The sequence below is a fragment of the Halomonas sp. 3H genome, from assembly GCF_024206005.1.
GTDB lineage: Bacteria > Pseudomonadota > Gammaproteobacteria > Pseudomonadales > Halomonadaceae > Halomonas > Halomonas campaniensis.
On record NZ_CP100360.1, the window covers coordinates 3,830,143 to 3,886,281 of the forward strand.

The 56,139-nt window shown below is 68.4% G+C and carries 57 protein-coding genes (1 of these 57 only partly in view); 15 read left to right on the forward strand and 42 right to left on the reverse strand.

What is annotated here, in order from left to right; all coding sequences use genetic code 11:
- Positions 1-77: 77 nt before the first annotated feature.
- The 4 genes from NFC98_RS17605 to NFC98_RS17620 all read right to left on the reverse strand — a co-directional run bounded on the left by NFC98_RS17605 (position 78) and on the right by NFC98_RS17620 (position 2,521).
- A complete protein-coding gene (locus NFC98_RS17605; RefSeq protein ID WP_254276187.1) occupies positions 78-554 on the reverse strand; it encodes a hypothetical protein in 477 nt (158 codons plus the stop codon).
- A 74-nt stretch (positions 555-628) separates the two neighbouring features.
- The gene (lgt, locus tag NFC98_RS17610) at positions 629-1,441 is read right to left on the reverse strand and encodes a prolipoprotein diacylglyceryl transferase (RefSeq protein WP_254276188.1); all 813 of its coding nucleotides are present in this window, start codon (positions 1,439-1,441) and stop codon (positions 629-631) included.
- A 15-nt stretch (positions 1,442-1,456) separates the two neighbouring features.
- Entirely contained in the window at positions 1,457-2,320 is an 864-nt protein-coding gene (locus NFC98_RS17615) for a F510_1955 family glycosylhydrolase (protein ID WP_254276189.1), read from the reverse strand.
- Between the two features lie 81 nt (positions 2,321-2,401).
- Positions 2,402-2,521: a multicopper oxidase domain-containing protein gene (locus tag NFC98_RS17620; RefSeq protein ID WP_254276190.1), complete on the reverse strand. Its 120-nt coding sequence runs from the start codon at positions 2,519-2,521 to the stop codon at positions 2,402-2,404.
- 946 nt (positions 2,522-3,467) lie between these two features.
- Here NFC98_RS17620 and gmk point away from each other — a divergent pair.
- From gmk to NFC98_RS17650, 6 genes are all read left to right on the forward strand, one after another.
- A complete protein-coding gene (gene gmk / locus NFC98_RS17625) occupies positions 3,468-4,082 on the forward strand; it encodes a guanylate kinase (protein WP_254276191.1) in 615 nt (204 codons plus the stop codon).
- A 126-nt stretch (positions 4,083-4,208) separates the two neighbouring features.
- A complete protein-coding gene (gene rpoZ / locus NFC98_RS17630) occupies positions 4,209-4,469 on the forward strand; it encodes a DNA-directed RNA polymerase subunit omega (protein ID WP_183329947.1) in 261 nt (86 codons plus the stop codon).
- Positions 4,470-4,535: 66 nt separating this feature from the next.
- Positions 4,536-6,671, forward strand: coding sequence for a bifunctional (p)ppGpp synthetase/guanosine-3',5'-bis(diphosphate) 3'-pyrophosphohydrolase (locus NFC98_RS17635; protein ID WP_254276192.1), 2,136 nt, complete (start codon positions 4,536-4,538; stop codon positions 6,669-6,671).
- 90 nt (positions 6,672-6,761) lie between these two features.
- A complete protein-coding gene (locus tag NFC98_RS17640; RefSeq protein WP_254276193.1) occupies positions 6,762-7,151 on the forward strand; it encodes a RidA family protein in 390 nt (129 codons plus the stop codon).
- Positions 7,152-7,155: 4 nt separating this feature from the next.
- A complete protein-coding gene (gene thpR, locus NFC98_RS17645) occupies positions 7,156-7,671 on the forward strand; it encodes an RNA 2',3'-cyclic phosphodiesterase (protein ID WP_254276194.1) in 516 nt (171 codons plus the stop codon).
- A gap of 28 nt (positions 7,672-7,699) precedes the next feature.
- Positions 7,700-8,203, forward strand: coding sequence for an acyloxyacyl hydrolase (locus tag NFC98_RS17650; RefSeq protein WP_254276195.1), 504 nt, complete (start codon positions 7,700-7,702; stop codon positions 8,201-8,203).
- 14 nt (positions 8,204-8,217) lie between these two features.
- Here the strand turns inward: NFC98_RS17650 and NFC98_RS17655 are convergent, their stop codons facing one another.
- Positions 8,218-9,090: an SDR family oxidoreductase gene (locus NFC98_RS17655; protein WP_183329942.1), complete on the reverse strand. Its 873-nt coding sequence runs from the start codon at positions 9,088-9,090 to the stop codon at positions 8,218-8,220.
- Positions 9,091-9,157: 67 nt separating this feature from the next.
- Here NFC98_RS17655 and NFC98_RS17660 point away from each other — a divergent pair, with 67 nt between their 5' ends.
- Entirely contained in the window at positions 9,158-10,078 is a 921-nt protein-coding gene (locus NFC98_RS17660) for a hydrogen peroxide-inducible genes activator (RefSeq protein ID WP_254276196.1), read from the forward strand.
- Entirely contained in the window at positions 10,075-12,168 is a 2,094-nt protein-coding gene (gene recG / locus NFC98_RS17665) for an ATP-dependent DNA helicase RecG (protein ID WP_254276197.1), read from the forward strand. Before NFC98_RS17660 ends, recG begins: the two co-directional genes overlap by 4 nt.
- Positions 12,169-12,171: 3 nt before the next feature.
- Here the strand turns inward: recG and NFC98_RS17670 are convergent, their stop codons facing one another.
- The 3 genes from NFC98_RS17670 to NFC98_RS17680 all read right to left on the reverse strand — a co-directional run bounded on the left by NFC98_RS17670 (position 12,172) and on the right by NFC98_RS17680 (position 14,222).
- A complete protein-coding gene (locus NFC98_RS17670) occupies positions 12,172-12,528 on the reverse strand; it encodes a hypothetical protein (RefSeq protein ID WP_254276198.1) in 357 nt (118 codons plus the stop codon).
- 70 nt (positions 12,529-12,598) lie between these two features.
- Positions 12,599-12,874: an HU family DNA-binding protein gene (locus tag NFC98_RS17675; RefSeq protein WP_183329938.1), complete on the reverse strand. Its 276-nt coding sequence runs from the start codon at positions 12,872-12,874 to the stop codon at positions 12,599-12,601.
- A gap of 187 nt (positions 12,875-13,061) precedes the next feature.
- Positions 13,062-14,222, reverse strand: coding sequence for an FAD-dependent oxidoreductase (locus tag NFC98_RS17680; protein ID WP_254276199.1), 1,161 nt, complete (start codon positions 14,220-14,222; stop codon positions 13,062-13,064).
- A 147-nt stretch (positions 14,223-14,369) separates the two neighbouring features.
- Here NFC98_RS17680 and NFC98_RS17685 point away from each other — a divergent pair, with 147 nt between their 5' ends.
- The 4 genes from NFC98_RS17685 to phoR all read left to right on the forward strand — a co-directional run bounded on the left by NFC98_RS17685 (position 14,370) and on the right by phoR (position 18,019).
- Entirely contained in the window at positions 14,370-14,846 is a 477-nt protein-coding gene (locus NFC98_RS17685; RefSeq protein WP_367948969.1) for a chorismate lyase, read from the forward strand.
- A gap of 188 nt (positions 14,847-15,034) precedes the next feature.
- Entirely contained in the window at positions 15,035-15,928 is an 894-nt protein-coding gene (gene ubiA / locus NFC98_RS17690) for a 4-hydroxybenzoate octaprenyltransferase (protein ID WP_254276201.1), read from the forward strand.
- 83 nt (positions 15,929-16,011) lie between these two features.
- On the forward strand, positions 16,012-16,701 hold the full coding sequence (phoB, locus tag NFC98_RS17695) for a phosphate regulon transcriptional regulator PhoB (RefSeq protein ID WP_183329935.1): 690 nt from the start codon (positions 16,012-16,014) through the stop codon (positions 16,699-16,701).
- A 1-nt stretch (position 16,702) separates the two neighbouring features.
- The gene (gene phoR, locus NFC98_RS17700) at positions 16,703-18,019 is read left to right on the forward strand and encodes a phosphate regulon sensor histidine kinase PhoR (protein WP_254276202.1); all 1,317 of its coding nucleotides are present in this window, start codon (positions 16,703-16,705) and stop codon (positions 18,017-18,019) included.
- Positions 18,020-18,029: 10 nt separating this feature from the next.
- Here the strand turns inward: phoR and cysZ are convergent, their stop codons facing one another.
- The 6 genes from cysZ to NFC98_RS17730 form a co-directional block, all read right to left on the reverse strand.
- The gene (cysZ, locus tag NFC98_RS17705; protein WP_254276203.1) at positions 18,030-18,782 is read right to left on the reverse strand and encodes a sulfate transporter CysZ; all 753 of its coding nucleotides are present in this window, start codon (positions 18,780-18,782) and stop codon (positions 18,030-18,032) included.
- A 186-nt stretch (positions 18,783-18,968) separates the two neighbouring features.
- Positions 18,969-19,697, reverse strand: coding sequence for a phosphate signaling complex protein PhoU (gene phoU / locus NFC98_RS17710; protein ID WP_183329932.1), 729 nt, complete (start codon positions 19,695-19,697; stop codon positions 18,969-18,971).
- A gap of 26 nt (positions 19,698-19,723) precedes the next feature.
- Positions 19,724-20,539 (reverse strand): phosphate ABC transporter ATP-binding protein PstB, encoded by an 816-nt coding sequence (pstB, locus tag NFC98_RS17715; RefSeq protein WP_254276204.1) that lies wholly within the window; start codon positions 20,537-20,539, stop codon positions 19,724-19,726.
- Between the two features lie 86 nt (positions 20,540-20,625).
- Positions 20,626-22,158 carry a phosphate ABC transporter permease PstA gene (gene pstA, locus NFC98_RS17720; protein ID WP_254276205.1) on the reverse strand — a complete coding sequence of 511 codons (1,533 nt, stop codon included), beginning with the start codon at positions 22,156-22,158 and terminating at the stop codon, positions 20,626-20,628.
- Positions 22,155-23,378 (reverse strand): ABC transporter permease subunit, encoded by a 1,224-nt coding sequence (locus NFC98_RS17725; RefSeq protein WP_254276206.1) that lies wholly within the window; start codon positions 23,376-23,378, stop codon positions 22,155-22,157. Before NFC98_RS17725 ends, pstA begins: the two co-directional genes overlap by 4 nt.
- Before the next feature lie 75 nt (positions 23,379-23,453).
- Entirely contained in the window at positions 23,454-24,350 is an 897-nt protein-coding gene (locus NFC98_RS17730) for a PstS family phosphate ABC transporter substrate-binding protein (RefSeq protein ID WP_254277874.1), read from the reverse strand.
- Positions 24,351-24,547: 197 nt separating this feature from the next.
- Here NFC98_RS17730 and NFC98_RS17735 point away from each other — a divergent pair, with 197 nt between their 5' ends.
- On the forward strand, positions 24,548-24,955 hold the full coding sequence (locus tag NFC98_RS17735) for an acyl-CoA thioesterase (RefSeq protein WP_254276207.1): 408 nt from the start codon (positions 24,548-24,550) through the stop codon (positions 24,953-24,955).
- Positions 24,956-25,033: 78 nt separating this feature from the next.
- Here NFC98_RS17735 and NFC98_RS17740 read toward each other — a convergent pair whose 3' ends face one another.
- The 3 genes from NFC98_RS17740 to hexR form a co-directional block, all read right to left on the reverse strand.
- Positions 25,034-26,122, reverse strand: a complete 1,089-nt coding sequence (locus NFC98_RS17740) for a TRAP transporter substrate-binding protein (protein ID WP_183329926.1) — start codon at positions 26,120-26,122, stop codon at positions 25,034-25,036.
- Between the two features lie 146 nt (positions 26,123-26,268).
- A complete protein-coding gene (gene uvrD, locus NFC98_RS17745) occupies positions 26,269-28,473 on the reverse strand; it encodes a DNA helicase II (RefSeq protein WP_254276208.1) in 2,205 nt (734 codons plus the stop codon).
- A gap of 284 nt (positions 28,474-28,757) precedes the next feature.
- Entirely contained in the window at positions 28,758-29,621 is an 864-nt protein-coding gene (gene hexR / locus NFC98_RS17750) for a transcriptional regulator HexR (RefSeq protein ID WP_254276209.1), read from the reverse strand.
- Positions 29,622-29,870: 249 nt separating this feature from the next.
- Here hexR and NFC98_RS17755 point away from each other — a divergent pair, with 249 nt between their 5' ends.
- Positions 29,871-30,086, forward strand: coding sequence for a PA3496 family putative envelope integrity protein (locus NFC98_RS17755; RefSeq protein WP_183329923.1), 216 nt, complete (start codon positions 29,871-29,873; stop codon positions 30,084-30,086).
- Positions 30,087-30,182: 96 nt separating this feature from the next.
- Here NFC98_RS17755 and NFC98_RS17760 read toward each other — a convergent pair whose 3' ends face one another.
- The 25 genes from NFC98_RS17760 to argC form a co-directional block, all read right to left on the reverse strand.
- Positions 30,183-31,526 carry a sodium-dependent transporter gene (locus tag NFC98_RS17760; protein ID WP_183329922.1) on the reverse strand — a complete coding sequence of 448 codons (1,344 nt, stop codon included), beginning with the start codon at positions 31,524-31,526 and terminating at the stop codon, positions 30,183-30,185.
- 348 nt (positions 31,527-31,874) lie between these two features.
- Entirely contained in the window at positions 31,875-32,696 is an 822-nt protein-coding gene (locus NFC98_RS17765) for a DUF72 domain-containing protein (RefSeq protein WP_254277875.1), read from the reverse strand.
- 41 nt (positions 32,697-32,737) lie between these two features.
- Complete coding sequence (gene glmS / locus NFC98_RS17770; protein WP_254276210.1) at positions 32,738-34,573, reverse strand: glutamine--fructose-6-phosphate transaminase (isomerizing); 1,836 nt, start codon at positions 34,571-34,573, stop codon at positions 32,738-32,740.
- Between the two features lie 11 nt (positions 34,574-34,584).
- Positions 34,585-35,949, reverse strand: a complete 1,365-nt coding sequence (glmU, locus tag NFC98_RS17775) for a bifunctional UDP-N-acetylglucosamine diphosphorylase/glucosamine-1-phosphate N-acetyltransferase GlmU (RefSeq protein ID WP_254277876.1) — start codon at positions 35,947-35,949, stop codon at positions 34,585-34,587.
- A gap of 95 nt (positions 35,950-36,044) precedes the next feature.
- Positions 36,045-37,118: an FAD:protein FMN transferase gene (locus tag NFC98_RS17780; RefSeq protein WP_254276211.1), complete on the reverse strand. Its 1,074-nt coding sequence runs from the start codon at positions 37,116-37,118 to the stop codon at positions 36,045-36,047.
- Positions 37,119-37,153: 35 nt separating this feature from the next.
- The gene (locus NFC98_RS17785) at positions 37,154-37,951 is read right to left on the reverse strand and encodes an undecaprenyl-diphosphate phosphatase (protein WP_254276212.1); all 798 of its coding nucleotides are present in this window, start codon (positions 37,949-37,951) and stop codon (positions 37,154-37,156) included.
- Between the two features lie 141 nt (positions 37,952-38,092).
- Positions 38,093-39,466, reverse strand: a complete 1,374-nt coding sequence (gene mgtE, locus NFC98_RS17790; RefSeq protein ID WP_254276213.1) for a magnesium transporter — start codon at positions 39,464-39,466, stop codon at positions 38,093-38,095.
- A 155-nt stretch (positions 39,467-39,621) separates the two neighbouring features.
- Positions 39,622-40,050, reverse strand: coding sequence for a F0F1 ATP synthase subunit epsilon (locus NFC98_RS17795; RefSeq protein WP_254276214.1), 429 nt, complete (start codon positions 40,048-40,050; stop codon positions 39,622-39,624).
- Positions 40,051-40,075: 25 nt separating this feature from the next.
- A complete protein-coding gene (gene atpD, locus NFC98_RS17800) occupies positions 40,076-41,452 on the reverse strand; it encodes a F0F1 ATP synthase subunit beta (protein WP_254276215.1) in 1,377 nt (458 codons plus the stop codon).
- Between the two features lie 66 nt (positions 41,453-41,518).
- Complete coding sequence (atpG, locus tag NFC98_RS17805) at positions 41,519-42,400, reverse strand: F0F1 ATP synthase subunit gamma (RefSeq protein WP_254276216.1); 882 nt, start codon at positions 42,398-42,400, stop codon at positions 41,519-41,521.
- 68 nt (positions 42,401-42,468) lie between these two features.
- Positions 42,469-44,013, reverse strand: a complete 1,545-nt coding sequence (gene atpA / locus NFC98_RS17810) for a F0F1 ATP synthase subunit alpha (RefSeq protein ID WP_254276217.1) — start codon at positions 44,011-44,013, stop codon at positions 42,469-42,471.
- Between the two features lie 16 nt (positions 44,014-44,029).
- Positions 44,030-44,566, reverse strand: a complete 537-nt coding sequence (locus NFC98_RS17815; protein WP_254276218.1) for a F0F1 ATP synthase subunit delta — start codon at positions 44,564-44,566, stop codon at positions 44,030-44,032.
- Between the two features lie 11 nt (positions 44,567-44,577).
- A complete protein-coding gene (locus NFC98_RS17820) occupies positions 44,578-45,048 on the reverse strand; it encodes a F0F1 ATP synthase subunit B (RefSeq protein ID WP_254276219.1) in 471 nt (156 codons plus the stop codon).
- A gap of 72 nt (positions 45,049-45,120) precedes the next feature.
- Positions 45,121-45,348 carry a F0F1 ATP synthase subunit C gene (gene atpE, locus NFC98_RS17825; protein WP_089682691.1) on the reverse strand — a complete coding sequence of 76 codons (228 nt, stop codon included), beginning with the start codon at positions 45,346-45,348 and terminating at the stop codon, positions 45,121-45,123.
- Between the two features lie 72 nt (positions 45,349-45,420).
- Positions 45,421-46,248, reverse strand: a complete 828-nt coding sequence (gene atpB / locus NFC98_RS17830; protein ID WP_183329911.1) for a F0F1 ATP synthase subunit A — start codon at positions 46,246-46,248, stop codon at positions 45,421-45,423.
- 17 nt (positions 46,249-46,265) lie between these two features.
- The gene (locus tag NFC98_RS17835) at positions 46,266-46,706 is read right to left on the reverse strand and encodes an ATP synthase subunit I (protein ID WP_302055083.1); all 441 of its coding nucleotides are present in this window, start codon (positions 46,704-46,706) and stop codon (positions 46,266-46,268) included.
- Positions 46,707-46,850: 144 nt separating this feature from the next.
- Positions 46,851-47,765, reverse strand: a complete 915-nt coding sequence (locus NFC98_RS17840; protein ID WP_254276221.1) for a ParB/RepB/Spo0J family partition protein — start codon at positions 47,763-47,765, stop codon at positions 46,851-46,853.
- A gap of 43 nt (positions 47,766-47,808) precedes the next feature.
- A complete protein-coding gene (locus NFC98_RS17845) occupies positions 47,809-48,579 on the reverse strand; it encodes a ParA family protein (protein ID WP_183329908.1) in 771 nt (256 codons plus the stop codon).
- 60 nt (positions 48,580-48,639) lie between these two features.
- Entirely contained in the window at positions 48,640-49,293 is a 654-nt protein-coding gene (gene rsmG / locus NFC98_RS17850; RefSeq protein WP_254276222.1) for a 16S rRNA (guanine(527)-N(7))-methyltransferase RsmG, read from the reverse strand.
- Entirely contained in the window at positions 49,290-51,185 is a 1,896-nt protein-coding gene (gene mnmG, locus NFC98_RS17855) for a tRNA uridine-5-carboxymethylaminomethyl(34) synthesis enzyme MnmG (protein WP_254276223.1), read from the reverse strand. The genes rsmG and mnmG overlap by 4 nt, the downstream gene beginning before the upstream one ends.
- Before the next feature lie 529 nt (positions 51,186-51,714).
- Positions 51,715-52,482 (reverse strand): amino acid ABC transporter ATP-binding protein, encoded by a 768-nt coding sequence (locus NFC98_RS17860; protein ID WP_302055084.1) that lies wholly within the window; start codon positions 52,480-52,482, stop codon positions 51,715-51,717.
- A gap of 14 nt (positions 52,483-52,496) precedes the next feature.
- Positions 52,497-53,168, reverse strand: a complete 672-nt coding sequence (locus NFC98_RS17865) for an amino acid ABC transporter permease (protein WP_254276224.1) — start codon at positions 53,166-53,168, stop codon at positions 52,497-52,499.
- Positions 53,169-53,274: 106 nt separating this feature from the next.
- A complete protein-coding gene (locus tag NFC98_RS17870; protein ID WP_254276225.1) occupies positions 53,275-54,063 on the reverse strand; it encodes a transporter substrate-binding domain-containing protein in 789 nt (262 codons plus the stop codon).
- A gap of 106 nt (positions 54,064-54,169) precedes the next feature.
- Entirely contained in the window at positions 54,170-54,523 is a 354-nt protein-coding gene (gene erpA, locus NFC98_RS17875; RefSeq protein ID WP_254276226.1) for an iron-sulfur cluster insertion protein ErpA, read from the reverse strand.
- Positions 54,524-54,620: 97 nt separating this feature from the next.
- Positions 54,621-55,655, reverse strand: coding sequence for an N-acetyl-gamma-glutamyl-phosphate reductase (argC, locus tag NFC98_RS17880; RefSeq protein ID WP_254276227.1), 1,035 nt, complete (start codon positions 55,653-55,655; stop codon positions 54,621-54,623).
- Between the two features lie 284 nt (positions 55,656-55,939).
- On the opposite strand from argC, the gene NFC98_RS17885 reads away from it, so the two are divergent.
- A protein-coding gene (locus NFC98_RS17885; RefSeq protein ID WP_254276228.1) for a chloride channel protein crosses the window boundary here: on the forward strand, positions 55,940-56,139 show its start. Its footprint extends 1,567 nt past the window's final position; 200 of the gene's 1,767 nt are visible here — the first part of the coding sequence; its start codon is at positions 55,940-55,942; its stop codon lies beyond the right edge, outside the window.

The following is a 56,139-nucleotide window of genomic DNA, read 5'->3' on the forward strand; positions in this document are numbered from 1 at the left end:
GGCCTGAGGCGGGTGATTCTCGCGCCCCCCTCACCTGCGGCATCCGCTCTGGCGTCCGTTCAGCAAGCTCATGCTTATCATGGCCGTTTCTCTCGTGCCGAGTCGGCGGAAGCGGCGCTGGCAGGGTCAACCTGCTGGAGATAGATCACGCCCAGCAGCTGGCGACGCACCAGCCAGACGAGCAGCGGCGGCAACAGCAGCCACTGCAGCAGCGGGGCCAGCCCCGTCCCCAGCAGCGGCAGGGTGGGCATCAGCTCACCGTACTGCCAGCGATCCCGCAGCACCGTGGCGTGCCACTCCAGGCCGATCGTGATCACGACGCCCACCGCCACGAAGCCGAGAAGTTCACGCGCATCCGGGCAGCGCAGCCAGTCGCGCCGTCGCCGCACCCCCGCCACGACCCAGTAGGCGACAAGGGCGATAAGCACGTCACCCAGGGTCGCCCGTGTGCAGAACAGGACGGCGTCCCAGTGCGCCATGGCCGGCATCTCGGCGAAGAGGGGGACCTGCAGGAACTCCCAGGGGAAGTTGAGCAGCAAGGCGAACAGCGCCACGTTGAATTCCGGAGTGGCCAGAAGTTGCCTTACCAGGCCGCCTCTGCCCCTGGCGAGCCTGTGCCCTAGTCCGGTCACTGCTTCTGCCTCAGGGCCGCGTCTAACGGTAGCGCCATGGTTTGACGACGCGACCAGACGATCACCACCACGCCGGCGGCAATCATCGGCAGGGTCAGCTGCATGCCCATGGTCACCCAGCCGAAGGCGATGAAGCCGATATGCGGATCGGGCAGACGCACGAACTCCACGGCGAAGCGGAAGACGCCGTAGAGCAGCAGGAAGAGCCCGGAGATCAGCCCGGTGCGGCGTGGCTCACGGGACAGCCACCAGAGCACCGCGAACAGCACCACCCCCTCCAGGGCGAACTCGTAGAGCGCCGTGGGGTGGCGCGGCTCCGGCCCCATGTGCGGGAAGGGCATCGCCCAGGGCAGCTCGCTGACCCGGCCCGGCAGCTCGTGGTTGATGAAGTTGCCGATCCGCCCGGCACCCAACCCGATCGGCACTAGCGGGGCGATGAAGTCGGTCAGCGACAGGAAGCCGAGCCGCTTCTTGCGCGCGAAGAGCCAGGCCGCGACCAGCACCCCGACCAGGCCGCCGTGGAAGCTCATCCCCCCTTCCCAGATCTTCAACAGCCATAGCGGGTCGGCCAGCCACTGCCCGCTGCCGTAGAAGAGGGCATAGCCCAGCCGCCCGCCGAGCACCACGCCCACGGCGGCATAGAAGATCAGGTCGCCAATGTCGTCGTGGGTTAGGCCCAGTCGATGGGCGCGACGGCGGCCCAGCCACCAGGCGGCGACGAGGCCCGCCACGTACATCAGGCCGTACCAGTGGATCGCAAACGGACCGAGGCTGATGGCCACCGGGTCAATCTGGGGATATTGCAGCATGCGGTACCTCCCGGTTCACTCGAGTCGCGACCAGTCGCGTCCACCGTTATCGCTGATCAGCAGCTGGTTCAGGTCATCGGCCGCCACCAGGCGCTGGGGATCGTTCGGATCCACCGCCAGATGCATCAAATAGCGCTCTTCCCAGCCCCGCTTCACCACCTCCCAGTCACGGCTGGCTTCTTCAGCTCGCAGCAAGCCAACATCGAGTACAAAGGCGTAGAGTCTCCCCTGGCTGGCCACCGCCAGGCTCACTGGGCGGCGTTCAGGGTATATCTGGCGCCAGCGCTCACCGCCGTCCGGACTCATCAAGAGCCCGGTCTGAGTGGCAGCATAGAGCTGATCGGAATCACGGCTCGAGGCGGCCAGGGCAATCAGCCCAGCCGGTGCCTTGGCTCGAACCTGCCAGCTGCTCCCGCCATCCTCGCTGACCTGGAGCTGGCCGGCATAGGCTCCGTAGAGCGTGTCGGGGCTGGCCGCGCTGATGGTCAGCTGATGGAAATCCACCGGGCCATCAACGCCGGAAGCATGCCTGGACCAGCTTCGACCTCCATCGGTGGACATCACCACCCCGAGGTTGCCTCCCCTGGCAGGGTGGCCGCTCGCAAAGAAGGTCTCAGCCTCTTTGGGGTGGGGCGCGAATCCCATGAAATCATGGGTCTCCTCGGAGACCCGGCGGGCCATCCCATCGCTACCCACGGCATAGAAGCCTTGGTGGGTGGCCAGCCACAGTCGTTCGCCATCGGCTCGGTCGAAGGCCAGGCCGTGAATGTGGGTCTGCTGTCGCAGCTGCTCGAGGCTGATGCCGCTCGGCTCGCGGGAACAACCCGCCAGCAGGGTCAGTAGCACGGCCATGACAAGTGGCCATCGATAATGGGTCATGACGTCATTTCCTTATCTTTCGTCAGGTGTGGCCGGCGCCATGCGAACCACCGCATGGCGCCGAAACACGATACGGCAAGGTCAGCTCACGCGGATTGTCGCCATCATGCCTAGCGCCTCGTGCTCGATGATGTGGCAGTGGAACAGCCAGTCGCTGTCGGCATCGCGGGTGGCGATCACCTGGAAGTGGGTGCCATGCACGTGGAAGGGCTAGATCGACCACGGCGCCTTCAAGGGGGGAGAGGTTCAGGCGCGAGGAGGCCGCTCGAAGGGAGCAGGAGGTCCCGATGGATAGCCCAGAGCGGGCCCGGACGGGGGAAGGGGGGAGGCCATCGCGCCAATGGTCAACCGAGCAAAGGTGGCGCCACACTGGGCACAGGGCATGCAACAAGGAGAAGCCAAGGAGGCATCCGGCTCGCCTGGGTCGGCGGTTGCCGAGAGGTCCCAGTCCGCCGGCCCCTGCATGGCCGAACGCTCCTCCAGCTGACTCTCCAGGCAGGAGGCATCACCGTGATGCCCGCCCGCGGCCACAGGCGGCGCAATGGCCAGCACCAGGGCCATCAGCAGGCTGAGTAGCCAGTGATAGGAGAGTCGACGCATTAGGGACAAGCGGCCTTGTGAGCCAATGGAAGCGCGAGTATTTCACGGCCAAGAAGAGAGCCGCAACCCGAGCCCTGCATGCAGGTTTACCAACGGAGTTCCTTTGATGTGAATCAATGGACAGGGCACGGCGGTGGACCAGGGTAAGGTCAACGCGGTACCGAGAAGCGAGCCCCCGTCATGCAGCCACAGGCGCCTGAACAGTGTGCAGATCACGGCCGGAGAGGAATCTCCCTCTGGCTTGCTGCCTTGTTCGTGCTGGCACTGCTGCTCGCCGCACCCCTGGCCAAGTAAGCTGCTTGGCGACGTTCATAATATCGGGCATGACGCAAAACGCCTCGGCGTCTATCACTCGCTACAGCGCTATCACGCGCAAGAGCGGGCCGCCCAACCTGGTGCTTGAGGCCTATCTGGAAGAACTGAATCGCCTGATCTCCGGAATCTCGAAGGCCCCGTAGGCCTGCAGCAGCGCGCCAATCGTGCGATACTTCGCGCTTTCCTCACGGCACACGCCGCTTCACCCAGTTGCCAATCAGGGATGCCGACCATGCCCCAGGGTACCCTCTTCATCGTTTCCGCCCCCTCCGGTGCCGGCAAGACCAGCCTGGTCCGCGAACTGATCGACAGCCTCGACGGCCTCCAGGTCTCGGTCTCCCACACCACCCGCGAGCGCCGCAACGGCGAGGTGGACGGCGTCAACTACCACTTCATCGACGTCCCGGCCTTCGAGGCGATGATCGAGCGCGGGGAGTTCTTCGAGCATGCCCGCGTGTTCGACAACTACTACGGCACCTCGCGCCCCGCCGTTCAGGCGGCGCTGGCCGCCGGCCAGGACGTGATCCTGGAGATCGACTGGCAGGGCGCCCGCCAGGTGCGCCAGCAGATGCCCGATGCGGTGTCGATCTTCATCCTGCCCCCTTCCCGGGAGGAGCTCGAGCGTCGACTGGCGAGCCGCGGCACCGACGAGCACGCGGTGATTGCCCGGCGCATGCGCGATGCCGTCAGCGAGATGTCCCACCACGACGAGTACGACTATCTGGTGATCAACGACGACTTCACCACCGCCCTGCGCGAACTGCAGTCGCTGGTGATCGCCCGCCGCCTGACCCTCCCGCGGGCCGGAGAGCACCACGCCCCGCTGCTGAAGGCCCTGCTCGCCTGACGGCGTGGCGCTTGTCACGGCAACCGGGCGTCGAGTAACCTATCGGGTCTATCCATTGGTGGAATCTCCGCCCCGCGTGCCTCGCAGGGGCTTCGGCGGTTCCCCGTCAGCTGCAGGAAGACATCCATGGCGCGAGTCACAGTCGAAGATTGTCTGGAAAACGTCGAAAATCGCTTCAAGCTGGTGATGATCTCCACCCAGCGCGCGCGCCAGCTGGCCCGCGGCTCCCGTGACGCCCAGCTGCCCTGGGAGAACGACAAGGCCACCGTGGTGGCGCTGCGCGAGATCGCCGCCGGCCTGGTCGACGAGAGCGTGCTCGACGAGCCGGTCGAGGCGCCGGTGCGCGTCATTCGCGAGCCGCACTACGGGGCCGGCGCCGAGGAGTGATCCCGCACGACGGCTTCCCGCCGCCTTCCCTTCCAGGGCACTCACGCAGGAGTCAGGGCGCGCTGCATGTTCACTATCGATGACCTGGCCGACCGTCTCGGCGGCTACCTCCCCCAGAGCGAGATCCAGCAGGTCAAGCGCGCCTTCTACTACGCCGAGCAGGCCCACGACGGCCAGCGCCGGCGCTCCGGCGAACCCTATGTGACCCACCCCCTCGCCGTGGCCAATATCCTGGCCAACATGCACATGGACCATCAGAGCCTGATGGCCGCCATGCTGCATGACGTGATCGAGGACACCGGCGTTGGCAAGGAGGCGCTGGCCGAACAGTTTGGCAAACCCGTGGCGGAGCTGGTGGACGGCGTCTCCAAGCTGACCCAGATCACCTTCGAGGACAAGGCGGTCGCCCAGGCCGAGAACTTCCAGAAGATGGTGCTGGCGATGTCCCGGGACATCCGGGTGATCATCGTCAAGCTGGCCGACCGGCTGCACAACATGCGCACCCTGGGCGCCCTGCGCCCCGAGAAGAAGCGCCGCATCGCCCGCGAGACCCTCGAGATCTATGCCCGCATCGCCAGCCGGCTGGGCATCAACACCATCCGCGTCGAGCTCGAGGACCTCTCCTTCCAGGCGCTGCACCCGATGCGCGCCGAGCGCATCAAGCGCGCCGTCTCCAGCGCCCGCGGTCACCGCCGCTCGGCGATCCGGCAGGTCCAGAACGCCCTGCAGCAGAGCCTCGACGACGAGGGACTGCCCGGCACCGTGGTGGGCCGCCAGAAGCACCTGCTGTCGATCTACAAGAAGATGCGCGACCAGCGCAAGTCGTTCGCCGAGATCATGGACGTGTTCGGCTTCCGCATCATCTGCGACGACGTCGACAGCTGCTACCGCATCCTCGGCGTGGTGCACAACCTCTACAAGCCGGTACCCGGGCGCTTCAAGGACTACATCGCCATCCCCAAGGCCAACGGCTACCAGAGCCTGCACACCACCCTGTTCGGCACCGGCGGCATGCCCATCGAGGTGCAGATCCGCACCCGCGAGATGGAGGCCATGGCCAACAACGGCATCGCCGCCCACTGGCTCTACAAGGCCGGCCAGACCCAGCACCCCATCGCCGAGGGCAGCCACGCCCGGGCCCGCTCGTGGATCAAGGGGCTGCTGGAGATGCAGCGCCACGCCGGCGACTCCCTGGAGTTCATCGAGCACGTCAAGAACGACCTCTTCCCCGACGACATCTACGTGTTCACCCCCAAGGGCGACATCATGGAGCTACCCCAGGGCGCCACGGTGATCGACTTCGCCTACAGCGTGCACACCGACATCGGCAACGGCACCATCGCCTGTCGCATCGACCGCCACCTGGCCCCGCTCTCCACCCGCCTGGAGAGCGGCCAGACCCTGGAGATCATCACCGCCCCGGGGGCGCGCCCCAACCTGGCCTGGCTCAACTTTGTGGTGACCGCCAAGGCCCGCTCGGCGATCCGCCATGCGCTCAAGCACCAGCAGCATACCGAGGCGGTGCAGCTAGGCCGGCGGCTGCTCAACAAGTCCCTGGCCAACTTCGAGACCAGCCTGGAGGAGCTGCCCGAAGCGCCGCTGGCCAGCCTGCTGGCCGAGCTCGGCCTGAAGAACGAGGACGCCCTGCTGGAGTCCATCGGCCTCGGCACCCGGGTCGCCCATGTGGTGGCGCGCCGCCTGATCGACCTGCAGCAGGGCGAGTCGCGGGTCGCGGGCGAGCCCGAGCGACACGCCCACGGGCCCATCGTGATCAGCGGCGCCGAGGGCATGGTCATCAAGTTCGCCCGCTGCTGTCACCCGCTGCCCGGCGACCCGGTGATCGGCCATCTCTCGGTGGGCAAGGGGATCGTGGTGCATCGTGCCGAGTGCCGCAACCTGGGCGAGCTCAGGAACGATCCGGACAAGCTGTTCGCCCTGGAGTGGTCCGACGACATCGCCGAGGACTTCCCGGTGGCGCTGCGCCTCGAGGTCGAGAGCCGCCGCGGCCTGGTGGCCGAGCTCGCCGGCCTGGTCACCGATGCCGACGCCAACATCGAGCGCATCGGCATCGAGGAGCGCGACGCCCGCCTGGCCACCGTCAACCTGATCCTCTCCGTGCGCGATCGGGTCCACCTGGCCCGCATCATCAAGCGGCTGAGAAACCTTTCCCACGTCGGCAGGATCTCGCGCGTCGGCAACTGAATCCGTCCCTGGCCCGCCCGTCGCGGCTGCGGCGGGCGGGCCATCTCTTTCATGCGTCACCACCCTTCAACGCCACCACGGAGAACGTCCATGAGCAACAAGGCCGTGATCAACACCGACCAGGCGCCCGCCGCCATCGGCCCCTACTCCCAGGCCATCAAGGCCGGCAACACCGTCTATCTCTCCGGCCAGATCCCCCTGGACCCGGCCACCATGGAGCTGGTCTCCGACGACTTCGAGGCCCAGGCCCGCCAGGTCTTCACCAACCTCAAGGCCGTCTGCGAGGAGGCCGCGGGCTCCCTGGGCGAGATCGTCAAGCTCAACCTCTACCTGGTCGACCTGGGCAACTTCGCCGTGGTCAACCAGGTGATGGAGGAGTTCTTCGACAAGCCCTACCCGGCCCGCGCCGCGGTGGGCGTGAAGGCGCTGCCCAAGGGCGCGCAGTTCGAGGCGGAAGCCGTGATGGTCATCGGCGACTAGGAGAATGCGGCTCTTCCTGGCGCTGGTGCCGCCGCCCGGGCTGCGCGAGCGGCTCGGTGCCCTGGCGGACGCCGCCCACGCCCGTTGCGGCGGGCGCCGCATGCCCGACGAGAGCCTGCACCTCACCCTGGCCTTCCTCGGCGAGGTCGGCGACGACCTGGCCGTGGAGCTGGCTGAGGAGGTCCGCTCGCTGGCCATCCCCGCCGGGCGCTGGACGCTGGATGCCTGGGGCCACTTCCGGCGCCCGGGCATCGTCTGGGTGGGCGGGCGCCGTCCAGATGCCGCCCTGCAGCGGCTGCACGAGCGGCTGTGGGACCGCCTGGAGGCCCGCAAACTCCCCGGCCGCCCCTCCCGTTTCATTCCCCATGTCACCCTGCTGCGCCGGGCCGAACGCCTCGAGGCGGACGACCTGCCGCACCTTGACCTCGAGTGGCCCTATAATCAGGTGACGCTGATCCATTCGATCAACGACGGACAGGCCGCACGCTACGTGCCCCTGGCGCGCTCTCGGGCGACCTGAGCCATCACGGGACTGAGGGGAGAAGGGAATGTCTCTCGAATCGCACCGGGCGGCCTGCGCCGCCCTGACGCTGCTGGTGGCTTGCGGCCCGGCCATGGCCGACCTGCAGGTCGCGGCCGGTGCCACCAGCGAATCCACGGTCGCCCTCAAGGTGGAGGTCGACCGGATCGTTCCGCTGGCGAGCCTGCACCCCCGGCTGGAGCTGCGGCTGGCGACCGGCCTGCTGCTGCTCTCCAGCGAGGAGGAGGACGGCAACGCCGCCTGGCTGGTCTCGCCGGCGCTGCGCTGGACCTTCTCCGGCGAGCGGGGCGCCTTCCTGGAGGCCGGCATCGGAGGCGCGCTGTTCCTGGAGACCCGCGTGGACTCCCGTGAGCTCTCCACCGCCTTCCAGTTCGAGGATCGCCTGGCGCTGGGCCTGCCCTGGGCCAGCGGCGAGCTCTCCCTGGCGCTGACCCACTACTCCAACGCCGGCATCAAGAGACCGAATGACGGCTTCGAGACGCTGACGCTGGGTTACCGCTTTCCTCTCTGATTACCCGACGCCGATCACGCCTTTTCGGGCAGGAAGCCGCCCTCCCTGAGCACCTGGGCATAGCCCTCGCGGTAGCTGGGATAGCGGAACACGTAGCCGCTCTCCAGCAGGCGGCGGTTGTCGCAGCGCTTGCTGGCCCGGCGGCGCAGGGGCGACTGGATGGTCTCGGTGGCCTCGACCTTGAGCTGCTTGGCCAGCCAGCTCATCACCTCGTGCAGCGGCGCCGGCTCGCAGTCGCTGGCCAGGTAGAGGTCGTGGAGCGGCCGGTCGGCCAGGGCCAGCTCGATCAGGTGGGCCAGCACGCCGGCACAGTCGTCACGATGGATGCGGTTGGTGTACATGGCGGGGCTGGAGGGGGCGATGCGCCCCTCGCTGACCTGGCGGATCAGCCGATCGCGGCCGGGGCCATAGATCCCCGAGAAGCGCACCACGGTACCCGGCAGGTCGTGGTCGATCAGCGCCTGTTCGGCCTCGCGCATCAGCACCCCGGAGAAGCCGCTGGGATCAGTGGGGCTCGCCTCGTCGACCGGCTCACCGGCCTGCTGCGGGTAGACGCTGGTGGAGGAGACGAAGAAGACCCGGCGCGGCGGCCGCTGGCGGCCGGCAAACTCGGTGAGCACCGCCTTGAGCCCCTCGGGATAGGCGGTGCGGTAGGCCTCCTCGTCGAAGTGGTCGGCGCTGACCACATAGACCAGCACCTCGGCATCCGGCAGGCCGGCCAGGGAGGCGGGATCGGCGAGGTCCGCGGCGATGGCCTCGAGGCCGCTGCCCTCCAGGGCGCCGGGGTTGCGGCGCACCCCGACCACCCGCTGGCCGGCCTCCTGCAGCCGCTGCCCCAGTGACCGTCCGATGTCCCCGCAGCCCAGAATAAGCGTTGTTGTCTTCACCTTTCCCTCGCCCCCTGATAAAAAGTCCCTATTGGATTTTCAAGAGGATGCCGTTCAGGCAACCATCATGACTCTAACAGAACTCCGCTACATCGTGACACTGGCTCAGGAGCGCCATTTCGGGCGCGCCGCCGAACGCTGCTTCGTCTCCCAGCCGACCCTGTCGGTGGCAGTGAAGAAGCTCGAGGAGGAGCTGGGCGTGGCGCTGTTCGAACGCTCGAAGTCCACCGTCCAGGTCACCCCGCTGGGCGAGAAGATCGTCGAGCAGGCCCAGCGCGTGCTGGAGCAGACCGGCGTGATCAAGGAGCTGGCCAACGCCGGCAAGGACCAGCTGGCCAGCCCCCTGCGCATCGGCGCCATCTACACCATCGGGCCCTACCTCTTCCCGCACCTGGTGCCGGAGCTGCGCCGACGGGCGCCGCAGATGTCGCTCTACATCGAAGAGGGCTTCACCGGCAACCTGCGTCGCAAGCTGAGAAGCGGCGAGCTCGATGCCATCATCGTGGCGCTGCCCTTCACCGAGACCGACGTCCTCACCAAGCCCCTCTACGAAGAGGCCTTCGAGGTGCTGATGCCCGCCGACCACCCCTGGGCCGAGCGCGAGACGATCCACAAGGAGGACCTGCTGGGTGAGCGCCTGCTGCTGCTGGGCGAGGGACACTGCTTCCGTGACCAGATCCTCGAGGCCTGCCCGGCGATCAGCCACAAGCTCGCCAGCCCCACCAACACCCTGACCGCCGAGGGCGGGTCGCTGGAGACCATCCGCCACATGGTCGCCTCCAAGCTCGGCATCACCGTGCTGCCCCGCTCGGCCATCGGCACCGGCCACTACGAGAGCGGACTGCTGATCAGCCGCCCCTTCAGCGAGCCGGCCCCCTCGCGCACCGTCGCCATCGCCTGGCGCGCCAGCTTCCCGCGCCCCAAGGCGATCGATGCCTTGACCGACGCCATCGCCCGCTGCCGCGAGGCCGAACTCGAGCCGGCATGAGCGCTGACCCCCAAGCGCTCGACGCGCCGGTCACATCGCTCAAGGGGGTCGGTGAGGCCCTGGCCCTGAAACTGGCCCGGCTGCGCATCGCCAGCGTCGCCGACCTGCTCTTCCACCTGCCGCTGCGCTACCAGGACCGCACCCGCATCACGCCCATCGGCACCCTACGCGCCGGCCATGAGGCGGTGGTGGAGGGCGAGGTGGTGGCCGCCGAGGTGGTGCGCGGCCGACGCCGCAGCCTGCTGGTGAGGCTGCGCGACGGCAGCGGCATCCTCAGCCTGCGCTTCTTTCACTTCTCGCCGGCCCAGCAGCAGCAGTTCCAGCCCGGCAGCTGGGTGCGCGGCTTCGGCGAGGCCCGCGCCGGCGCCACGGGGCTCGAGCTCTATCACCCGGAATACCGCCTGCTCAAGGCCGACGCCCCGCCGGTGGAGGACCACCTGACCCCCATCTACCCGACCACCGAGGGGCTGCACCAGACCCGCCTACGGGCGCTGATCGAGCAGGCCCTGGCACAGCTGGAGGCCCACCCCGAGGCGTTGCCCGACTGGATCAGCGAGGACCTGCGCGCCCGCTTCCGCCTGCCCGAGCTGCACCACTGCCTGCACGTGCTGCACCAGCCGACCCCGGACATCGACCCCGAGACCCTGGCCAGCGGCCATCACCCGGCCAGTCGCCGCCTGGCCCTGGAGGAGCTGCTGGCCCATCGCCTGAGCCTCCAGGAGGTGCGCCTGCGCATCCAGGAGGATGGCGCGCCGGCGCTGGCCAGCGGGCGCAGCCTGCAGGCGCGCTTCCTCACCCAGCTGCCCTTCTCGCTGACCGGTGCCCAGCGCCGGGTGCTGGACGAGATCGCCGCCGACCTGGCCCGCGAGACGCCCATGCTGCGCCTGGTGCAGGGCGACGTCGGTTCCGGCAAGACGGTGGTGGCCGCCATGGCGGCCCTCTCCGCCATCGCCGGGGACTGCCAGGCGGCGATGATGGCCCCCACCGAGCTGCTGGCCGAGCAGCACTACCGCGCCTTCCGGGCCTGGTTCGAGCCGCTGGGCATCGAGGTGGCCTGGCTCTCCGGCAAGCTCAAGGGCAAGGCGCGCCTCGACACCAAGGCGGCGATCCTCGACGGCCGCGCGCGCATGGTGGTGGGCACCCACGCGCTCTTCCAGGGCGACGTGCACTTCCAGCGCCTGGGCCTGGCGATCATCGACGAGCAGCACCGCTTCGGCGTCCACCAGCGCCTGGCGCTGCGCGAGAAGGGCGAGGCCGGCGGCCTGACGCCCCACCAGCTGGTGATGACCGCCACGCCCATCCCGCGCACCCTGGCGATGAGCGCCTATGCCGACCTGGACGTCTCGGTGATCGACGAGCTGCCCCCCGGGCGCACGCCCGTCAAGACCGTGGTGGTGCCCGACGAGCGGCGCCCCGAGGTGGTGGCACGCATCCGCCACGCCTGCGCCGAGGGCCGTCAGGCCTACTGGGTCTGCACCCTGATCGAGGAGTCCGAGGTGCTGGAGTGCCAGGCCGCCGAGGCGACCCGCGACGAGCTCACCGAGGCGCTGCCGGAACTGGCCATCGGCCTGGTCCACGGACGCATGAAGCCCAGCGAGAAGACCGAGGTGATGGCCGCCTTCAAGGCGGGCGAGCTGGACCTGCTGGTGGCCACCACGGTGATCGAGGTGGGGGTCGACGTGCCCAACGCCAGCCTGATGATCATCGAGAACCCCGAGCGGCTGGGGCTCTCCCAGCTGCACCAGCTGCGCGGCCGAGTGGGGCGTGGCTCCACCGAGAGCTTCTGCGTGCTGCTCTACCACGGGCCGCTGTCGGCCCACTCCAGGGAGCGCCTGGCGGTGATGCGCGAGACCAACGACGGCTTCCGCATCGCCGAGAAGGACCTGGAGCTGCGCGGCCCGGGCGAGGTGCTGGGCACCCGCCAGACCGGCCTCGCCCAGATGAAGATCGCCGACCTGGAGCGCGATGCCGACCTGCTGGAGCGCGTTGCCCCCCTGGCCGAGGCGCTGCTGGCCACCTACCCGGAGGCCAGCCGCCCGCTGATACGCCGCTGGCTGGGCGAGGAGGCAGGCCGCTACGGGCAGGTGTAGCGCTCAGATATGCTTCAGTAGCCGCTGCAGCTTTTGCAGGTCGGCGGAGTCGCCGACCAGGCGCACGGTGCCGGCCATCATCCCGTCGAGGAAGGCCTGCTGGGTGGGTTTCCTGAGTACCTTGAGCGCGGTGGCCTGATCCTCGAAGCGCAGCTCCAGGTCGAGGTCCACCGGCAGGCCGCGGCCGGCGCGGATGCCGTCTGGCGACATGCGGTAGTGGCGGGCGATGGCCAGATCCTCGGTGGCGATGCCCCAGTCGAGGCCGCGCATCTCGCCGAGCAGCTCACGGAAGCGGGGCTTGCGGCGCAGGGCACGCTTGAGCAGCAGTCCCAGCAGCCAGAGCATCAGTCGCAGCTTCATGGGGGGTTCCGCGCTGGAGGAGGGATAACGTTCAGCGACCCGCACCGCGGCGGGCCGCATCGAGGGGTGCCTACTTGGCGACGGCGTCCTTGAGGCCCTTGCCCGGCTTGAAGGCCACGGTCTTGCTGGCCGGGATGGTCAGCGGCTGGCCGGTCTGGGGGTTCTTGCCGGTGCGAGCGGCACGCTCGCGCACGGTGAAGGTGCCGAAGCCGATCAGCGAGACATCCTGCCCCTGGGACACGCTGCCGGTGATCTCGTCGAGAATGACGTTGAGCACCTGGCTCGCCTTGTCCTTGGAAAGATCGGCACGCTCGGCAATCGCCGCGGCGAGTTCTGGCTTACGCATAACAGCCCTCCTGGTGTTGGCTTATGCCTCCGGGCGCAGTGGATGGTCGCCGGAGGTATTGTTGTGGTGGTGAGTTCCCCGATCCGTGTCACTCGCATGCGGCCTTCCCGACTCGAGAAGACGGCATGCGAATGACACCGGCCTATCCCGATGCGCCCGCCGGCAGGGCCGGTGGCGACACCGTGTCCTAGCCTAGCAACGGCGGTGCGGCCCGCGCCAGTTCAACTTTCCGACGGACACAGGCCCCTGTCAACGCAAATCCGATCAAACGACCGTCCTCGGCCTCGGCCAGGGCCGTCATGTCTCCCGCCTCGCCCTCGAGTCGCCAGCGTGCCGGGGACCGCGCCGGCGGCAGCGCCACCACCGGCAGCAGGGGCGTCTTGACCACCACCGGCCAGGGGCCGTAGCTGACCGGGGTCGGCGTGCCGGTGAGGGTGCGCGCCAGCGCCTTGGCGCAGGCCTGCAGCGGTTGCACGTACATGGCATTGACGCCGTCCACGCAGGCCACGTCGCCCAGGGCGTGGACACCCGGCGCCGAGGTGGCCAGGTAGCGGTCGGTGTGAATTCCCGCGGCACTGACCGCCAGGCCCGCCGCCTCGGCCAGCGCGGTGCGCGGCCGCAGGCCGGTGGCCACCAGCACCAGGTCGGCCTCCAGGCGGCTGCCGTCGTCCAGGGTGACCCCCACGGCTGCCCCGGCCTCCGCCAGGGCCGTCAGGCCGGTTCCCAGCGCCAGCACCATGCCGGCCTCCTCGAAGGCCTCCCCCAGGGCCCGCCCGAGGGGCACCGGCAGTAGCCGCGCCAGGGGCGCGGCCTCCGGGGCCACCAGGCTCACCTCGTGGCCGCCGGCCAGCAGGTCGTTGGCGAACTCGCACCCCACCAGCCCGGCACCGATGATCGCCACCCGCGCCGGCCGACCCAGCGCCTCGAGCGCCCTATGGAAGGCCCGGTAGTCATCCAGGTCGTTGACGCTGAAGACCCGCCCAGCCACGGCCTCGGGCACCGCAAAGGGCACGGCCGGCGCCGCCCCGGTGGCCAGCACCAGCTCGCCCCAGGGCAGCCGCTCCGCGCCGAGGCTCAGCGTCCTGGCCGCGAGATCGATGCCCTCGACGCGGGCATGGGTGCGCACCACGGCGCCCAGCTCGTCGGCCACCTGCAGGGCGCTGCGGGCCGCCAGGCGCCCCGGCGGCAGGCGCTTGGCGAAGCCGGTGGAGAGCAGCGGCTTGGCGTAGTCGTCGCCGCTGTCGGCGGTGATCAGGGTGACGGGGCGTTCGGCGTCCAGGGCCCGCAGCTGGCGGAGCAGGCCGATGCCGGCCATGCCGGAGCCGATGATGGTCAGCGGAGCGCTCATGGGACTCCTCGGTCAGGGAAGGGATGACACCGCATGTTACACTACCCGCCCCCTTGATCGACGCGGAGCCCGACGGTGTCCGACCTGCCACCTGCCGACACCCGCGCCCCGGCGCACTGGATTCCCCTGGCCGCGGCCCGACCCGCCATGGCGCCTGCCTGGTGGCGATGGGTCGCCTCCCGCGACTCCCTCACCGCCCGACTGACCGAGGCCGGCCATCCGCGGCCCTTCCGGGTCCGGCTGCTCGACCAGCGCATCGGCCTGCCGCGCCGCGACGAGGCGCTGGCCCTGGGGCTGCCGCTCCACCGCCAGGCCTGGCTACGCGAGGTGGCCCTGTGCCTGGGCGAGCGCCCCTGGGTGGTGGCCCGCTCGGTGGCGCCGCTGGACGAACTGCGCGGCCAGCGCCTCGATCGCCTGGGCGAGCGCTCGCTGGGCAGCTGGCTGTTCCGCCAGCCGGACCTGGAGCGCGGCGAGATCGAGGTGACCTCGTCCCCCGCCGGCTTCCATGCAGGCCGCGGGCCCTGGGGCCGGCGTTCGGTGTTCCGCCACGGCGGCTTCCGGGTACTGGTGCAGGAGTGGTTCCTGGACGCCATGGCGGATGACCTCGCCCTCCCTTCGCGCTAGGCTCTGGGCCAGTCTCCGATGCCGACGGTGAGGGGCGCCGGGGACAAGCCGAAGAGGAGGTCCTACGCCAGGGATGGCGTCGGTAGCGTACAGGGAGGTATTCACAGCGCCTCCTCGCAGGCTTGTCGCCGGAACAGCCCCGCCCCTTAACACCGTCTGCCAATAAAGAAAATATTCACGAGGTAGAGATGGACCGTTCCCTGATGCACCCCAAGGGACTCGCCCGGGTGCCCGACTTCCTGCAGCTGATGCGCCTGAACCGCCCCATCGGCACCTGGCTGCTGATGTGGCCCACCCTCTGGGCGCTATGGGTGGCCGCCGAGGGCCTGCCCGGCCGCGACGTGCTGCTGATCTTCATCGCCGGGGTCTACCTGATGCGAGCCGCCGGCTGCGTGGTCAACGACTACGCCGACCGCCACTTCGACGGCCACGTCAAGCGCACCCGGCTGCGCCCCCTGGCCACCGGTCGCATCAGCGAGGGCGAGGCCCAGGCGCTGTTCCTGATCCTGGTGATGGCCGCCTTCGTGCTGGTCTGGTTCACCAACCTGTTCACGGTGATGCTCTCGCTGGTGGGCGTGGCGCTGGCCTTCATCTACCCCTTCATGAAGCGCTATACCCACCTGCCGCAGCTCTTCCTGGGGGCCGCCTTCTCCTGGGCGATCCCCATGGCCTTCGGCGCGGTGCTGGGCCATCTGCCCTTCGAGGCCTGGCTGCTGTTCGCCGCCAACGTGGCCTGGACGGTGGCCTACGACACCGAGTACGCCATGGTCGACCGCGACGACGACCTCAAGATCGGCATCAAGTCCACCGCGGTGCTGTTCGGCCGCGCAGACCGGCTGATGATCGGTCTGCTGCAGGGCCTGACACTGCTGCTGCTGGCCTGGGCGGGGCTGCGCCTGGGGTTCGGCGGCTTCTTCTGGCTGGGCCTGGCGGCCATGGCCGCCACCTTCGTGCACCAGCAGGTCCTGATACGTGACCGCGACCGGGACCGCTGCTTCCAGGCCTTCCTCAACAACCACTGGTCGGGCCTGCTGGTGTTCGCCGGGATCGCCCTGAGCCTGTGGCCGGCCGCGGGCCCGTGACCGGGCGGGCGGGACTGTCATGCCAGTGTCATACTGGCATGGTGTGATCGTCATCGACCCGTCACAGTACACGAGGCTTCCGGATGACCGCCAAGACCGTTCTGATCGTCGATGATGAGGCGCCGATCCGCGAGATGATCGCGGTGGCGCTGGAGATGGCCGACTATCACGTCCTCGAGGCGGACAACGCCCAGACCGCCCACGCCATGGTGGTGGACCACCAGCCCGACCTGGTGCTGCTGGACTGGATGATGCCCGGCACCAGCGGCATCGAGCTGGCCCGCCGGCTCAAGCGCGAGGAAACCACCGCCGAGCTGCCGATCATCATGCTCACCGCCAAGGGCGAGGAGGACAACAAGATCCAGGGGCTGGAGGCCGGGGCCGACGACTACATCACCAAGCCCTTCTCGCCCCGCGAGCTGGTGGCCCGCCTCAAGGCCGTGCTGCGACGGACCACCCCGCGCGGGGTCGAGGACCCGGTGGAGGTCGAGGGGCTGCTGCTCGACCCGGTCAGCCATCGGGTCAGCGCCGACGGCCGCGCCGTGGAGATGGGTCCCACCGAGTATCGCCTGCTGCAGTTCTTCATGACCCATCAGGAGCGGGCCTACACCCGCAGCCAGCTGCTCGACCAGGTGTGGGGCGGCAATGTCTATGTGGAGGAGCGAACCGTGGACGTGCATATCCGCCGGCTGCGCAAGGCGCTGGGCGACCGCCACCAGCACCTGGTGCAGACCGTACGCGGCACCGGCTACCGGTTCTCCGCCAAGGGCTGACGTGAGCCTCTGGAAGCGGGAACTGTGGCGCCTCGTCCTGCTGGCCGGCCTCGGGCTCGCGACCGGCTGGCTGCTCTCGGCTCCGGCCGCCGGCCTGGCCGCGGGGCTTGCCGCCTGCCTCGCCTTCCACCTCTACCAGCTGCGCGCCCTGCACCGCTGGCTGACCCTCAATCCTCAGGCGGAGCCGCCCGCCGCCAGCGGCCTGTGGGGGGACCTCCTCGACCGGCTCTACCGCTACCAGAAGGGCCAGCGCATCACCCAGGGCCGGCTCCTCGGCACCCTGCGGCGCATCCAGGAGTCCTCCGAGGCGATGCGCGACAGCGTGGTGATGCTCGACCGCCACGGCGACATGGAGTGGTGGAACAGCGCCGCCGAACGCATGCTCGGCCTCAAGGCAAGCCATGACCGGGGCCACCACATCACCAACCTGGTGCGCGACCCGCGCTTCATCGACTACTTCCACGCCCGGGACTACCGCGAGCCCCTCACCCTGCCCTCGCCCATCGACGAGCGCATGATCCTGCAGTTCCAGATCACCCTCTACGGCGACGACGAGCGGCTGCTGATGGCCCGGGACATCACCCGCCTGCACCGCCTGGAGCAGATGCGCCGCGACTTCGTGGCCAACGTCTCTCACGAGCTGCGCACGCCGCTGACCGTGCTGGCGGGCTATCTCGAGACCTACGCCGACCATGCCGACCAGCTGCCGCCCCGGTTTGCCCGCGGCCTCGGGCAGATGCAGCAGCAGGCCCATCGCATGCAGAACCTGGTCGAGGACCTGCTGCTGCTGTCGCGGCTGGAGACCGACCGGGGTGGCGAGGACCACGCCCCCCTGGCCATGGACGAGCTGCTCGACAGCGTCCGCCGCGACGCCGAGGCGCTCTCCGGCGGGCGCCAGACGGTCACCGTGGAGCGGGAGGAGGCCGCGTCCCTGATGGGCAGCGAGCAGGAGATCCGCAGCGCAATCTCCAACCTGGCCTTCAACGCGGTGCGCTACACCCCGCCGGGCAGCCGCATCGTGCTGCGCTGGCGGCCGCATCCGGAGGGCGCCTGCCTGGAGGTGGAGGACGACGGCGAGGGCATCGACCCGGTGCATATCCCGCGCCTGACCGAGCGCTTCTACCGGGTCGACAAGGGGCGCAGCACCGCCACCGGCGGCACCGGCCTGGGGCTGGCCATCGTCAAGCACGTGCTGCTGCGCCACGACGCCCGCCTGGAGATCGAGTCCCGGCCCGGCCAGGGCGCGCTGTTCCGCTGCCTCTTCCCCGCCGAGCGGCTGTCGACGCCGAGCGAGTCCCCGCGCAGCGTCCACGCCTGAGGCTGCCGGATCACGTCCCGGGGCTGCCCGGCGAGGGCGACCGGGCCGGCACCAGGCCGCGATAGTGGCGTTCCCACATCAGCACCGCCCCGGCCACGGCGCCGGGCAGCAGGAAGAGGTTGGCCAGCGGCACCCAGGTGATCAGGGTCACCCAGCCGCCGTAGGTGAGGGTGGGCCACCAGCGGGACGACAGCCGCCGGCGCATGTCGGCGAAGCTCACCTTGTTGTTGTCCATGGGGTAGTCCAGGTAGGTGATCGCCATCACCCAGGCCGAGAAGGCCAGCCACAGCAGCGGGGCCAGCACGTTCAGCACGGGAATCCAGCTCACCACCAACAGCAGCGCCATGCGCGGCAGGATATAGCCCAGCTTGACCAGCTCCCGGCCCAGGGCATCCACGCCAGTCTTCAGCAGGCCGCGGTCGTCCAGCGGCGGCCGGCCGGTGGCCACCACCTCCACCTTGGCCGCCAGGAAGCCGTAGAAGGGCGCAGCGATCAGGTGGGTCACCAGGGTGAAGGTAAAGAAGATGATCACCACCAGGCTGACCACGAACAGCGGCCAGATCAGCCATTCGAGCCAGGCGAGCCAGCCGGGAACCATTGCCATCCAGCCCTCGAGCCAGCCGCCGAAGTTGGCCAGCACATAGCGCAGCATGGTGCCGTAGACCAGCAGGTTGACGGTGATGGGCAGGAAGACATAGCGGCGCAGGCCGCGGGTGTAGACCAGGCGGGTGCCGCGGGTCAGGGCCGTGAAGGCGTCGAGCATGGCGGGTCCTCGAGAAGAAAGACGCAGGCCACCGCCTAGGCGGTGGCCTGCGCTATTGACGGCCAATCCCGAGGGACCGTCAACCCTTGCACCGTTGCACTGAGCGAGAGGCGCCGGGGACAGGTCGAAGAAGGGGTAGACCTGTCGCCGGAAAAGCCTCGAGCATGCCGGTCGACAGCGAAACACCTATCCCTTGCGGGTGATCGCCTGCTCGTCCAGGTCGTCCGGGTCGGTATGGCGGATATCCAGGCCCTTGACCAGGTAGACCACGTACTCGGCCAGGTTGTTGGCGTGGTCGCCGATGCGCTCCAGGGCGCGCAGGATCCACATCAGGCTGAGGATGGGAGAGATCGAGCGGGCGTCCTCCATCATGAAGGTCATCAGCGAGCGCATGGCGCTGCGATACTCGTTGTCCACCTCCTCGTCCTCGTGGACCAGCTGCAGCGCCAGCTCGGTATCGAAGCGGGCGAAGGAGGTCAGGGCATCGCGCACCATGCGCCGCACGTGCTCGCTGATCATCCGCACCTCGACGAAGCCGCGGCTGCCGTTGCCGACATCGATCAGGTCGATGGCGTTGCGGGCGATCTTGCTCGCCTCGTCGCCGATGCGCTCCAGGTCCGAGGCGGCACGGATCACCGCCAGCACCAGGCGCAGGTCGGAGGCGGTGGGCTGGCGACGCGCCAGCACCTGGGTGCACTCCTCGTCGATCTTGATCTGCATGTCGTTGACCGCCCGGTCGTTGTCGACCACCCGCTGGCCCAGGGCGGAATCGCTCTCGAGCAGCGCGCTGACGGCATCCTGGACCTGCTTCTCGACCAGGCCCCCCATCGCCATCAGGTGGGTCTTGAGCTCCTCCAGTTCCTGGTTGAACTGCCGGGAGATATGCTGGCTGTGGATGTCGCTGGTGATGTCCATGGGACTCTCCTTGGGGGGCCGGGCCGTCAGGCCATGCGCCCGGTGATGTAGTTCTCGGTGCGCCGCAGGCGCGGGTTGGTGAAGAGGGTATCGGTGGAGCCGTACTCCACCAGTTCGCCCTGCTGCAGGAAGGCGGTGTAGTCGGAGACCCTCGCGGCCTGCTGCATGTTGTGGGTGACCAGCACCAGGGTCAGCTGCGACTTCAGGTTGCGGATCAGCTCCTCGATCTTCAGCGTCGAGATGGGGTCCAGCGCCGAGGCCGGCTCGTCGAGCAGCAGCACCTCGGGGCGCACCGCCAGGGTCCGGGCGATCACCAGGCGCTGCTGCTGGCCGCCGGAGAGCGCCCAGGCCGAGCTCTTCAGACGGTCCTTCACCTCCTCCCACAGCGCCGCCGACTGCAGCGCCCACTCGACGATATCGTCCATCTGGCGCTTGCGGATCCCGCCCTGCAGCCGCAGCCCGAAGGCCACGTTGTCGTAGATCGACATGGGGAAGGGGTTGGGCGCCTGGAAGACCATGCCCACCCGCCGGCGCAGCTCGGCCACCGCCACCTCGGGGGCATGGATGTCCTCGCCCTCCAGCCGGATCCGCCCCTCGCGCCGGACCTCCTCGTTGAGGTCGTGGAGCCGGTTCAGCGCCCGCAGCAGCGTCGACTTGCCGCAGCCGGAGGGCCCGATGAAGGCCGTCACCCGATGCCGCGGGATCCTCAGGGTGAGATCGCGCAGCGCCGGCTTGTCGCCGTAGGCCAGGGTCAGCCCCTCGATCTCCAGACAGCTGGCCTCGCGGTCGAAGTCGATAATCGGTCCGGACGGGGCCGGACGCGGCGTCGAGAACACGGACATCGCGGTGACACTTCTCCCTGGCGCCTTGGCGCCACTGAATATGGTCGCCTTGGCGCCACTGAATATGGTCGCCTTGGCGCCGACGTTCAGTGGCGCGGCAGCGCCCCATGACGCGCCCTCAGATGATGGCGCAGGAATATTGCAGTCAGGTTAAGCACCAGGATCACCAGCACCAGCAGCAGCGCGGTGGCATAGACCAGCGGCAGCGCGGCCTGGACATCGCCGCCGTGGAAGGCCACGTCGTAGATGTGGTAGCCCAGATGCATGAACTTTCGCTCAAGATGCAGGAAGGGAAAGTCACCGTCCACCGGCACCTGGGGCGCCAGCTTGGCCACTCCCACCAGCATCAGCGGCGCCACCTCGCCGGCCGCCCGGGCCACGGCCAGGATGAGCCCGGTGAGCATGGCGGGCATCGTCATCGGCAACACCACCCGGGTGAGCATCTCCATTCGGGTTGCGCCCAGCGCCAGGGCCCCCTCGCGCTGGTGATCGGGCACCCGGGCGAGCCCCTCCTCGGTGGCCACGATCACCACCGGCAGGGTCAGCAGGGCCAGGGTCAGCGAGGCCCACAGCAGGCCGCCGGTACCGAAGGTGGGGGACGGCAGCGCCTCGGCGAAGAACCACTCGTCCAGCGAGCCGCCGATGCCATAGACGAACACCCCCAGCCCGAACACCCCATAGACGATGGAGGGCACCCCGGCCAGGTTGCGTACCCCGATGCGCACCAGTCGGGTCAGGGGGCCCTGGTGGGCCACCTCGTTGAGGTAGATGCCCGCCAGCACGCCGAAGGGCGTCACCACCACCGACATCAGCAGCACCATCAGCACCGTGCCGAAGATCGCCGGCCAGACGCCGCCGGCGCTGTTGGCGGCGCGCGGCCCCTCGGCGAGGAAGCGCCACACGCCCTGCCCCCAGGCGGCAAGCTTGTCGAGGGGCGACATGGCATTGGGGCGCCAGGCGCGCAGCACCTCCTCCAGCGGCTGCTCGAGACGGCGGCCATCGACGCTCTCCAGCACCAGGGTGTCGCCGCCCATGCGCGCCTGCAGCCCGCGAATCCGGGCGTTGGCCTCGGCCAGCTCCGCCCGGCTGCCGGCCTGCTGCTCCAGGCGCCGCACCAGCGGCACCACGACCCGGTCGCGCAGCTCGTCGCGCTCGCGGCGCAGCGCCTGGATCTCCGCCAGCCGCGCCTTCAGGGCCGGCCAGGCGGCCTCACCGGCGTGGCGGCCATCCGCTCCCTCCATGGCGACCAGCCGGCCGACGAAGCTGCCCCAGCGGCGGCGCTCCAGCACCAGCAGCTCGCGGGGCGTCTCCACCCGCTCGATGGCCTCCACGGCCACCCAGGTCCAGATGCCGCCGTCGAGGTCCCGGTTGTCGGTGCGGTAGAGCCGCTCGCGGCCCTCGCCGTCGAAGCGGCGCTCCTCCCGGACCGCCTGGCCCGCCAGCAGCCGGCCGTCGGCGAGGGCCACCTGCTCCACGGAGGCGGGCCAGAAGTGGCCGAGGCCGCGCACGGCCAGCAGGGCCAGCAGCCCGCCGAGCATCAGCAGCGACAGCGCCACGCTGCCCGCGGCCAGCCAGGGCCATGGCCCCTCGCCCCGCGCCCGGGGGAGCCGCCGACTCATGCCCCTCTCCCCAGGCGACGATAGCGGTGACGCAGGCGCATCCGCACCAGCTCGGCCAGGGTATTGACCAGGAAGGTGAAGACGAACAGCAGCAGGGCGGCCAGGAAGAGCAGCCGGTAGTGGGTCCCACCCGGCGCGGCCTCCGGCAGCTCGATGGCGATGCTCGCCGCCATGGAGCGCATCCCCTCCAGCGGGCTCAGGGTCATCAGCGCGGTGTTGCCGCTGGCCATCAGCACGATCATGGTCTCCCCCACCGCGCGGCCGGCCCCGATCATCACCGCGCTGAAGATCCCCGGCCCGGCCGCCGGCAGCACCACCTTCCAGAGGGTCTGCCAGCGGGTGGCGCCCAGCGCCTGGGCCCCCTCGCCCAGGCTCGGGGGAACGCCGGAGAGCGCATCCTCGGCCAGCGCGTAGATGCCGGGGATCACCGCGAAGCCCATGGCCAGCCCGACGATCAGCGCGTTGCGGCTGGCGTAGTCGAGCCCCAGGGCGGCCTCCAGCCAGCCGCGCAGGTCACCACCGAACACCCGGGCCTCCAGCCAGGGCGACAGCCACAGCGACAGGGTCACCAGCAGCGCCAGCCAGGGCATCAGCCAGAGCCCGGCCCAGCCCGGCGGCAGCCGCTGCGCGAGGCTCGCCGGCAGCCGCGACCAGAGCAGCCCGGCCAGCAGCATGCCCAGCGGCAGGACCGCCACCAGCGAGAAGGCCCCGGCCAGGTGGCGTTCCACCCAGGGGGCCAGCACCAGGCCGGCGACGAAGCCGATGACCACGCCCGGCAGTGCCTCCATCAGCTCCAGGGTCGGCTTGAGGCGGGTGCGCAGCCGCCGCGACATGAAGGTAGCCGAGTGCACCGCGGCCCCCAGCGCCAGGGGGATAGCGAACAGCAGCGCCCAGAAGGCCGCCTTGAGGGTGCCCCAGACCAACGGGGCCATCCCGTAGCGCGGCGTCTCCTCCGCCGTCAGGATGTCGGGCTGCCAGCGGTGCTGGGGCAGCTCGTGGCCCTCGACGGGCTGCGGCAGCCAGAGCCCGCGCCAGCTCACCTGGGGGTCCTCGGCAAGGAACAGCGGCACCACCTCCAGCGCCAGGAAGACCCCGATGGCCATCACGGCCACCACCACGCCGATACCCCCGGCGGTGATCAGGGCCGTGGCCAGGCGGTCACGGCCGCGCCGCAGCCGCTGGCGTCGGGGGACAGGCTTGGGCGGCAGGGGGTCGATCATGGCCGCTCCCGGGGAGTCATGGAACAGGGGTGGATCATCACATTACGACATTGGCGTGACAGTTGCGTGACAGGCTCAGCCAGCGGGCTGGCCGGCCTCGAGCCGCGCCCGCTGGCGCTCGCGGACCGTCTCGGAGAGCCTGACGAAGCCGATCTCCTCGACGATCTCCTGCCCCTCGGGGGACAGCACCAGGTCGATGAAGGCCTGCTCCGGGCCCGGCAGCCTCCCGCCGGGGGGCAGGTTGACGTAGAGGTAGAGATCGCGCGCCAGGGGATAGTCGCCGCTGCGCACCGTCTCGGGGCCGGGCCGATGGAGGCGCCCCTCGGCGTCACGCCGCGCCACGGCCTTCACGCTGGCCGTCAGGTGGTTCAGGCCGGCATAGCCGATGGCCGAGGGCTCGGCGGCCACCGCCGCCACCGCCGCCGCCGAGCCAGGGTGCTCGTTGAGGCGCAGCCGGAAGTGCCCGCCGCACAGCGCATCCCGGCGGAACAGGCCGTGGGTGCCGGAGGCCACATTGCGCCCGTGCAGCACGATACGGTCGCCGGGGAGCGCCACCCCCAGCTGGCTCCAGCGGTCGATCGCCGACTCGGCCCCGCAGCGCCGCGTGTCGGAGAAGATCGCGTCCAGTTCGGCGAGGCGCAGGCTCTCCAGCGGGTTGTGGCGATGCACCACCACCACCAGGGCGTCCCGGGCGATCTCCAGTTCCATCGGGGGGTAGCCATAGCGCGCCACGAAGGTCTCCCGCTCCTCCGTGGTCATCGGCCGCGACATGGGGCCCAGCCGGGTCGTGCCGGCGATCAGCGCCGCCGGCGCGCTGGCCGAACCGCTGGCCTGGAGCTGCAGCCTGATGCCGGGATGGCGTTCGCCGAGGCGCTCCCCCCAGCGCAGCATCAGCCCCGCCAGGGTGTCCGACCCGACGGCCCCCAGGGTCCCGGCCACCTCCTCGGCGGCCTCCTCGGCCTCCGCGGTCATCGTCGCCAGGGCCAGCAGCAGCGCGCCCAGCCAGGTTATTGCTCTCGTTCTGCCCGGAATCATGATCTCTCCCCAGACGGGTCGCGGGGCATGGTGTCGCAGCGCTGGTGACGTGGCACGACATGCGTATACCATGGCCCCCGATTTGCCATCCAGCGCATGGCGCCACAATAACAAGCCAGGAAGATGACAGTGTCATGACAGACCTCGACGACATCCCCGCTCCCCAGGGCCAGCTGACCCTGAAGCTGCTCGCCAGCCGCCAGGATACCAACCTTCACGGCGACATTGCCGGTGGGTGGCTGGTGGCCCACATGGACCAGGCCGCCGAGCTGGCCGCCAGTCGCGAGGCCCACGGGCGCACCGCCACCGTGGCCATCGAGGCCATGGACTTCCTCTGTCCGGTACGGATCGGCTCGGTGGTCAACATCTTTACCGCGGTCCGCGAGATCGGCCACAGCTCGGTGAAGATCGATGTCGAAGTGTGGATCCGCCAGCCCCAGGAGCGCGACCCCGACGAACTGCACAAGGTCACCGAGGCTCGCTTCGTGATGGTGGCCCTGGATGACAACGGCCGCATCCGCGCGGTGCGCCAGCGGGAGTGAGCCGGCCCGTTACACATCCAGGAACGCAACGAGGGCGCCGGCAGGCGCCCTCGTTGCATCGCTTCGCTGGTCGCCTGATCAGGCGCCAGCCGCCGCACGGGCCTTGAGGTACTCGAACTCGCCGGCGTCGCTGAAGGGGCGCACCAGGTGCTGGAAGGCCTGGTAGGACTCGTAGGCCTTGGCGGAGTCGGGGTCGCTGTCCACCTGCGCCTGGATGACCTCCTTGGAAGCCTCGAAGAGGGCGGCCATGACATCCTCCGGGAAGGTGCGCAGCTGCACGCCGTGCTCGTCCACGAGGGTCTCCAGCGCCTGGGCGTTGCGGAAGGTGAACTCGCTGATCATCGCCAGGTTGGAGGCGCGAGCGGCCTCGGTGACCACCGCCTTGAGGTCGTCCGGCAGGGCGTTCCAGGCATCCAGGTTGACGGTGCCTTCGAGGATGGCCGAGGGCTCGTTCCAGGCAGAGGTGTAGTAGTAGTCCGCCACCTGGTGCAGGCCGAAGGCCAGGTCGTTGTAGGGGCCGACCCAGTCGGCGGCGTCGAGCACGCCGGTCTGCATGGAGGTGAAGATCTCGGAGCCCGGCATGTTCACGGTGGTGACGCCGATGCGGTTCATCGCCTCGCCGGCCAGGCCCGGCAGGCGCAGCTTGAGCCCCTGCATGTCCTCGAGGGAGTTGATCTCCTTCTTGAACCAGCCGGCCATCTGCGCGCCGGTGTTGCCCACCGCGAAGGGCTTGAGGTTGTGCTTGGCGTAGATCTCGTCCCACAGCGCCTGGCCGCCACCGTGGTAGATCCAGGCATTGGTCTCGGTGGTGTTCATGCCGAAGGGCACCGCGGTGAAGAACTGCGCCGCGGCGACCTTGCCCCGCCAGTAGTAGGAGGCGGAGTGGCCCATCTCGGCGGTACCGGCGGCGACCGCATCGAAGACCTCCAGGGCCGGCACCAGCTCGCCGGCGCCGTGCACGCGGATGCGCATGCGGCCGTTGGAGAGCGCCTCGATGCGCTGGGCAAACTCGTTGGCGCCGGTGCCCAGCGCCGGGAAGTTCTTGGGCCAGGAGGTCACCATGTCCCAGGTGATGGTCTCCTGGGCACTGGCGGTGGAAACGAAGGGGGCGGCGGCGACACCGGCGGCGCCGGCACCCAGGGTCTTGAGGAAGTTGCGGCGTTGCATGCGGGCATGACTCCAGGAAGCTTGTTCTGAGGTTCGCACTCGACTCGGCGCGATGTGTCCATCGCCGAGTATGCGCCAAGGCCGAATTGGCCCACAAGTCCGGGAGCTGACGGAAACGTCAACGGAAATTCGCCGAACGCCCTCGATCAGAGCGGCGTCAGCTTGGCGAACCCCAGCACCAGCCACTTGTCCCCTTCGCCCTCGAAGCTGACCTGCACGCGGGCGCGCTCCCCCTCGCCCTCGGCGTTGAGGATCACTCCCTCGCCAAACACCGGGTGCTGGACGCGCTGCCCCAGCGACAGCGAGGGCAGGTCACCGCCGCCCTGCACCGAGGTCTGGCGCAGCCCGGGCACCGGCCGACCGGCCGTCACGGGCCGCGAGATCTGGCCGCGCAGCCGCACCTCCTCGAGGAACTCCTCGGGAATCTCGCGCAGGAAGCGCGAGGCGCGCTGGAAGGTCTCCTTGCCGTGCAGGCGACGGATCTCCGCGTGGGTCAGGTAGAGCTTGCGCATGGCGCGGGTCAGGCCCACGTAGCAGAGCCGTCGCTCCTCCTCGAGGCGGCCGGGCTCCTCGAGGGACATGCGGTGGGGGAAGAGCCCCTCCTCCACCCCGGCGATGAACACCACCGGGAACTCCAGCCCCTTGGCGGAGTGCATGGTCATCAGCTGCACGCTGTCCTCGAACTCGTCGGCCTCGTGGTCGCCGGCGTTCAGCGCCGCCTCGGAGAGGAAGGACTCCAGCGCCGCGGCCCCCTCGCCGGCCTCCGGCGCGTCGAAGGTCTCGCCCTGGGTGAAGGCACGGGCGGCGGTGACCAGCTCTTCCAGGTTCTCGACCCGCGCCTGGCCCTTCTCGCCCCTCTCGCTGCGGTGGTGCTCGATCAGCCCGGAGGCCTCGATCACCTGGTCGATGATCTCGTGCAGCGCCAGGCCGGCGGTATCGTTATCGAGCCGTTCGATGAGGTCGGCGAAGGCCTTCACCGCACTGCCGGCCCGCCCCTTGAGGCCGCCGTCGGCCAGGCCGTCGTGCAGGGCCTGCCACAGCGAGACGCCGGTTTCCCGGGCGCGGGTACGCAGGATCTCCACGGTGCGGGTGCCGATCCCCCGGGCCGGCACGTTGATCACCCGCTCCAGGGAGGCATCGTCATCGCGGTTGAGCAGCAGCCGCAGGTAGGCCAGGGCGTTCTTGATCTCGAGGCGCTCGTAGAAGCGCTGGCCGCCATAGATGCGGTAGGGCATGCCCTGGCGGATCAGGCTCTCCTCGAGCACCCGGGACTGGGCGTTGGAACGGTAGAGGATAGCGATCTCGCGGCGGTTGATGCCCTCCTCGACCTTCTCGCGGATGGTATCGACGATGAAGCGCGCCTCGTCCAGGTCGTTGAACCCGCTGTAGACCGAGATCGGCTCGCCCCGGGCCCCGTCCGTCCACAGCTCCTTGCCCATGCGCTCGGTGTTGTGGCTGATCAGGGCGTTGGCGGCCTCGAGGATGGCGCTGGTGGAGCGGTAGTTCTGCTCCAGGCGGACGGTGCGGGTGTCGGGGAACTCCCGCTCGAAGCGGCGGATGTTCTCGATGCGGGCCCCGCGCCAGCCGTAGATCGACTGGTCGTCGTCGCCGACCACGGTCATCGGCGTCTGCATGCCGCTGAGCAGCTTCAGCCAGGCGTACTGCAGGGTGTTGGTGTCCTGGAACTCGTCCACCAGCACGTGGGCGAAGCGCTCCCGGTAGTGGGCCAGCAGCGCCGGGTTGTCGCGCAGCAGCTCCAGGCTTCTCAGCAGCAGTTCGCCGAAGTCGACCAGCCCACCGCGCTCGCAGGTGAGCTGGTAGCGCTCGTAGAGCTCGACCATCTGGCCCAGGTAGGCGTCGCCATGGACGTCCACCTGGTGGGGACGCAGCCCCTCCTCCTTGCAGCCGGAGATGAACGACTGCACCTGGCGCGGCGGGAAGCGCTCGTCGTCGATGCCGTGGTCCTTGAGCAGCCGCTTGACCAGGCGCAGCTGGTCGTCGGAGTCGATGATCTGGAAGTGCTGGGGCAGCCGGGCATCCTGCCAGTGGGTGCGCAGCAGGCGGTGGGCGATGGAGTGGAAGGTGCCCACCCAGACGTGGCGCAGGGAGAGACCCAGCAGCGACTCCAGGCGGGTGCGCATCTCGCGGGCCGCCTTGTTGGTGAAGGTCACGGCGAGCACCGCGTAGGGCGAGAGCCCCTCGGCCTGCATCAGCCAGGCGATGCGGTGCACCAGCACCCGGGTCTTGCCGGAACCGGCACCGGCCAGCACCAGCATGTTGCCCTGGGGGGCACTCACCGCCTCGCGCTGGGCGGCATTCAGATGGTCGAGGATCGCCGTGACGTCGTCCATGGGGAGGCCATCGCTGCTCGGAAAATGGGCGGACAGCTTAGCATACTGGCCGCTTCAGAGCCGGCCCCGCCAGGAACAGGAAACTCTCGGGGCTGATCCGTCGACAAGCCTGCGAGGAGGCGCTGTGAACCCCTCCCTGGGCGCTACCGACGCCCTGCTTCGCTCTCGCGTCCTGCTCAGCTTGCAGGACCGGTGCTGGCCATCCATGGCCAGCCCGTTCGAAGCAGTGCTTCTCACCCCTGGCGTAGGACCTCCTCTTCGGCTTGTCCCCGGCGCCCCTCGTTCTACGGTTTCCCTTCCTGCTCGGGGAAGCGCAGCGGCGTCAGGCTCTTCTTCACTTCCCGGAGCTGCTCGGCGAGTTTCGGCCCGCGGGTCTTGGCCACGCCCACCGCCAGCACGTCGACCAGCACCAGGTGGGCGATGCGCGAGCTCATGGGGGTGTAGATCTCGGTGTCCTCGTGGACGTCGATATAGAGCGGCAGGGTCACCTCCTCGGCCAGCGGGGAGCCGCTGGGGCAGAGGCCGATCACCGTGGCGCCGGCCTCGCGGGCCAGGCGCACGCTGGCCACCAGCGCCCGGGTGCGACCGGTCTGGGAGATGGCCACCACCACGTCGCCCTCCTTGAGGGTCACCGCCGACATGTTCTGCATGTGCGGGTCGGCATAGGCCGCGGTGGAGATCTGCAGGCGGAAGAACTTGTGCTGGGCGTCGAAGGCCACCGCCCCGGAGGCGCCGAAGCCGTAGAACTCCACCCGATTGGCCATGGCCAGGGCATTGATCGCCCGGCTCAGCGCCTCGTTGTCGAGGCGGTCGCGCACCGAGAGCAGGGTGCCCACGGTGGAGTCGAAGATGCTCTGGGAGAATTCCGCCACCGAGTCGCTGTCGTTCATGGAGAACTGGGCAAACTGGCTGCCGGTGGCCAGCATCTGGGCCAGCTTGAGCTTGAAGTCCTGGAAGCCGTTGCAGCCCAGCGCCCGGCAGAAGCGCACCACGGTGGGCTCGCTGACCTTGGCCTCGGTGGCCAGGTCGACGATGCGCATGTGGATGACTTCCTCGGGGTTGCGCAGCACGAAGCGCGCCACCTTCTGCTCGGAGCGACGGAAGTGCTCCATGCGACGCCTCATCTCATCGAACAGGGCACGGCTCACGAGGGAACTCCTTGCTTGCGGGCCGCCGCGCCAACCGGGCGAGACGACGAGTCGGATAGAGGGAACATGCCTACAGTATGCCCCAACCCGGGAAGGGATGCGCACCGGCCGCGGCATTCTGGCCGGCCGGGCGGCCGATGCCCTTGCGTTGGCCTAGCGTTGTGGCGAAACGCCCACGACGTCATCATTCTGTCAAGTGCGTTATAGTAGGAATTGCAGTGTCGCGATAAAGGCACAGGAGAGTCGATCATGCGCAATGTCGAACGGTTAACCTCCCTGAAGAGCGAGCTTCTCGACATCTTCATGAGCATGGAAGTCGTCGAACACGAGCATCGCTCCCGCACCGCCGCCCAGCGCAACCTGCGCGCCCGGCGCGGCATCGAGCTCCACGAGGAGTTCAAGCGGCTGTCCCGGGACATCGCCGAGTTGCCCGAGGACGAACTGGTCGACGACGAGATGCACTGACATCCCGGCCCGCCGTCGGGCCACCGGGACCCAGACGTCGCGAGCCCCGCCAGGGCGGGGCTAGCAGTGGGGGTGGCACCCTCTCGGTCAGCGGCCCTAGAGCAGGCCGGTGACGAACACCACGATCACGCCGATCGGCGCCACGTAGCGCGCCACGACGTGCCACAGCCGTTCACGCCCACCGGACAGCGCCAGCTCATCCGCCACCCCCTGACGGTCGAGACACCAGGCCACGAAGAGGATCGCCCCCAGGCCGGTCAACGGCAGCAGGAACTTGCTGGTGAAGGTATCCAGCAGGTCGAAGACGTTGAGGCCGAAGATCAGGAAGCTGTCCCAGACGTTGAAGGACATCAGCGCCGCGATGCCCAGCGCCCAGACCGCCGCGCCGCCCACCAGGGTCGCCGCCACGCGGGACAGCGGGGTGCGCTCCTCCATCAGCTCGACCACCGGCTCCAGCAGCGAGATCGCCGAGGTCAGCGCCGCGAAGGTCAGCAGCAGGAAGAACATCAGGCCGAGGATCATGCCGCCGGTCATGTTGCCGAAGGCCACCGGCAGGTTGATGAAGATCAGCCCCGGACCATCGGCGGGACTCATGCCGTTGGCGAAGACGATCGGGAAGATCGCCAGGCCGGCCAGCAGGGCGATCACCGTATCGAGAATGATCACCGTGCGCGCGGTGCCGATCAGGCTGACATCCTCCCCCAGGTAGGAGCCGTAGGCCATCATGATGCCCATGCCCAGCGACAGGGTGAAGAACGCCTGCCCCATGGCCGCCAGGACGACGCCGCCGGTGACCGCGCTCCAGTCGGGACGGAACATGAAGGCCAGCGCCTCGCCGAAGTGCCCGGTGGTCATGCCGTAGCCGACCAGCACGATCAGCAGCACCACCAGCCCAGGCATCAGGGTGCGCACGGCCCCCTCGAGCCCCTTGGTGACACCCCGGGCGACGATCCAGATCACCAGCGCCATGAAGGCGGTGTGCCACAGGGTCAGCATGCCGGGACTGCCCAGCAGGCTGCCGAAGATGGCGCCGGTACCGTCGGCATCCTGGCCGGTGAAGCGGCCGGTGACGGAACCCAGGGTGTAGGAGAGCGACCAGCCGCCGATCACGCTGTAGAAGGAGAGGATCAGGAAGGCCGCCAGCACACCGCTGGCGCCGACCAGCGCCCAGGCCGGCAGGTGCCCGCCCTTGCGGGCCAGGTCGGCCATGGCGTTGATGGGGTTCTCCTGGCCGCGGCGGCCGATCAGCCACTCCGCCACCAGGATCGGCAGGCCCACCAGCGCCACGCAGGCCAGGTAGATGAGCACGAAGGCCGCGCCACCGCTGTCACCCACCATGTAGGAGAACCGCCAGATATTGCCCAGGCCCACCGCAGAGCCCGCGGCGGCGAGCACGAAGGTCATCTTCGATGACCACTGTGCATGTACGTGTTTAGACATGAATCACCCTGATTGTGCGTGTCGCCATCGACCGGTCTGGCGCGATGACGGCTTATGCTTGTAGTTGCCACGTCCAGGGCGCCGTGGGTGGCACGACACCGACCAGAGCATGACAGGATCCAGGCAGGATCACTGCCGAGTCACGTTCCCGCAGGCCGGGGGCCGGGTGGCGCCGAGCCGGGAACGCCGGGTGCCGGAGACTCACGGAAAATGCACGGGATCGGCACAGAATCCGGGAATATCACTGGGTAATGGCACTCCGGGGCATAAAACTATCCGATCAGGCGGCGTATGGCCAGCCGAAGCCGTTACATGAGCAGGCCCGGATATCGGCGCCCTGTCGAGGGCTCAGAACAGCCGCGCCTGATCCTCGCCGGGGAAGGCGGCAAGCGGGGGGAGGGAACAGTGTTCGGCCAGGCGGGCATGGAGTCGCCGAGCGAGCTCCGGGGCCTGGCGATTGTCGGGCGTATGCACAAGCAGGAAAGGGGTTTTCCCCTGATTTATCCACAGGCCAAGCCGCTCGATCCAGGGTGCGAAATAGCGCTCGTTGATCGCCGGATCGAGGTGGCCGATGAAGCGCACCAGCGGACAGCCTGCCGTGGAAAGCACGTGTAATGGGCGTCTCGGCTTCTCGCGCTGGGCCTGGAGCAGACCGGGATGACCGCCGGGTGGCGTCGAGAAGAGCGGCCGCACGTCGAGCATTACTCGGTCGGCGCCGTGAGTTATCAACAATCTGTTGAGGGCGGTCTCGGCCGCCCCCTTGTGGAAGAATTCACTGTGGCGGACCTCCACGGCACAGGGAATTCCCGCGGGCCAGCGCGCCAGCAGGGCTTCCAGCCGAGGGAGCTCCTCCGCGCCGAAATCCCTCGGCAGCTGCACCATCAGCGGACCCAGGCGGTCATGGAGCGGCGCCAGGGCGTCGAGGAAGGCATCGAACGCCGCCTCCACGCCGACCAGGCGGCGTTCGTGGGTCAGCGCCGCCGGCAGCTTGAAGCAGAAGCGGAAATCCGCCGGGGCCTGGCGTGCCCAGGCCGCCACCGTCTCCGCCCGCGGCGCCCCGCTGTAGAAGGTGGTATTGCCCTCCACGGTGGTGAACACCCGCGCATACTCCTCGAGACCGCCGCCATGGGGCGGATAGAGGGTGCCGCGCCACTCGGGATTGGCCCACATGGCCAGGCCGAGGTGCAGGCGTGGCGCGGCATCGCGAGGCGTCACTCCACCGTCACGCTCTTGGCCAGGTTGCGCGGCTGGTCCACGTCGGTGCCCTTGAGCACCGCCACATGGTAGCTGAGCAGCTGCAGCGGCAGGGTGTAGAGGATCGGCGCCAGCGCCTCGTGGACATGGGGCAGATGCAGCACATGCACGCCCTCCTCCTCGGCCATCCCGACCCGCTCGTCGGCGAAGACGAACAGTTCGCCGCCGCGGGCCCGCACCTCCTGGAGGTTGGACTTGAGCTTGTCGAGCAGCTCGTCGTTGGGTGCCACGGAGATGACCGGCATCTCGCTGTCCACCAGCGCCAGGGGGCCATGCTTGAGCTCGCCGGCCGGGTAGGCCTCGGCGTGGATGTAGGAGATCTCCTTGAGCTTCAGCGCGCCCTCCAGGGCGATGGGGAAGTGCGCCCCGCGGCCCAGGAAGAGGGCGTGGTGCTTCTCGGCGAAGGCCATGGAGAGCGCCTCGATCTCGGGGTCCAGCGCCAGCACCCGCTCCACCAGCCCGGGCAGGCCTCGCAGGGCCGCCACCAGGTCGGCCTGGACGGCCTCGTCGAGCCCCCTGACACGCCCCAGCGCCAGGGTCAGCAGCATCAGCGCGGTGAGCTGGGTGGTGAAGGCCTTGGTGGAGGCCACGCCGATCTCGGGGCCGGCCTGGGTCATCAGGGTCAGATCGGACTCGCGCACCAGCGAACTGCCCGGCACGTTGCAGATCGCCAGGCTGGCGAGGTAGCCCCGCTCCCGGGCGAAGCGCAGCGCCGCCAGGGTATCGGCGGTCTCGCCGGACTGGGAGAGGGTGACGAACAGGGTGCCCTCGGGCACCACCACCTGGCGGTAGCGATACTCCGAGGCGACCTCCACCTGCACCGGCACCCCGGCGAAGCGCTCCAGCCAGTAGCGGGCCACCATGCCGGCATGGTAGCTGGTGCCGCAGGCGACGATGTGGATCTGGCGGACGCGACCGAACAGTGCCTCGGCGTCGGGCCCGAAGCTCTCCACCAGCACCGAGCGCTCGCCCAGGCGCCCCTCCAGCGCCGCAGCGATCACCGCCGGCTGCTCGTGGATCTCCTTGAGCATGAAGTGGCGATAGTCCCCCTTGCTGGCGGCGCCATCGCCGTGCTCGAAGGTCTGCACCTCGCGCTCGACGGGGGTACCCGCGGCATCGAAGACCTCGATGCGCCCCCCCGCCGAGAGGCGCACCACGTCGCCCTCGCGGAGGTAGAGGAAGCGGTCGGTGACCTGCAGCAGGGCCAGCGGGTCGGAGCCCAGGAAGGCCTCGCCGATGCCCACCCCGACCACCAGCGGGCTGCCCTTGCGGGCGCCGACGATGACGTCGGGCTCGTCGGCACTGACCACGCCCAGCGCATAGGCGCCGTCCAGGCGTGCCAGGGTGCGCTGCACGGCGGCCAGCAGGTCGCCGTCGCGGCCGAGCTCCCGCGCCACCAGGTGGGCCACCACCTCGGTGTCGGTCTCGGAGTCGAAGCGGTAGCCCTCGGCGACCAGCTCGCGGCGCAGCGCCTCATGGTTCTCGATGATGCCGTTGTGCACCACCGCCAGGCGCTCGCCGGACTGGTGGGGGTGGGCATTGGCCTCGCTGGGGCGGCCATGGGTCGCCCAGCGGGTATGGGCGATGCCGCAGCGGCCGGGCAGCGGCTCGGTCGCCAGGCGCTCCTCGAGGGCCGCCACCTTGCCGACGGCACGGCGCCGCTGCAGCGCTCCCTCGGGAGACTGTATGGCCATGCCCGCCGAGTCGTAGCCGCGATACTCGAGCCGCTTCAGCCCCTCGAGAAGAATGCCTTCCACGTTGCGCTCGGCAACGGCACCCACGATTCCACACATGTCTTCTCTCCTCAGTCGTCCTGCTTGCCGGGCCGCGGCCAGTCGGGCTTGCTGATCTGTCGTCCCCGCGACACCGCCAGGGCATTGTCCGCCACGTCCTTGCTGATGGTGGAGCCCGCCCCCACGGTGGCGCCCCGACCGACGCTGACCGGGGCCACCAGGGCGCTGTTGGAGCCGATGAAGGCATCGTCGCCGATCTCGGTACGGTGCTTGTTGGCGCCGTCGTAGTTGCAGGTGATGGTGCCCGCCCCGACGTTGACGTCGCGGCCCAGCCGGGCATCGCCCACATAGCTCAGGTGGTTGATCTTGCTGCCCTCGCCCACCTCGACGTTCTTGGTCTCGACGAAGTTGCCCACCTTGGCACCCACCGCCAGGCGAGTCCCGGGGCGCAGCCGGGCGAAGGGACCGATGCGGTTGCGGCCGGCCGCCACGGCACCCTCGATCACGCTGTGCGCCTCGACCACCGCCTCGGCACCGATATGGCTGTCACGGATCACGCAGTGGGGGCCGATGCGTACCCCTTCGCCGAGTTCCACGTCCCCCTCGAAGACGCAGCCCACATCGATCTCCACATCGTGGCCGCAGGTCAGGGTGCCGCGGACATCGATCCGCGCCGGGTCGAGCAGCGCCACCCCATCGGTCATCAGCCGCTCGGCCTGGGTCCGCTGGTGGGCCCGCTCGAGCCGCGCCATCTGCAGGCGATTGTTGACCCCCTCGACCTCAAGCGCGTTGGCCGGCTGGACGGTGGCGATCTTAACCCCCTCGGCGGCGGCCATCGCGATGATGTCGGTGAGGTAGTACTCGCCCTGGGCGTTGTCGGCGGAGAGGCGCGGCAGCCAGCGGCGGAGCTGGGCGGCGGTCATGGCCATGATGCCGGTGTTGCACTCGCGCACCGCGCGCTCGGTCTCGGAGGCATCCTTGTGCTCGACGATCGCCACCGCCTCGCCCGCGGCGTTGCGCAGGATGCGCCCGTAGCCGGTGGGATCCTCCAGGGTCACGGTCAGCAGCCCCAGGTGGTCGTCGTCGACCCCCTCGAGCAGCGTCGCCAGGGTCTCGCGGCGTGTCAGCGGCACGTCGCCGTAGAGCACCAGCACCTTGCCGTCGCCCAGCCCCTCCAGGGCCTGGGCCACCGCGTGGCCGGTGCCCTTCTGCTCGGCCTGGAGCGCGAAGCGCACCTCGCAGTCGGCCAGGGCCTCGCGCACCTTCTCGGCGCCGTGGCCGACCACCACGTGGGTCCGCTCGGCGGCGAGGCCGCGGGCGGTATCGATCACATGGCGCACCATGGGCTTGCCGGCCAGGCGGTGCAGCACCTTGGGGAGGGTCGAACGCATCCGGGTCCCCTGGCCCGCCGCGAGAATCACCACGTCCAGCGTCATCATGACTCCTTGTCCATCATCGTCGATCACATCATTCTAGGGGGTGCGGGGCCGTCACTCCATTCATCGAGCCGCCGGCACCGAGCCCCGTCGTCTCACTGGACCTCCAGGCCCAGCTCCGCCACCAGCGCCTCGCCGAACCGTTCGACGAAGGCGGGGCTGACGCGGCTGCTCCAGGCGCCCTCCTCCTCGCGCACGATCATCAGCACGCTGAGCTCCTGCTCGCGGGCCAGGGCCATGCCCGCCTCCTCGCCGAGCACCATCAGCGCCGTGGCCCAGGCATCCGCCCAGGCGTTGGAGGGGTGGGCCACCGTCACCGAGGCCAGCCGATGGGTGATGGGTCGCCCGGTGCGCGGGTCGAGGGTGTGGGAGAAGCGCCGGCCATCCTGCTCGAAGTAGTTGCGATAGTCGCCGGAGGTGGCCACCGTGATGTCGTGCAGCGGCACCACGTGGCGGGCCTCCTGGCGATCCTCCAGCGGTGCCTCGATGCCGATCCGCCAGGGTGCCTGCTCGGCGTCCCGGTAGCCCCGCACCCGCAGGTCGCCTCCCAGGTTGACCAGGTAGTGCTCGATCCCCTCGCCCTCCAGGAACTCCCCCACCCGGTCGGTGGCATGCCCCTTGGCCACGCCGCCCAGGTCGACGTGCAGGTCGCGCAGCCGTCGCGCCTGCAGGGCGTCCGGGTCGACCTCCACCGCATCGAAGCCGACCTGGGCCAGGCGGGCCTCGAGGGTCGCGTCATCCGGCACCTCCCGGGGCCGCGCCTCGGCGCCGAAGCTCCACAGGTTGACCAGGGCGCCGATGGTGGTGTCGAAGGCACCGTCGCTGGCCTCGGCCACCGCCTGGCTGATGGCCAGCACCTCGATCAGCTCGTCGGAGAGCGGCTGCCACTCGCCGACCGGTGCCTGGTTGAAGGCCGAGAGCTCGGAGTCCTCGCGGTAGATCGACATGCCGGCATCGACGGCCTCGAGCACCTCGAGGATCCCCTCCTCCAGCGCCAGGGCCTGCCCCTGGGTCAGCGGGTCGGCGAGGGTCACCTGGTAGAAGCTGCCGAAGATCGCCCCCTCCAGGCGCACCGGGGAGTCGAGGGGGCGGTCGCTCTCCGAGCAGCCGGCCAGCAGCAGCGAGAGCCCCAGGAGGAGCGGCAGGGCAACGAGACGCAGGGACTTCATGATGACAGGCACTCCGTGACGGTTGATGGCGGCGGCTACCAGAACAGCCACAGCAGCCAGGCGCCGAGCAGCAGGCGGTAGACCACGAAGGGCTGCATGCCGACGCGCTTGATGACGACCAGGAAGTAGTGGATGCAGAGATAGGCGCTGACGCCGGAGAGCAGGGTCCCCACCACGACGGCGGACCAGTCGACCGTCGCGGCCTCCTGAACCAGGCCGATGACCTCGAGGCCACCGGCCAGCACGATCACCGGGATCGACAGCAGGAAGGAGAAGCGCGCCGCGCCCTCCCGGCTCATGCCCAGCAGCAGCGCCGCGGTGATGGTGATGCCGGAGCGCGAGGTGCCGGGGATCAGCGCCAGGGCCTGGGCCAGGCCGATCAGCACCACGTCGCGAAGGCGCAGCTGGTACTCGCTGCGCCCGACGCGATGGCGCCAGTCCGCATAGCCCAGCACCAGCCCGAAGCCGATCAGGCCGCCGGCGATGATCAGCGGCGAGCGCATGCCCACCTCGATGGCGTCGCGAAAGGCCAGCCCGAACACGCAGACCGGCAGGGTCGCCAGCAGCACGCCCCACGCCAGCCTGGCATCGTCGTCCATGCCAGCGCCGCGCAGGGAGCCGGCCCAGCTCACGGCCATGCGCACAAGCTCCTGGCGGAAGTAGAGCACCACCGCCGACAGGCTGCCGATATGCAGCGCCACGTCGAAGGCCAGCCCCTGGTCGTTCCAGGGCGTGAGCACCGGCACCAGGATCAGGTGGGCGGAGCTGGAGATGGGCAGGAACTCCGTCAGTCCCTGGACGATGGAGAGTACGACGACCTGTAGCCAATCCATGGGGGCTTCCCGTCAAGAGTGTGGAGACGCATGCTCCGCGCAGGCGACGCGCAGAGCATACACATCCCCCATGGCCTTGTCCGCCCCGACGACAGGGCCACCGAACGGTGGCCGCTGCCCGGCACGAGCGAGACCCGTCAATCAGACCCCGGTCAGGATCGCCGTGGCGATGCTGAAGTAGATCAGCACCCCCGAGGCGTCGATCAGGGTGGTCACCAGCGGCGCCGAGGCGGTGGCCGGGTCCCAGCCCAGGCGGTCGAGCAGGAAGGGCAGGCACATGCCCAGCAGGCTGCCGAACAGCACGATGGTCACCATGCTCATGGCCACCACCATGGCCACCGCCTCGCCGCCGCGCATCACCCCGATGGGCGCCACGGCCAGGGCCATGGTCAGGCCCAGGGAGCCGGCCACCAGCAGCTCGCGGCCCAGGAGCGTGCCCCAGTCCTTGACCCCGACGTCGCCGGTGGCCATGCCGCGCACCATCAGGGTAGCGGCCTGGGCGCCGGCGTTGCCGCCGCTGCCGATCAGCAGCGGCAGGAAGAACACCAGCGCCACCTGGGCGGCGATGGTCTCCTCGAAGTAGGCGATACCGGCCCCGGAGAAGAGGTTGGCGAACACCAGCAGCACCAGCCAGGTCACCCGCTTGCGGTAGAGGCTCCACAGCGGCACCCGGCTGACGCCATCCTCCAGCTGGCCGATGGACATGCCCTTGTGGAAGTCCTCGGTGGCCTCCTCCTCGGCCACGTCCATGGCGTCGTCGTGGGTGACGATGCCGATCAAGCGCTCGTCGGCATCCACCACCGGCAGCGCCAGCAGGTCGTAGCGGGCCACGATCCGGGCCACCTCCTCCTGCTCCGCATCGACGACCATGCTGATCACGTCCTTGATCATGATGTCGTCGACTTTCGCCCCCGGGCGCGCCACCATCAGCTGGCGCAGCGACAGGGTGCCGGCCAGGCGCCCCTCGGCGTCGATGATGTAGAGCTGGTAGACGGTCTCGGCATCCGGTGCCGTCTGGCGCACCCGCATCATCGCCTGGGAGACGGTCATGCCGCTGGGGATCGCCACGTAGTCCGAGGTCATGATCGCCCCGGCGGTCCCCTCCTCGTAGCTGGCCAGGCGCTTGAGGTCCTCGCGCTCCTGGCGCGCCATGCGCCGCAGCAGCGCCTCGCGACGATCCTCGTCCAGTACCTTGAACAGGTCGGTACGCTCGTCGGAGCCCATCTCCTCGAGCAGCAGCAGCAGCGCCTCGTCGGGCATCGCCTCGGTGATCTCGAGCTGCTCCTCCCCCGGCAGGTAACCCAGCACGTTGGCCCGCCGCTCCAGCGGCAGGCACTCCAGCAGGGCCTGGGCGATCGGCAGGTCGTCGTCCTCCTCGAGGATCTCCTCGAGGATCTCGGCGATGTCCGCCGACCGCAGCTCGGGGAGCAGCTCGCCGAGGCGCTCGTGATGCGCATCGGCCAGCGCCGCCAGCAGCGTGTCCTTGTGTTCCTGCAGGGTCTCGTTCAGCGACATGGCATCCTCCTGACGCCGCGAGGCGAAGCGCGCCGAGATGGGAGAAAGGGGTGGTCAGGGCGTGACCGGTTCGATGATAGCAGAGAAGAAAACGCCCCCCGACCCCTGGCTAGCGACAGGGGGCGGGGGGCGTCGTGGCACGGCGAAGGGCGGTCTCAGCCCTTGCCGGCCTTCTTGCGCAGCTGCTGGATGGTACGCAGCTGCGCCACGGCTTCGGCGAGCTCGGCCGCGGCACGGGTGTAATCCAGTTCCGCGGACTTGTCGTTGAACGCCTTCAGCGCATGCTGTCGGGCCTCCTCGGCGGAGGCCTCGTCCAGGTCCCTGGCGCGCGATGCGGCATCGGCGAGGATGGTCACCACGTCGGGCTGCACTTCCAGGAAGCCGCCCGAGACATAGTAGTTCTCCTCACGCCCACCGTCGTGGATCACGCGGATCGGGCCAGGCTGGAGCTCGGTCAGCAGCGGAGCATGCCCCGGGAGGATGCCCAGGTCGCCCATCATGCCGGCGGCGATAACCTGCTCGACCTCGCCGGAAAAGACCGACGCCTCGGCGCTCACGATGTTGCACTTGAAGCTGTTCGCCATAGCGAAGTCCCCCTGGTGGAAAGCCTTACTTCATCTGGTTGGCTTTCTCGACGGCCTCGTCGATGGTGCCGACCATGTAGAAGGCCTGTTCCGGCAGCTCGTCATACTCGCCGTTGAGGATGCCCTGGAAGCCGCGGATGGTGTCCTTGAGGGACACGTACTTGCCGGGCGACCCGGTGAACACCTCGGCCACGAAGAACGGCTGCGACAGGAAGCGCTGGATCTTCCGCGCCCGGGACACGGCCAGCTTGTCCTCGTCGGACAGCTCGTCCATGCCCAGGATCGCGATGATGTCCTTGAGCTCCTTGTAGCGCTGCAGCACGTTCTGGACGCCGCGAGCGGTGTCGTAGTGCTCCTCGCCGACGACCAGCGGATCCAGCTGACGCGAGGTGGAGTCCAGCGGGTCGATGGCCGGGTAGATGCCCAGCTCGGCGATGGAGCGCGCCAGTACCACGGTGGCGTCCAGGTGCGAGAAGGTGGTCGCCGGAGACGGGTCGGTCAGGTCATCCGCGGGCACGTAGACGGCCTGCACGGAGGTGATCGAGCCGGTCTTGGTGGAGGTGATGCGCTCCTGGAGCACACCCATCTCCTCGGCCAGGGTCGGCTGGTAACCCACCGCGGAAGGCATGCGGCCCAGCAGTGCGGACACCTCGGTACCGGCCAGGGTGTAGCGGTAGATGTTGTCGACGAACAGCAGCACGTCGCGACCCTCATCGCGGAACTTCTCGGCGATGGTCAGGCCGGTCAGGGCTACGCGCAGGCGGTTGCCGGGCGGCTCGTTCATCTGACCGTAGACCAGCGATACCTTGTCGATAACGTTGGATTCGGTCATCTCGTGGTAGAAGTCGTTACCCTCACGGGTCCGCTCGCCCACGCCCGCAAACACCGAGTAGCCACTGTGCTCGGTGGCGATGTTGCGGATCAGCTCCATCATGTTGACGGTCTTGCCCACGCCGGCGCCGCCGAACAGGCCAACCTTGCCGCCCTTGGCGAACGGGCAGACCAGGTCGATGACCTTGATGCCGGTCTCGAGCAGCTCGTTGGACGCCGCCTGCTCCGCATAGCTCGGCGCCTTGCGGTGGATCGGCATGCGCTCCTGCTCGCCGATGTCGCCGGCCTCATCGATGGGCCGACCCAGCACGTCCATGATGCGACCCAGGGTCTCCTTGCCCACCGGCACGGAGATGGCGGCACCGGTGTTGACCACTTCCATGCCGCGCTTCAGGCCCTCGGTGGAGCCCATGGCGATGGTGCGCACCACGCCGTCGCCCAGCTGCTGCTGGACCTCGAGCACAGTCTCGACATTCGAGACGTTCAGCGCGTCGTAGACCTTGGGAACGTCGTCCCGCGGAAACTCTACGTCAATCACCGCGCCGATGATTTGTACGATACGTCCGCTCATCTTGCGATCCTCTCAAATACCTGCAAATGAAGCCTGTGTGCCGGGAGGGCCGCGCCCTCCCCGGCGCTATACGGCGGCGGCGCCCCCGACGATCTCGGAGATCTCCTGGGTGATGGCGGCCTGGCGAGCCTTGTTGTAGATCATCTCCAGGTCGTCGATCAGGCCGCCGGCGTTGTCGGTGGCATTCTTCATGGCGATCATCCGCGCAGCCTGTTCGCAGGCCGCGTTCTCGACCACCGCCTGGTACACCTGGGATTCGATGAAACGAACCAGCAGGCTATCCAGAAGCGCCTTGGCATCCGGCTCATACAGGTAGTCCCAGCTACCGGGACGCTTGTTTTCCTCGTCATGCGCATCGAGGCCCATGTCCGGAGACAGGGGCAGAAGCTGACGGACCACCGGCTTCTGGGTCATGGTGTTGACGAACTCGTTGTACACCACGTAGAGGCGGTCCAGACGGCCCTCGTCATACGCATCCAGCATGACTTTCACGCTACCGATCAGGTCCTCGACCTCGGGCGCCTCGCCCAGGCCGCTCTTCGCCGCCACGAGGTTGCCCCCGTAGCTCTTGAAGAAGCCGCCGGCCTTGGAGCCCAGGGCACAGAAGTCCAGCTCGGCGCCCTCGTCGCGACGCACCATCGCGTCCTTGAGCACGGCCTTGAACAGGTTCACGTTCAGGCCACCGCACAGGCCGCGGTCGGTGGAGACCACGATATAGCCCACCCGCTTGACGTCACGATCGACCATGTAATCGTGCTTGTACTCGGGGTTGGCATCGGCGATATGGGCAACGACGTTGCGGATCTGACGCGCATAGGGCTGGCTGGCCTTCATCAGGTCCTGTGCCCGGCGCATCTTCGACGCAGCGACCATTTCCATGGCGCTGGTGATCTTCTGCGTGTTCTTGATGCTCCCGATCTGGGTGCGAATCTCTTTTGCAGCTGCCATAGCGATCTACTCCGTTCGTGGCCCTCAGACAGTTCCCGGGCCCGCCCTCGGCGGGCGGGCCTCCAGGCTTACCAGCTCTGAGTGGCCTTGAACTTCTCGAGACCCTCTTTCAGCCCTTGCTGGATCTCGTCGTTGTAGTCGCCGGACTGGTTGATCTTGTCGAGCAGCTCGGCGTACTCGGACTTCATGAAGTCGTGCAGGGCACGCTCGAAGTCCAGCACCTTGCTGACGTCGACGTCATCCAGATGGCCCTCGTTGGCGGCATACAGAGACAGCCCCATCTCGGCCACGGACAGCGGCGAGTACTGCTTCTGTTTCATCAGCTCGGTGACGCGCTGGCCATGCTCCAGCTGCTTGCGGGTGGACTCGTCCAGGTCGGAGGCGAACTGGGAGAAGGCCGCCAGCTCGCGGTACTGGGCGAGCGCCAGGCGCACGCCGCCGCCAAGCTTCTTGATGATCTTGGTCTGGGCCGAGCCGCCGACACGGGAGACCGACAGGCCGGCGTTGATGGCCGGACGGATCCCCGAGTTGAACAGGTCGGTCTCCAGGAAGATCTGACCGTCGGTGATGGAGATCACGTTGGTCGGCACGAAGGCCGAGACGTCGCCGCCCTGGGTCTCGATGATCGGCAGCGCGGTCAGCGAGCCGGTCTTGCCCTTCACTTCGCCGTTGGTGAACTTCTCGACGTAATCCACGTTGACCCGTGCCGCACGCTCCAGCAGGCGGGAGTGGAGGTAGAAGACGTCACCCGGATAGGCTTCACGGCCCGGCGGACGACGCAGCAGCAGGGAGACCTGGCGATAGGCCCAGGCCTGCTTGGTCAGGTCGTCGTAGACGATCAGGGCATCTTCACCGCGGTCGCGGAAGTACTCGCCCATGGTGCAGCCGGCATAGGGCGCCAGGAACTGCATCGGGGCCGGATCGGCAGCGCCGGCGGCAACCACGATGGTGTGCTCCATGGCACCATGCTCTTCCAGCTTGCGCACCACGTTGGCGATGGTGGACTGCTTCTGGCCAATGGCGACATAGACACAGGTGACGCCCTTGCCCTTCTGGTTGATGATGGCGTCGATGGCGATGGCCGACTTGCCGATCTGGCGGTCGCCGATGATCAGCTCGCGCTGGCCACGACCGATCGGCACCATGGCGTCGATGGACTTGAAGCCGGTCTGGATCGGCTGGTCGACCGACTGGCGGGTGATGACGCCCGGGGCGACCTTTTCCACCGCATCGGTGAGCTTGGCGTTGATATCGCCCTTGCCGTCGATGGGGTTGCCCAGGGCATCCACCACGCGGCCCTTGAGCTCGGGGCCCACCGGCACCTCGAGGATACGACCGGTACACTGGGCGGTCATGCCCTCTTCGAGCTGCAGGTAGTCGCCCAGCACCACGGCACCCACGGAGTCGCGCTCGAGGTTGAGCACCATGCCGAAGATGCTGCCGGGAAATTCGATCATCTCACCGAACATCGCCTCCTCGAGGCCGTGAATCTTCACGATGCCGTCGGAGACGCTGACGATGGTGCCCTGGTTACGGGCTTCGGATGCGACATCAAGCTTCTCGATCCGCTGCTTGATGATGTCGCTGATCTCGGAAGGATTCAGTTGCTGCATGCCATGTCCCTCAGACTCAGGCGGAAAGGGCTTCGGAGAGGCGGTTCAATCGACCGCGTACCGACCCGTCGATGACGGTGTCGCCGGCACGCAGGATGACACCGCCGAGAAGCGTCGGGTCCACCTGAGTGGTAATGGAGATTTCGCGATTGAGGCGCTTCTTCAGCGCGCCGGCGAGCTTCTGCTGCTGCTTGTCGTCGAGTTCAAAGGCCGAGACCACGGTGACGTCGACACGCTTCTCATGCTCGGCGCGCAGCCGCTCGAACTGTTCGGCGATGGCCGGCAGGGCCGCCAGGCGACCCTTGTCGCTCAGCGTATCGAGGAAGCGGCGCGCCGCGTCATCGACGCTGGCGTCCGCCACCTCGAGCACCACAGCCACCTTGCGCTCGTCGTCAAGCTTGGGGCTGGAGAGCAGCTTCTGCACGTCCTGGCTGGCCACGACCATGCCGACCTTGCCCAGCCACTCCGACCAGGCATCCAGCGCCTTGTGATCGCGTGCGTACTCGAATGCCGCCTTGGCGTAGGGTCGAGCGACGGTTGACGTTTCCGCCATGGATCACCTCCTCACAGTTCGGCAGCAAGCTTGTCAAGCAGCTTGCGATGGGCCTTCTCGTCGATGGAGGCTTCCAGGACACGCTCGGCACCGGTGACCGCCAGGGTGGACACCTGGGCGCGCAGCTCGTCCTTGGCGCGATTGATTTCCTGCTCGATCTCGGCACGGGCGCTGGCGACAAGACGCTCGCCTTCGGCGCGGGCCTGCTCGCGGGCTTCCTCGATCATCTGGGAAGAACGCTTGTGGGCCTGCTCGAGGATCTGGGAGGCCTGATCCTTGCTGTCGCGCAGGGTGGCTTCCGCCTTCTCCTGGGCGAGCTCGAGGTCACGAGAGGCACGGCTGGCCGCATCGAGGCCATCGGCGATCTTCTTCTGACGCTCGTGGAGCGCGTTGCTGATCGGAGGCCACACATACTTTATGCAAAACCAGACAAAGATCGCGAAGGCGATCGTCTGCCCGATAAGCGTCATGTTGATATTCACAGGGATGTACCTCTGACTGATTCGTGGCGACCGGAAACAAGCAAACCGAGCGCGTTGCGCTCGGTGCTGTCATTAACCGGCGACGACGAAGATCAGGTACATCGCGATACCGACACCGATCATCGGCACGGCGTCGAGCAGGCCGGCCATGATGAAGGTCTTGGTCTGCAGCTGGTCACCCAGCTCCGGCTGGCGAGCGGTGGACTCGAGCAGCTTGCCGCCCAGCAGGGCGAAGCCGATACCGGTAGCCAGAGCGCCCAGACCGATGATGATGGCAGCAGCAATGTAGACCATTTCCATGATAGTACTCCTGATTTCAAGTTTTGGTTCAAGGGGTTACGGGTTAATGGAGTTGCAAGCGTTGCTCGGTTCTCAGTGGTGCTCGTGCGCGGCGCTCAGGTACACGATGGAGAGCACCGTGAAGATGAAGGCCTGCAGAGTCACGACGAGGATGTGGAAGATTGCCCACGGCACGTCCAGCAGCCAGATGGCCCAGAAGGGCAGCAGGGCGATCAGGATGAAGATGACCTCACCGGCGAACATGTTGCCGAAGAGTCGCAGACCGAGGCCCAGCGGCTTGACCAGCAGGCCGATGACCTCGAGAACCAGGTTGAAGGGGATCAGCGCCCAGTGGTTGAAGGGCGTCAGCGAGAGCTCCTTGGCGAAGCCGCCGGCCCCCTTGACCTTGATGCTGTAGTAGATGATCAGGAAGAACACGCCCAGGGCCATGCCCAGGGTGGCGTTGGGATCGGTGGTCGGGACGATCTTCATGTACTCGACGCCCAGGCGCGCGAAGAGCTCGGGGAAGTAGTCCACCGGAATGATCTTGAGGGTGTTCATCAGCAGGATCCACATGAACAGCGTCAGCGCCAGCGGGGCGATGACCGGATTCCTGCCGTGGAAGGCGGAGCGGGTGAGGTTCTCGATGAACTCGACGACCATCTCGACGGCGTTCTGCAACCCGCCCGGCACACCGGTGGTGGCCATGCGCCCGGCCTTGCGGAACAGCCAGATGAACAGCGCCCCCATGGCGATGGACCAGCCCATGGTATCCAGGTGGATCGCCCAGAAGCCCATCTCGGTGGCCTCGGCGGACGTGCTGGCCAGGGACCAGCCGTTCTGCGGGTGATAGCCGAAGGTCAGGTTCTGGAGGTGGTGCTGTATGTAATACGTCGCCGTGACTTCATTGCCTGCTGCCATGCGGTGCTTACCTCGGTTCAGGGGGTCGGCCGTTCACGCAGCAGCCAGGGAGCCAGCCAGTGCATGAGTTGAGCCGCCACATATGCGCTGAAGAAAAAAATCGGGTTTGAGGGGGGTACTGTGACGAACACCATCACGAACAGTGCCACCGTCAAACCGAACTTTCCCGCCTCCGCGCGGTAAAAATTCGCCACATACTGCCTGGCACGCCTGCCACCACGAACGCCGCCGAGCCGCCAGACGAAATAGGCCTGGGGAATCAGGCAGACCAGCCCTCCGGTCAGGGCCGACAGCAGGGAGGCAGGTCCGGCCGCCACCGCCGCCAGCAGGGTCACCGCCAGCACCATGGCTCCCTGTAGCGCCAGCAGGCGCCGAAGGGGTGGGCGTCGCCGGGCGGGCGAGGTTCCGCGTCGGTTGCCGATCCCGCTGCCCACGTCAGTCGAACCGCCCCGCTGCATCCCGGAGGGCGCAGGCAAACCACCGCGGATTATAGGGAAGCCCCCCCGGGCCTTCAACCGACGTCACGCCTATTTGCCCCCTGCGACGGTCACATTTCGACCAAAGGTGCAGAGATTGTCGACAGGTCGCGGAGCCGCGCAGCGTCACTGGATGTGCTCGAGGATGCCGTCCAGCTCGTCGAGACTGGCATAGCGGATGGTCAGGCGACCCTTGCCACCACGTCCGTGCTGGATCTTCACCGGGGCGCCGAGCAGCTCGCCCAGACGGGTCTCCAGGCGGGCCACGTCGGGGCTGGGCGCCGCCTTCTCGGCCTTCTTCGGCTCCCCCGCGGCGAGGCGCTTGACCAGCGCCTCGGTGTCGCGGACGGTGAGGTCCTTGTTGACCACCTCGTGGGCCGCGCGGCGCTGCTTCGCCCCGGAGAGCGCCAGCAGCGCCCGGGCGTGGCCCATGTCCAGGTCGCCGCGCTCGAGCAGGGTCTGCACCTCGGGGTCCAGCGCCAGCAGGCGCAGCAGGTTGGCGACCTGGGCGCGGGACTTGCCCACCGCGTCGGCCACCTGCTGCTGGGTGAGCGCGAACTCCTCCAGCAGCCGCTTGAGCGCCAGCGCCTCCTCCACCGGGTTGAGGTTCTCGCGCTGGATGTTCTCGATCAGCGCCAGGGCCAGGGCCACCTCGTCGCTGACCTCGCGGATCACCGCCGGGATGGTGTCCAGCTCGGCCAGCTGGGCGGCACGCCAGCGCCGCTCCCCGGCGATAATCTCGTAGCGGTCCTCGCCGCTGGGGCGCACCACGATGGGCTGCATCACCCCCTGGGCACGGATCGAGTCGGCCAGCTCCTCCAGCGCCTCGGGCTGGATATCGCGGCGCGGCTGGTACTTGCCCCGGGAGAGCTGGCCCAGCGGCAGGCGCTCCAGGCGTTCGCCGACATCGGGGGCCTGCGCGACCGGCGCCTCCTCGTCCCCCTCGATGGCGATCTCGGGCAGGTCCAGGCTCTCGCGGCGACGGGCACCGGCACCGATCAGGGCATCCAGTCCACGTCCCAGGGCGCGTTTACGCGTCATCGACATTCCCTCATCACAGCGGTTACAGCAGGATCCACCCGGCCTACAGCGACAGTCGGCGGATCAGCTCCTTGGCCAGCACCCGATGCGCCTGGCTGCCCCGCGAGAAGCGGGCGTACTTGGTCACCGGCAGGCCGTGGCTCGGCGCCTCGGCCACTCGCACGTTGCGCGGGATGGTGGCCTTCAGCAGGGTATCGCCGAAATAGTCGCGCAGCTGCTTGGTGACGTCGCGGGTCAGGCTGTTGCGGGCATCGAACATGGTACGCAGGATGCCGTAGACCTCGAGGTCGGGGTTCACGCTGTCCTTGATCTGTTCCACGGTGTCGAGCAGCGCCGAGAGCCCCTCCAGCGCGTAGAACTCGCACTGCAGCGGGATCAGCACGCCATGGGCCGCGGTGAGGCCGTTGACGGTCAGCATGTTGAGCGAGGGCGGGCAGTCGATCAGCACCACGTCGTACTCGCCGGCGACATCGGTGAGCGCACGGTCGAGGCAGCGCTCGCGACCGGCCTCGCGATCCAGCAGCGCCACCTCGGCAGCGGTGAGGTCGCCGTTGCCGGGCAGCAGGGTGTAGCCCGCCTCGGGGCAGTCGAGGATCACCTCCGCGGCGGCCCGGTCGCCCAGCAGCACGTCCAGCACACTGCCCTCGAGCTCGTGCTTGTCCACCCCGCTGCCCATGGTGGCATGGCCCTGGGGATCCAGGTCGACCAGCAGCACGCGACGATCCAGCGCCGCCAGGCTGGCGGCGAGATTGACGGCGGTGGTGGTCTTGCCGACCCCCCCCTTCTGATTGGTCAAGGCGATGATCTTGGTCACGGGCAACTCCCTTGCTGGGAAACACGGATTGTCATTCGGTGCTCCCCACGAGCGAACATCTCACGGGCGAGCCCGGGGGTCAGCCTGGCGCTCCAGGATCACCAGCAGCCGACTGCCGACATCGTAGGGGACCGTCAGCGTGTGTCGGGCCACCGGCACGACCTCATCCGGCACGCCGGCCAGCTCATCCTCCACCGCCGGGCCCTTCATGGCCAGCCACTGTCCGCCGGGGGCCACCAGGGGCAGCGTCAGCGAGACGAAGTCACCCAGGCTGGCGAAGGCGCGCGAGATGACCTGGTCGAACTGTCCCGAGAACGCCTCGACCCGGGCCTGCACCGGGGTGACGTTGGCCAGCCCCAGCTCCATCACGGCCTGCCGCTGGAAGCGCACCTTCTTGCCGTTGCTGTCGAGCAGGGTGACCGCCACCTCCGGCCTGAGGATCGCCAGCACCAGTCCCGGCAGCCCCGGGCCCGCGCCCACGTCGAGCAGCGTCGGTCCGGCGATATGGGGCAGCACGGCGGCGCTGTCGAGCAGGTGGCGGGAGACCATCTCCTCGGGCGACCGTATCGCGGTGAGGTTATAGGCGCGGTTCCACTTGTGCAACAGCGCGAGCAGCGCCAGCAGGCGGCGGCGCTGTTCGGCATCGACGGGAATGGCGAGGCGTTCGAGGCCCTGGTCGAGACGCGCGGCGACGGCCGGCTCCACTGCCGTCATGCGCTGGCCGCCTTCTGGTCATCGAGCAGGCGGCGCTTCTTGAGGTGGATCAGCAGGATCGAGACGGCCGCCGGGGTGACCCCGGAGATGCGCGAGGCCTGAGCCAGGGTCTCGGGGCGAGCCTCGGCGAGCTTCTGGCGAATCTCGTGGGAGAGCCCCTCGACATGCCGGTAGTCCAGGTCCTCGGGCAGCGGCATGGCCTCGTGGCGCTTGAGCCGGTCGATCTCGTCCTGCTGGCGATCGATGTAGCCCTGGTACTTGGCCTGGATCTGCACCTGCTCGGCCACCGCCTCGTCCTCCACCGGCTCGCCGATGAGGCCGGCCAGGTCGCCATAGCCGAGTTCCGGGCGCTTGAGCAGGTCCATCAGGCTGTACTCCCGGGCCAGCGGCTTGCCGGTCTTCTCCTCGACGGAGGCCGCCGCCGCGCTGCCCGGCTGGACCCAGCTGGCCCTGAGCCGGGCGCTCTCCCGCTCGATGGCCTCGCGCTTATCGCTGAAGGCGGCCCAGCGGGTGTCATCCACCAGGCCCAGCTCGCGGCCGGCCTCGGTGAGGCGCAGGTCGGCATTGTCCTCGCGCAGCAGCAGGCGGTACTCGGCCCGCGAGGTGAACATGCGGTAGGGCTCCTTCGTCCCCAGGGTGATCAGGTCGTCCACCAGCACGCCCAGGTAGGCCTCGTCCCGACGGGGGCACCAGGCCTCCAGGTCCTTGGCCCGACGGGCGGCATTGAGTCCGGCCAGCAGTCCCTGGGCGCCGGCCTCCTCGTAGCCGGTGGTGCCGTTGATCTGCCCGGCGAAGAACAGGTTGTGGATGAATTTCGTCTCCAGCGAGTGCTTCAGGTCCCGCGGGTCGAAGAAGTCGTACTCAATGGCATAGCCGGGGCGGGTGATGTGGGCGTTCTCCAGCCCCTTGATCGAGCGCACCACCTGCAGCTGCACGTCGAAGGGCAGCGAGGTGGAGATGCCGTTGGGGTAGAGCTCGTGGGTGTCCAGCCCCTCGGGCTCGACGAACACCTGGTGGCTCGCCTTGTCGGCGAAGCGGTGCACCTTGTCCTCGATGGAGGGGCAGTATCGCGGACCGACCCCCTCGATCACGCCAGAGTACATGGGCGAACGGTCGAGGTTGGCGAGGATGATCTCGTGGGTGCGCTCGTTGGTGTGGGCGATATGGCAGCTCACCTGCCGGGGATGCTGCGCACGGTTGCCCAGGAAGGACATCACCGGGGTCGGGGTATCACCGGGCTGCTCCTCGAGGAGCGAGAAGTCGAGGCTCCGGGCATCCAGCCGCGGCGGAGTGCCGGTCTTGAGCCGATCGACCCGAAACGGCAGGGCCCGCAGGCGCTCGGCCAGGCGATTGGAGGGCGGGTCGCCGGCACGGCCCCCGCGGCTCTGGTCGAGCCCGATGTGGATCACCCCGCCGAGGAAGGTGCCGGTGCACAGCACCACGGTCTCGCCGAGGAAGCGGATGCCGGTCTCGGTGACCACGCCGCGAACCGTGTCGCCTTCGACGACCAGGTCGCCGGCGGCCTGCTGGAACAGCGTCAGGTTGGGCTGGTTCTCCAGCATGCCGCGGATGGCTGCCTTGTAGCGAACGCGATCGGCCTGGGCCCGGGTCGCCCTCACCGCTGGCCCCTTGCGGGCATTGAGCACGCGGAACTGGATGCCACCCAGGTCGGTGGCAACGCCCATGGCACCGCCCAGCGCATCGATCTCCTTGACCAGGTGGCTCTTGCCGATGCCGCCGATGGCGGGATTGCAGGACATCTGGCCCAGGGTCTCGATGTTGTGGGTCAGCAGCAGGGTCTGACAGCCCATGCGGGCGGAGGCCAGGGCGGCTTCGGTTCCCGCATGGCCACCGCCGATGACGATGACGTCAAAGCGGTCGGGGTAATCCAAGGTGCACCTCGTTGGCGCCGGGGCGCCTGTCTCGCGGTCAGGGTGAAATCAGCCCGCCAGTATAAACCCCCTGTGGGTAATCGTCAGGGTTTTCCACATGCCGATTTCGGGTCTCCACCTCGCCCGGTTCCCTATCAGTTAAAACAGAGTATAAAGAGAGAAGTTCTGTTGTAGTTGTTACTACTGGTGTGGACAGTTTCCGTGGATAACTGGTTAAGTCCTATATTTATCAACAGGATGCATTGTTGACCAAAGCCAGGACAAGCGGGTGACTGCCTGCGGAGGGAGACGGCGGAGCCTGTGGATGGAATCGCGACCTGTCCACAGCGCGAAGGCTGCACGGCTTGTCCACCGGCGGCTACAAGGCTTGTGCCCGTGGCTGTGAACAACCGCCCCTGGATGTCCACAACGCCTCTGCCATGGGGGCCCTGGGGCATTATCGCGATATCGGGCCGATCTCTTGTCCACAGGCACAAAAAAGGCCCTGTCGCAGTCGACAGGGCCCGATGCGGCGGCGTTCGAGCGGGGGTCAGTGCTTGAGGACGCGTGCGAGGAAGCTGCGGGTGCGCTCGTCCTCGGGGCTGTCGAAGATCTTCTCGGGCGGTGCCTCCTCGGCGATCTCCCCCTTGTGGATGTAGATGACCCGGTCGGCCACCTCCCGGGCGAAGCCCATTTCGTGGGTGACGATGATCATGGTCATGCCCTCCCGCGCCAGCTCGCGCATGGCATCCAGCACCTCGCCGATCATCTCCGGATCAAGTGCCGAGGTGGGCTCGTCGAAGAGCATCAGCCGCGGCTCCATGGCCAGCGCCCTGGCCAGCGCTACCCGCTGCTGCTGGCCGCCGGAGAGCTGGCTGGGGTACTTCGCGGCCTGGTCGCTGATGCCGACCCGTTCCAGCAGCCGCTGGGCCGTCTCCACGGCGTCGGCCCGGCTCCAGCCGCGCACCTTCATGGGCGCCAGGATGACGTTGTCGAGCACGCTGAGGTGCGGGAAGAGGTTGAACTGCTGGAACACCATGCCCACCTCGGTGCGGATCTTCTGCAGCGCCTTGCCGCTCTTGCCGTGGGGGGTGAGCTCGTTGCCGTCTACCTCGATATGACCGTCCTGGAACTCCTCCAGCCCGTTGATGCAGCGGATCAGCGTCGACTTGCCGGAGCCGCTGGCACCGATGACTACGACCACCTCCCCGGGGGCCACCTCGAGGTTGATGTCCTGGAGCACGTGCAGGCTGCCGAAGTGCTTGTTGACCTTCTCCATGCGAACGATGGGAGCGGTCGAGTTCTCGTTCTGTGTCATGCGTGGGCTCCCCCTCATTGGCCGACCAGGCCGCGTTTCTCGAGCTGACGCAGCAGCAGCGACAGGCTCCAGGTGATGGCCAGGTACATCAGCGCCACCATGAAGTAGACCTCCAGGGCGGTGAAGGTGGTGGCGATGTAGATCTGCCCCTGGCGGACCAGCTCGCCGACGCCGATCACCGAGAACAGCGAGGTGTCCTTGATGCTGATGATCCCCTGGTTGCCCAGCGGCGGGATCATGCGGCGGAAGGCCTGGGGCCAGATCACGTAGCGGAAGGCCTGGGTGCGGGAGAGCCCCAGCGACAGCGAGGCCTCGCGCTGGCCGCGCTCGATGGACTGCACCCCGCCGCGCACCACCTCGGAGATGTAGGCGCCGGAGTTGACCGCGATGGCGGCGATGCCGGCGGTCAGGGCGTTGATGGGGCCGCCCAGCAGTTGGGGCAGGCCATAGAAGATGAACAGCACCTGCACCAGGATGGGGGTGCCGCGGAACACCTCGATGTAGACGATGGCCGGCAGGCGCAGCAGGCGCGACGGGCTGATCCGCATCAGGCCGAAGACGATGCCGATGACGAACCCGATGGCCAGCCCGCCGAAGGAGATCAGCAGGGTCCAGGGAATGCCCGGCAGCAGGTGGGGAATCGAGCGGAACGCGGCCGCCCAGTCGAATTGAAAGGTCACTTCCACGGGCGTCTCTCCGGGATAGCTGGAAACGACGCGGGGCCGGGAGGCAATACCGCCCGGCCCCGCTGGTCATCCCGCCATGGCGGGAGGTTCAGGGCACATCGGGAACTCAGTCTTCCTCGGGTGCCTCGCCGAACCACTTCTCATAGAGCTCGGCGTAGGTGCCGTCCTCGCGCATCTCGGCGAGCGCCTCGTTGACCGGCTCGACCCATTGGCTGCCCTTGTGGAAGACGATGCCGTACTGCTGCCCCTCGTAGAGCGGCCCCACCACCTTGGTGCGGCCTTCGCCGCGGGTCTGGGAGAAGTAGGCCACGTTGGGGGCATCGTAGAAGGCGGCATCGACGTTGCGGCCGAGCAGCGCCATGTACATGTCGCTGTTGCCCGGGTAGGGGGTGATGTCTGCCGTGTCGCCCAGGTTCTCCTGGAGGAAGTCGTAGCTGGTGGAGCCGATGCGGGTGGCCACGGACAGGCCCTCGAGGTCCTCGAGGGTCTCGACGCTGTCGTTGTCGGCACGCACGATGATGCGCAGGCCGGAGTCGTAGTAGGGATCCGAGAAGTCGACGATCTCGGCGCGCTCCTCGGTGATGGTCACGCCGGCGATGGCGATCTCCTGGCTGCCGGTCTGCACGGCCGGGATGATGCCGGCGAACTCCATGGTAGTCAGGTTGATCTCGAACCCGGCACGCTCGGCGAGTTCGTTGATCATGTCCATGTCGAAGCCGATCATCTCGCCGGTTTCGGGATCCATCATCTCGAAGGGCACGAAGCTCGGGTCGGTGACGACATTGACGGTGGGATTCTGGGCGCTGGCCGAGGCGGACATGCCAAGGCCGAGTGCCAGGGCGGCGGCCAGCGTGGATTGCTTCAGCCGCGGTGAAGCGCAGGTGGATGCTTTCATGAGACTCCCCGTTCTTGGGTATTTTCTGATGGGATTCGCCTTTTCAACCTTGGCGAGAATCCCCCAGAGCGTCAAGTCGGGGCTGTCAGCGCTACGCGGGAAGCGATCACACCATGAAGGAGGCGCCACAGCCGCAGGTGGTGGTGGCGTTGGGGTTCTGCACCAGGAAGCGGGCGCCGGCGAGCCCCTCCTCGAAGTCCACCGTGGAGCCGACCAGGTACTGGTAGGAGAGCGGATCGACCACCAGGGCCACCTCGCCGAACTCGATCACGGTGTCATCCTCGGCGACCTCCTCGGCGAAATCGAAGCCGTACTGGAAGCCCGAGCAGCCGCCGCCGGTCACGTAGACCCGCAGCTTGAGGTGGCTGTTGCCCTCCTCCTCGATCAGCGACTGGAGCCGCGTCCGGGCGCTGTCGGAGAGCAGCAGGGGCGTGGGAACAAAGGATTCGGCACCGCTCATGGAGAGCTCCCTTGAGGGAAATGGACAATTCGACCGGTCATTATCCCCAATCCCCAGCAAATTGGTCAACTTTTGCCGGGGGAGACGGTGAGTGGGATCAGGGCATCAGCGCCGGGGCGGCGAGGCCGGCGTCCTCGGCGAAACCGAACATCAGGTTGAGGTTCTGGATCGCCTGGCCGGAGGCGCCCTTGACCAGGTTGTCGATCACCGCCAGCACCACCACGGTGTCGCCGTTGCCGGGGCGGTGCACGGCGATGCGGCAGAGGTTGGCGCCCTTGACGCTGCGGGTCTCCGGGTGGCTGCCGGCGGGCATGACATCGACGAAGGGCTCGTCGGCGAAGCGCCGCTCGAACAGCGCCTGCAGGTCCCCCGGCTCGCCCGTGAGCCGCCCGTAGAGGGTGGCATGGATGCCGCGGATCATCGGGGTCAGGTGGGGCACGAAGGTCAGCCCCACCGGGCCGCCGGCCGCATCGCCCAGGCCCTGGCGGATCTCCGGCAGGTGGCGGTGGCCAGCGGCACCATAGGCCTTCATCGACTCGCTGGCCTCGGCCAGCAGCGAGGGTACCTTGGCGCCGCGTCCGGCGCCGGTGACCCCTGACTTGCAGTCGGCGATGACATGGTCCGCATCGATAAGGCCGGCCTCGAGCAGCGGCAGCAGGCCGAGCTGGACGGCGGTGGGATAGCAGCCGGGCACGGCGATCAGCCGGGCCTCGCGGATCCTGTCGCGGTTCACTTCCGGCAGGCCGTAGACCGCCTCGCCGAGCAGCGCCGGCGCCCCGTGGGGCTGGCCATACCACTCCGCCCACTCCTCGGCGTCGCGCAGGCGGAAGTCCGCGGAGAGGTCGATCACCCGGGTGCCGCGCTCGAGGAGCTCGCCGGCCAGGGCATGGGCCACGCCATGGGGCGTGGCGAAGAAGACCGCGTCGCAGGCGCCCAGGCGGTCGGCATCCGGCTCGCTGAACGCCAGGTCGTCATAGTGGCCACGCAGGTTGGGGTACATCTCGGCGACCCCCATGCCCGCCTCTGAGCGGGAGGTGATGGCCTCCACCTCCACCTCGGGATGCTGGGCCAGCAGCCTGAGCAGTTCGACCCCGGTGTATCCGGTGCCACCGACGATTCCGACCTTGATCACGTTCCACTCCTTCCGCCTGGTCTCGGGCTGGGCTCGGTTGTGACGAATATGATACACAAGAAGGCGGGGGCCGACCCATAGGCTCCAGGAAGCTGTGCAGTCCTGCCGGGGGACGAGGGGCGCCGGGGACAGGTCGAAGCGGAGGTCCTATGCCAGGGATGGCATCGGTAGCGCCCAGGGATGGGTTCACAGCGCCTCCTCGCAGGCCTGTCGACGGATCAGCCCCGAGTCAACACCAGCGGTGACAGCGCAGGCCATGGAACCGGTAGAACAGGACTCATGCCGTGCCGCGTTTCTCACTGCCCGACCTCAGCCTGGAGGGCTTTCGCCAGCGCCTGGCCAACGTCGATGCCCTGCCCCAGCTCTGCGTGCTGGGCGTGGTCTCGGGGCTGATCACCGGCGGTTTCATGGTGGGGTTCCGGCTACTGCTCGACCTGGGCGGACTGGCCTTCATGCCCGGGGGCGACCCCGAGGCCTTCGAGGG

Coding starts and splice junctions, on each gene's coding strand:
- cysZ (WP_254276203.1), bottom strand. CDS start 18,782: ATGCTCGACGCCTTCACGGCCCTGACCCGCGGCACCCGCCTGGTCTAC.
- lgt (WP_254276188.1), bottom strand. CDS start 1,441: ATGCTGCAATATCCCCAGATTGACCCGGTGGCCATCAGCCTCGGTCCG.
- NFC98_RS17755 (WP_183329923.1), top strand. CDS start 29,871: ATGCGCAATGTCGAACGGTTAACCTCCCTGAAGAGCGAGCTTCTCGAC.
- gmk (WP_254276191.1), top strand. CDS start 3,468: ATGCCCCAGGGTACCCTCTTCATCGTTTCCGCCCCCTCCGGTGCCGGC.
- atpD (WP_254276215.1), bottom strand. CDS start 41,452: ATGAGCGGACGTATCGTACAAATCATCGGCGCGGTGATTGACGTAGAG.
- NFC98_RS17795 (WP_254276214.1), bottom strand. CDS start 40,050: ATGGCGAACAGCTTCAAGTGCAACATCGTGAGCGCCGAGGCGTCGGTC.
- NFC98_RS17675 (WP_183329938.1), bottom strand. CDS start 12,874: ATGCGTAAGCCAGAACTCGCCGCGGCGATTGCCGAGCGTGCCGATCTT.
- NFC98_RS17765 (WP_254277875.1), bottom strand. CDS start 32,696: ATGTGGGCCAATCCCGAGTGGCGCGGCACCCTCTATCCGCCCCATGGC.
- NFC98_RS17780 (WP_254276211.1), bottom strand. CDS start 37,118: ATGAAGTCCCTGCGTCTCGTTGCCCTGCCGCTCCTCCTGGGGCTCTCG.
- ubiA (WP_254276201.1), top strand. CDS start 15,035: ATGGACCGTTCCCTGATGCACCCCAAGGGACTCGCCCGGGTGCCCGAC.
- NFC98_RS17635 (WP_254276192.1), top strand. CDS start 4,536: ATGTTCACTATCGATGACCTGGCCGACCGTCTCGGCGGCTACCTCCCC.
- atpA (WP_254276217.1), bottom strand. CDS start 44,013: ATGCAGCAACTGAATCCTTCCGAGATCAGCGACATCATCAAGCAGCGG.
- recG (WP_254276197.1), top strand. CDS start 10,075: ATGAGCGCTGACCCCCAAGCGCTCGACGCGCCGGTCACATCGCTCAAG.
- NFC98_RS17815 (WP_254276218.1), bottom strand. CDS start 44,566: ATGGCGGAAACGTCAACCGTCGCTCGACCCTACGCCAAGGCGGCATTC.
- pstB (WP_254276204.1), bottom strand. CDS start 20,539: ATGTCCGTGTTCTCGACGCCGCGTCCGGCCCCGTCCGGACCGATTATC.
- glmU (WP_254277876.1), bottom strand. CDS start 35,949: ATGACGCTGGACGTGGTGATTCTCGCGGCGGGCCAGGGGACCCGGATG.
- NFC98_RS17730 (WP_254277874.1), bottom strand. CDS start 24,350: ATGACCGCGGAGGCCGAGGAGGCCGCCGAGGAGGTGGCCGGGACCCTG.
- uvrD (WP_254276208.1), bottom strand. CDS start 28,473: ATGGACGACGTCACGGCGATCCTCGACCATCTGAATGCCGCCCAGCGC.
- glmS (WP_254276210.1), bottom strand. CDS start 34,573: ATGTGTGGAATCGTGGGTGCCGTTGCCGAGCGCAACGTGGAAGGCATT.
- phoU (WP_183329932.1), bottom strand. CDS start 19,697: ATGGACATCACCAGCGACATCCACAGCCAGCATATCTCCCGGCAGTTC.
- NFC98_RS17615 (WP_254276189.1), bottom strand. CDS start 2,320: ATGACCCATTATCGATGGCCACTTGTCATGGCCGTGCTACTGACCCTG.
- rsmG (WP_254276222.1), bottom strand. CDS start 49,293: ATGACGGCAGTGGAGCCGGCCGTCGCCGCGCGTCTCGACCAGGGCCTC.
- NFC98_RS17760 (WP_183329922.1), bottom strand. CDS start 31,526: ATGTCTAAACACGTACATGCACAGTGGTCATCGAAGATGACCTTCGTG.
- NFC98_RS17860 (WP_302055084.1), bottom strand. CDS start 52,482: ATGACACAGAACGAGAACTCGACCGCTCCCATCGTTCGCATGGAGAAG.
- rpoZ (WP_183329947.1), top strand. CDS start 4,209: ATGGCGCGAGTCACAGTCGAAGATTGTCTGGAAAACGTCGAAAATCGC.
- NFC98_RS17680 (WP_254276199.1), bottom strand. CDS start 14,222: ATGAGCGCTCCGCTGACCATCATCGGCTCCGGCATGGCCGGCATCGGC.
- NFC98_RS17870 (WP_254276225.1), bottom strand. CDS start 54,063: ATGAAAGCATCCACCTGCGCTTCACCGCGGCTGAAGCAATCCACGCTG.
- pstA (WP_254276205.1), bottom strand. CDS start 22,158: ATGAGTCGGCGGCTCCCCCGGGCGCGGGGCGAGGGGCCATGGCCCTGG.
- NFC98_RS17840 (WP_254276221.1), bottom strand. CDS start 47,765: ATGACGCGTAAACGCGCCCTGGGACGTGGACTGGATGCCCTGATCGGT.
- NFC98_RS17835 (WP_302055083.1), bottom strand. CDS start 46,706: ATGCAGCGGGGCGGTTCGACTGACGTGGGCAGCGGGATCGGCAACCGA.
- NFC98_RS17735 (WP_254276207.1), top strand. CDS start 24,548: ATGACAGACCTCGACGACATCCCCGCTCCCCAGGGCCAGCTGACCCTG.
- atpE (WP_089682691.1), bottom strand. CDS start 45,348: ATGGAAATGGTCTACATTGCTGCTGCCATCATCATCGGTCTGGGCGCT.
- phoB (WP_183329935.1), top strand. CDS start 16,012: ATGACCGCCAAGACCGTTCTGATCGTCGATGATGAGGCGCCGATCCGC.
- atpB (WP_183329911.1), bottom strand. CDS start 46,248: ATGGCAGCAGGCAATGAAGTCACGGCGACGTATTACATACAGCACCAC.
- NFC98_RS17685 (WP_367948969.1), top strand. CDS start 14,370: ATGGCGCCTGCCTGGTGGCGATGGGTCGCCTCCCGCGACTCCCTCACC.
- atpG (WP_254276216.1), bottom strand. CDS start 42,400: ATGGCAGCTGCAAAAGAGATTCGCACCCAGATCGGGAGCATCAAGAAC.
- NFC98_RS17650 (WP_254276195.1), top strand. CDS start 7,700: ATGTCTCTCGAATCGCACCGGGCGGCCTGCGCCGCCCTGACGCTGCTG.
- NFC98_RS17725 (WP_254276206.1), bottom strand. CDS start 23,378: ATGATCGACCCCCTGCCGCCCAAGCCTGTCCCCCGACGCCAGCGGCTG.
- thpR (WP_254276194.1), top strand. CDS start 7,156: ATGCGGCTCTTCCTGGCGCTGGTGCCGCCGCCCGGGCTGCGCGAGCGG.
- NFC98_RS17785 (WP_254276212.1), bottom strand. CDS start 37,951: ATGGATTGGCTACAGGTCGTCGTACTCTCCATCGTCCAGGGACTGACG.
- erpA (WP_254276226.1), bottom strand. CDS start 54,523: ATGAGCGGTGCCGAATCCTTTGTTCCCACGCCCCTGCTGCTCTCCGAC.
- NFC98_RS17640 (WP_254276193.1), top strand. CDS start 6,762: ATGAGCAACAAGGCCGTGATCAACACCGACCAGGCGCCCGCCGCCATC.
- NFC98_RS17670 (WP_254276198.1), bottom strand. CDS start 12,528: ATGAAGCTGCGACTGATGCTCTGGCTGCTGGGACTGCTGCTCAAGCGT.
- NFC98_RS17740 (WP_183329926.1), bottom strand. CDS start 26,122: ATGCAACGCCGCAACTTCCTCAAGACCCTGGGTGCCGGCGCCGCCGGT.
- NFC98_RS17660 (WP_254276196.1), top strand. CDS start 9,158: ATGACTCTAACAGAACTCCGCTACATCGTGACACTGGCTCAGGAGCGC.
- mgtE (WP_254276213.1), bottom strand. CDS start 39,466: ATGTCGCTGAACGAGACCCTGCAGGAACACAAGGACACGCTGCTGGCG.